At 61.9% G+C, this 56842-nt stretch carries 52 protein-coding genes and 6 tRNA genes (2 of these 58 running past the window's edge); 33 read left to right on the top strand and 25 right to left on the bottom strand.

The genetic code is table 11. From position 1 onward, the window contains the following. From pstS to BXA07_RS22040, 16 genes are all read left to right on the top strand, one after another. Window positions 1-912, top strand: partial view of a phosphate ABC transporter substrate-binding protein PstS gene (gene pstS, locus BXA07_RS21965; protein WP_076570857.1) — the 3' portion only. Its footprint begins 138 nt before the window's first position; 912 of the gene's 1050 nt are visible here — the last part of the coding sequence; its start codon lies beyond the left edge, outside the window; its stop codon occupies window positions 910-912. A gap of 322 nt (window positions 913-1234) precedes the next feature. Then, window positions 1235-2206: a phosphate ABC transporter permease subunit PstC gene (gene pstC, locus BXA07_RS21970; RefSeq protein ID WP_244556356.1), complete on the top strand. Its 972-nt coding sequence runs from the start codon at window positions 1235-1237 to the stop codon at window positions 2204-2206. Then, on the top strand, window positions 2203-3096 hold the full coding sequence (pstA, locus tag BXA07_RS21975; RefSeq protein ID WP_076570860.1) for a phosphate ABC transporter permease PstA: 894 nt from the start codon (window positions 2203-2205) through the stop codon (window positions 3094-3096). Before pstC ends, pstA begins: the two co-directional genes overlap by 4 nt. Before the next feature lie 26 nt (window positions 3097-3122). Next, window positions 3123-3917, top strand: a complete 795-nt coding sequence (gene pstB, locus BXA07_RS21980) for a phosphate ABC transporter ATP-binding protein PstB (protein WP_071078203.1) — start codon at window positions 3123-3125, stop codon at window positions 3915-3917. A 48-nt stretch (window positions 3918-3965) separates the two neighbouring features. After that, entirely contained in the window at window positions 3966-4676 is a 711-nt protein-coding gene (gene phoU / locus BXA07_RS21985) for a phosphate signaling complex protein PhoU (protein WP_076570862.1), read from the top strand. Window positions 4677-4681: 5 nt separating this feature from the next. Continuing rightward, complete coding sequence (locus BXA07_RS21990; RefSeq protein ID WP_076570863.1) at window positions 4682-5371, top strand: response regulator; 690 nt, start codon at window positions 4682-4684, stop codon at window positions 5369-5371. Window positions 5372-5382: 11 nt separating this feature from the next. Then, window positions 5383-6699, top strand: coding sequence for a phosphate regulon sensor histidine kinase PhoR (gene phoR / locus BXA07_RS21995; protein ID WP_076570865.1), 1317 nt, complete (start codon window positions 5383-5385; stop codon window positions 6697-6699). A 75-nt stretch (window positions 6700-6774) separates the two neighbouring features. Next, a complete protein-coding gene (gene senA / locus BXA07_RS22000; protein ID WP_244556357.1) occupies window positions 6775-7971 on the top strand; it encodes a selenoneine synthase SenA in 1197 nt (398 codons plus the stop codon). Window positions 7972-8006: 35 nt separating this feature from the next. After that, the gene (locus BXA07_RS22005) at window positions 8007-9947 is read left to right on the top strand and encodes a UvrD-helicase domain-containing protein (protein WP_076570866.1); all 1941 of its coding nucleotides are present in this window, start codon (window positions 8007-8009) and stop codon (window positions 9945-9947) included. Between the two features lie 94 nt (window positions 9948-10041). Further along, window positions 10042-10956: an NAD-dependent epimerase/dehydratase family protein gene (locus BXA07_RS22010; protein ID WP_076570959.1), complete on the top strand. Its 915-nt coding sequence runs from the start codon at window positions 10042-10044 to the stop codon at window positions 10954-10956. Between the two features lie 108 nt (window positions 10957-11064). After that, window positions 11065-11724 carry a LiaF transmembrane domain-containing protein gene (locus BXA07_RS22015; protein WP_244556358.1) on the top strand — a complete coding sequence of 220 codons (660 nt, stop codon included), beginning with the start codon at window positions 11065-11067 and terminating at the stop codon, window positions 11722-11724. Continuing rightward, the gene (locus BXA07_RS22020; protein ID WP_076570868.1) at window positions 11714-12529 is read left to right on the top strand and encodes a LiaI-LiaF-like domain-containing protein; all 816 of its coding nucleotides are present in this window, start codon (window positions 11714-11716) and stop codon (window positions 12527-12529) included. Before BXA07_RS22015 ends, BXA07_RS22020 begins: the two co-directional genes overlap by 11 nt. A 6-nt stretch (window positions 12530-12535) precedes the next feature. Continuing rightward, entirely contained in the window at window positions 12536-13612 is a 1077-nt protein-coding gene (locus tag BXA07_RS22025; RefSeq protein WP_076570870.1) for a sensor histidine kinase, read from the top strand. Between the two features lie 11 nt (window positions 13613-13623). After that, a complete protein-coding gene (locus BXA07_RS22030) occupies window positions 13624-14352 on the top strand; it encodes a LytR/AlgR family response regulator transcription factor (protein ID WP_076570871.1) in 729 nt (242 codons plus the stop codon). A gap of 58 nt (window positions 14353-14410) precedes the next feature. After that, on the top strand, window positions 14411-14812 hold the full coding sequence (locus tag BXA07_RS22035; RefSeq protein ID WP_244556359.1) for a type II toxin-antitoxin system RelE/ParE family toxin: 402 nt from the start codon (window positions 14411-14413) through the stop codon (window positions 14810-14812). 21 nt (window positions 14813-14833) lie between these two features. Next, window positions 14834-15262: an XRE family transcriptional regulator gene (locus BXA07_RS22040; protein ID WP_076570873.1), complete on the top strand. Its 429-nt coding sequence runs from the start codon at window positions 14834-14836 to the stop codon at window positions 15260-15262. A 16-nt stretch (window positions 15263-15278) separates the two neighbouring features. Here the strand turns inward: BXA07_RS22040 and BXA07_RS22045 are convergent, their stop codons facing one another. The 3 genes from BXA07_RS22045 to BXA07_RS22055 form a co-directional block, all read right to left on the bottom strand. After that, complete coding sequence (locus BXA07_RS22045; protein WP_076570967.1) at window positions 15279-17543, bottom strand: ATP-dependent DNA helicase; 2265 nt, start codon at window positions 17541-17543, stop codon at window positions 15279-15281. Next, window positions 17540-19192 (bottom strand): VRR-NUC domain-containing protein, encoded by a 1653-nt coding sequence (locus BXA07_RS22050; RefSeq protein WP_076570875.1) that lies wholly within the window; start codon window positions 19190-19192, stop codon window positions 17540-17542. Before BXA07_RS22050 ends, BXA07_RS22045 begins: the two co-directional genes overlap by 4 nt. 95 nt (window positions 19193-19287) lie before the next feature. Next, on the bottom strand, window positions 19288-19992 hold the full coding sequence (locus BXA07_RS22055) for an SMI1/KNR4 family protein (RefSeq protein WP_076570876.1): 705 nt from the start codon (window positions 19990-19992) through the stop codon (window positions 19288-19290). 148 nt (window positions 19993-20140) lie between these two features. On the opposite strand from BXA07_RS22055, the gene BXA07_RS22060 reads away from it, so the two are divergent. Continuing rightward, window positions 20141-21358 carry an MFS transporter gene (locus BXA07_RS22060; RefSeq protein ID WP_076570878.1) on the top strand — a complete coding sequence of 406 codons (1218 nt, stop codon included), beginning with the start codon at window positions 20141-20143 and terminating at the stop codon, window positions 21356-21358. A gap of 8 nt (window positions 21359-21366) precedes the next feature. Then, window positions 21367-21993 (top strand): helix-turn-helix transcriptional regulator, encoded by a 627-nt coding sequence (locus BXA07_RS22065; RefSeq protein WP_076570970.1) that lies wholly within the window; start codon window positions 21367-21369, stop codon window positions 21991-21993. A 40-nt stretch (window positions 21994-22033) separates the two neighbouring features. Here BXA07_RS22065 and phaP read toward each other — a convergent pair whose 3' ends face one another. From phaP to BXA07_RS22085, 4 genes are all read right to left on the bottom strand, one after another. Beyond that, window positions 22034-22645 (bottom strand): TIGR01841 family phasin, encoded by a 612-nt coding sequence (gene phaP / locus BXA07_RS22070; protein ID WP_076570881.1) that lies wholly within the window; start codon window positions 22643-22645, stop codon window positions 22034-22036. 107 nt (window positions 22646-22752) lie between these two features. Then, window positions 22753-22947 (bottom strand): hypothetical protein, encoded by a 195-nt coding sequence (locus tag BXA07_RS22075; RefSeq protein WP_076570884.1) that lies wholly within the window; start codon window positions 22945-22947, stop codon window positions 22753-22755. A gap of 49 nt (window positions 22948-22996) precedes the next feature. After that, a complete protein-coding gene (locus BXA07_RS22080; RefSeq protein ID WP_076570886.1) occupies window positions 22997-25228 on the bottom strand; it encodes an ATP-binding protein in 2232 nt (743 codons plus the stop codon). Between the two features lie 104 nt (window positions 25229-25332). Continuing rightward, window positions 25333-25761 (bottom strand): winged helix-turn-helix transcriptional regulator, encoded by a 429-nt coding sequence (locus BXA07_RS22085; RefSeq protein ID WP_076570888.1) that lies wholly within the window; start codon window positions 25759-25761, stop codon window positions 25333-25335. Between the two features lie 147 nt (window positions 25762-25908). On the opposite strand from BXA07_RS22085, the gene BXA07_RS22090 reads away from it, so the two are divergent. After that, entirely contained in the window at window positions 25909-26760 is an 852-nt protein-coding gene (locus BXA07_RS22090; RefSeq protein ID WP_076570890.1) for an NmrA family NAD(P)-binding protein, read from the top strand. Window positions 26761-26871: 111 nt separating this feature from the next. Here BXA07_RS22090 and BXA07_RS22095 read toward each other — a convergent pair. The 6 genes from BXA07_RS22095 to BXA07_RS22120 form a co-directional block, all read right to left on the bottom strand. Continuing rightward, window positions 26872-26956, bottom strand: a tRNA-Leu gene (locus BXA07_RS22095). A gap of 75 nt (window positions 26957-27031) precedes the next feature. Next, window positions 27032-27116 (bottom strand) — tRNA-Leu (locus tag BXA07_RS22100). Window positions 27117-27189: 73 nt separating this feature from the next. After that, a tRNA-Leu gene (locus BXA07_RS22105) sits at window positions 27190-27274 on the bottom strand. A 73-nt stretch (window positions 27275-27347) separates the two neighbouring features. Then, a tRNA-Leu gene (locus tag BXA07_RS22110) sits at window positions 27348-27432 on the bottom strand. A gap of 157 nt (window positions 27433-27589) precedes the next feature. After that, window positions 27590-28663, bottom strand: coding sequence for an NF038122 family metalloprotease (locus BXA07_RS22115; protein ID WP_076570892.1), 1074 nt, complete (start codon window positions 28661-28663; stop codon window positions 27590-27592). A 181-nt stretch (window positions 28664-28844) separates the two neighbouring features. Next, a tRNA-Leu gene (locus BXA07_RS22120) sits at window positions 28845-28929 on the bottom strand. 402 nt (window positions 28930-29331) lie between these two features. On the opposite strand from BXA07_RS22120, the gene rnr reads away from it, so the two are divergent. From rnr to BXA07_RS22145, 5 genes are all read left to right on the top strand, one after another. After that, window positions 29332-31863: a ribonuclease R gene (gene rnr, locus BXA07_RS22125; RefSeq protein WP_076570894.1), complete on the top strand. Its 2532-nt coding sequence runs from the start codon at window positions 29332-29334 to the stop codon at window positions 31861-31863. 3 nt (window positions 31864-31866) lie between these two features. Beyond that, window positions 31867-32610 (top strand): 23S rRNA (guanosine(2251)-2'-O)-methyltransferase RlmB, encoded by a 744-nt coding sequence (gene rlmB / locus BXA07_RS22130; RefSeq protein WP_034756912.1) that lies wholly within the window; start codon window positions 31867-31869, stop codon window positions 32608-32610. A gap of 149 nt (window positions 32611-32759) precedes the next feature. Further along, window positions 32760-33509, top strand: coding sequence for a serine O-acetyltransferase (gene cysE, locus BXA07_RS22135; RefSeq protein ID WP_076570896.1), 750 nt, complete (start codon window positions 32760-32762; stop codon window positions 33507-33509). Between the two features lie 10 nt (window positions 33510-33519). Further along, window positions 33520-34218: a YceH family protein gene (locus BXA07_RS22140; protein WP_076570898.1), complete on the top strand. Its 699-nt coding sequence runs from the start codon at window positions 33520-33522 to the stop codon at window positions 34216-34218. A gap of 14 nt (window positions 34219-34232) precedes the next feature. Next, window positions 34233-34736, top strand: coding sequence for a DUF2199 domain-containing protein (locus BXA07_RS22145; RefSeq protein WP_076570900.1), 504 nt, complete (start codon window positions 34233-34235; stop codon window positions 34734-34736). 85 nt (window positions 34737-34821) lie between these two features. On the opposite strand, the gene BXA07_RS22150 is transcribed toward BXA07_RS22145, so the two are convergent. From BXA07_RS22150 to BXA07_RS22185, 8 genes are all read right to left on the bottom strand, one after another. Beyond that, entirely contained in the window at window positions 34822-37347 is a 2526-nt protein-coding gene (locus BXA07_RS22150) for a PKD domain-containing protein (protein ID WP_139335695.1), read from the bottom strand. Between the two features lie 459 nt (window positions 37348-37806). Beyond that, window positions 37807-38787 carry a hypothetical protein gene (locus tag BXA07_RS22155; protein WP_083708454.1) on the bottom strand — a complete coding sequence of 327 codons (981 nt, stop codon included), beginning with the start codon at window positions 38785-38787 and terminating at the stop codon, window positions 37807-37809. Then, on the bottom strand, window positions 38784-39656 hold the full coding sequence (locus BXA07_RS22160; protein ID WP_076570904.1) for an ABC transporter ATP-binding protein: 873 nt from the start codon (window positions 39654-39656) through the stop codon (window positions 38784-38786). The genes BXA07_RS22155 and BXA07_RS22160 overlap by 4 nt, the downstream gene beginning before the upstream one ends. Beyond that, entirely contained in the window at window positions 39653-40033 is a 381-nt protein-coding gene (locus tag BXA07_RS22165) for a GntR family transcriptional regulator (RefSeq protein WP_076570906.1), read from the bottom strand. The genes BXA07_RS22160 and BXA07_RS22165 overlap by 4 nt, the downstream gene beginning before the upstream one ends. Before the next feature lie 130 nt (window positions 40034-40163). Continuing rightward, window positions 40164-40880 carry a DUF72 domain-containing protein gene (locus BXA07_RS22170; protein ID WP_076570908.1) on the bottom strand — a complete coding sequence of 239 codons (717 nt, stop codon included), beginning with the start codon at window positions 40878-40880 and terminating at the stop codon, window positions 40164-40166. 69 nt (window positions 40881-40949) lie between these two features. Next, complete coding sequence (locus BXA07_RS22175) at window positions 40950-41705, bottom strand: UDP-2,3-diacylglucosamine diphosphatase (protein WP_083708455.1); 756 nt, start codon at window positions 41703-41705, stop codon at window positions 40950-40952. A gap of 86 nt (window positions 41706-41791) precedes the next feature. After that, on the bottom strand, window positions 41792-42283 hold the full coding sequence (locus tag BXA07_RS22180) for a peptidylprolyl isomerase (RefSeq protein ID WP_076570912.1): 492 nt from the start codon (window positions 42281-42283) through the stop codon (window positions 41792-41794). A 73-nt stretch (window positions 42284-42356) separates the two neighbouring features. Next, window positions 42357-42995: a peptidylprolyl isomerase gene (locus BXA07_RS22185; RefSeq protein ID WP_170909710.1), complete on the bottom strand. Its 639-nt coding sequence runs from the start codon at window positions 42993-42995 to the stop codon at window positions 42357-42359. A 278-nt stretch (window positions 42996-43273) separates the two neighbouring features. Here BXA07_RS22185 and cysS point away from each other — a divergent pair, with 278 nt between their 5' ends. From cysS to BXA07_RS22220, 7 genes are all read left to right on the top strand, one after another. Beyond that, window positions 43274-44668, top strand: coding sequence for a cysteine--tRNA ligase (gene cysS, locus BXA07_RS22190; protein ID WP_076570914.1), 1395 nt, complete (start codon window positions 43274-43276; stop codon window positions 44666-44668). Beyond that, the gene (locus tag BXA07_RS22195; protein WP_076570976.1) at window positions 44668-45378 is read left to right on the top strand and encodes a DNA-3-methyladenine glycosylase family protein; all 711 of its coding nucleotides are present in this window, start codon (window positions 44668-44670) and stop codon (window positions 45376-45378) included. The genes cysS and BXA07_RS22195 overlap by 1 nt, the downstream gene beginning before the upstream one ends. A 54-nt stretch (window positions 45379-45432) precedes the next feature. Then, window positions 45433-46407 (top strand): acetyl-CoA carboxylase carboxyltransferase subunit alpha, encoded by a 975-nt coding sequence (locus BXA07_RS22200; RefSeq protein WP_034784047.1) that lies wholly within the window; start codon window positions 45433-45435, stop codon window positions 46405-46407. Between the two features lie 100 nt (window positions 46408-46507). Continuing rightward, window positions 46508-47926: a tRNA lysidine(34) synthetase TilS gene (gene tilS / locus BXA07_RS22205; RefSeq protein WP_076570916.1), complete on the top strand. Its 1419-nt coding sequence runs from the start codon at window positions 46508-46510 to the stop codon at window positions 47924-47926. Window positions 47927-48122: 196 nt separating this feature from the next. Beyond that, window positions 48123-49370 (top strand): aspartate kinase, encoded by a 1248-nt coding sequence (locus tag BXA07_RS22210; RefSeq protein ID WP_034756957.1) that lies wholly within the window; start codon window positions 48123-48125, stop codon window positions 49368-49370. A gap of 110 nt (window positions 49371-49480) precedes the next feature. Then, window positions 49481-49573 (top strand) — tRNA-Ser (locus BXA07_RS22215). Between the two features lie 292 nt (window positions 49574-49865). Further along, window positions 49866-51074: a tyrosine-type recombinase/integrase gene (locus tag BXA07_RS22220; protein WP_076570918.1), complete on the top strand. Its 1209-nt coding sequence runs from the start codon at window positions 49866-49868 to the stop codon at window positions 51072-51074. A 985-nt stretch (window positions 51075-52059) separates the two neighbouring features. On the opposite strand, the gene BXA07_RS22225 is transcribed toward BXA07_RS22220, so the two are convergent. Genes BXA07_RS22225 through BXA07_RS22235 form a run of 3 tightly spaced genes read right to left on the bottom strand, consistent with a single transcriptional unit; the run spans window position 52060 to window position 54253 of the window. Next, on the bottom strand, window positions 52060-52833 hold the full coding sequence (locus BXA07_RS22225; RefSeq protein ID WP_076570920.1) for an SDR family NAD(P)-dependent oxidoreductase: 774 nt from the start codon (window positions 52831-52833) through the stop codon (window positions 52060-52062). A 54-nt stretch (window positions 52834-52887) separates the two neighbouring features. Continuing rightward, complete coding sequence (locus BXA07_RS22230; protein WP_076570922.1) at window positions 52888-53181, bottom strand: Dabb family protein; 294 nt, start codon at window positions 53179-53181, stop codon at window positions 52888-52890. Between the two features lie 10 nt (window positions 53182-53191). Then, complete coding sequence (locus tag BXA07_RS22235) at window positions 53192-54253, bottom strand: NAD(P)-dependent alcohol dehydrogenase (RefSeq protein WP_076570924.1); 1062 nt, start codon at window positions 54251-54253, stop codon at window positions 53192-53194. 158 nt (window positions 54254-54411) lie between these two features. On the opposite strand from BXA07_RS22235, the gene BXA07_RS22240 reads away from it, so the two are divergent. After that, window positions 54412-55374 (top strand): LysR family transcriptional regulator, encoded by a 963-nt coding sequence (locus tag BXA07_RS22240; protein ID WP_076570926.1) that lies wholly within the window; start codon window positions 54412-54414, stop codon window positions 55372-55374. A 62-nt stretch (window positions 55375-55436) separates the two neighbouring features. Beyond that, window positions 55437-56695, top strand: a protein-coding gene (locus tag BXA07_RS22250; RefSeq protein ID WP_244556360.1) for an IS3 family transposase whose coding sequence is annotated in 2 segments (ribosomal slippage) — window positions 55437-55785 and window positions 55785-56695 — 1260 coding nt in all. Because the reading frame shifts where the segments join, the coding sequence is not laid out codon by codon here. Window positions 56696-56740: 45 nt separating this feature from the next. Here the strand turns inward: BXA07_RS22250 and BXA07_RS22255 are convergent. Next, window positions 56741-56842: the 3' portion of a hypothetical protein gene (locus BXA07_RS22255; protein ID WP_139335697.1), read on the bottom strand. Its footprint extends 201 nt past the window's final position; 102 of the gene's 303 nt are visible here — the last part of the coding sequence; its start codon lies off the right edge, out of view; the stop codon is at window positions 56741-56743.

Below are 56842 nucleotides of genomic sequence, written 5' to 3' on the forward strand. Positions count from 1 at the left end.
GAGACGTACAAAGCCAACACGGGCAACGGCCTGAACTACCAGTCCGTCGGTTCCGGCGCCGGCATCAAGCAGATCAAGGCCAAGACTGTTGAATTCGGCGCTTCGGACATGCCGTTGAAGGCGGAAGAGCTGGAAGAAGCGGGCTTGATGCAGTTCCCGGCCATCATGGGCGGCGTGGTCACCATCGTCAACCTGGACGGCGTGACCCCAGGCCAGCTGAAGATGACGGGCAAGGTCGTTGGCGACATCTACCTGGGCAAGATCACCAAGTGGAGCGCTCCCGAGATCGCCGCACTGAACTCGGGCGTCAAGCTGCCGGACACGGAAATCACCGTGGTGCACCGCGCCGACGGTTCGGGCACGTCCTTCCTGTTCACCGACTTCCTGTCGAAAACCAACCCGGAATTCAAGTCGAAGATCGGCGCCGGTTCGGCCGTGAAATGGGCAGTGGGCGTGGGCGGCAAGGGTAATGAAGGCGTGGCAGCCAACGTACAGCGCATCAAGGGTTCGATCGGCTACGTCGAGTGGGCTTACGCCAAGAAGAACAAGATGTCGCACACCCAGCTGCAAAACAAGGACGGCAACTTCCTGCAGCCTGACGACGACAACTTCAAGGCAGCGGCCGCTTCGGCACCATGGACGCAAACCCCAGGCTTCGGCGTGGTCCTGACCGACCAGGCTGGCAAGAACAGCTGGCCGATCACGGGCGTGTCCTTCATCCTGATGCACAAAGTCCAGGCTGACGCAGCCAAGGCAAAAGAAGTCCTGAAGTTCTTCGACTGGGCCTACAAGAACGGCGGCCCAGCTGCCGTCGAACTGGACTACGTGCCGATGCCGGCATCGGTCGTGAAGCTGGTGCAGGAATCGTGGAAAGCCAACCTGAAAGACGCTTCCGGCAAGTCGATCTACTAATAAACCTACTGCGCGGCGCTATTTGCGGCCTGCGATGCCCACTGTGCCAAAGCACAGCTCCGCTTCCCAGCCACAACTAGTTGCCGCTCGCTACGGTTTATTCAAGCAAGAATGTCCTTGCCCCGCCAGCAGCACGGCGGGGCAGGGAGTTAGCCAGGACCGCCCGCAAGCCCTCGCAGACGGTCCTGGCTAAGAAGCAACAATAAAACAAGAGTTAACAACAGCAGTAACTGCAAACAGTAGTACCGGCAGTACCACCCACATCTGGCACAATATGAGCGCACAATCTACCTCTTCCACGATCCCCATGCCAGGCGGCACCATGACCGATTCCGTCAGTCACGCGCAAATGCTTTCCACCATGCGCAAGCAGCGCATCCAGGATTTCATGTTCCACAAGGTGACGATGCTGTTCGCCCTGTCGGTGCTGATCGTCCTGGTCGGCATCATCATTTCGCTGATCATGGAATCGATCCCGGCCTTCAAGACCTTCGGCCTGCATTTCATCGTCTCGGCCGAGTGGGACCCCGTCAATGACCAGTACGGCGCCCTGATCCCCATCATCGGCACCCTGGTGACCTCCATCATCGCCTTGCTGATCGCCTTTCCCGTCAGCTTCGGCATCGCCCTGTTCCTCACGGAAATCTGCCCGGCCTGGCTGCGCCGTCCGCTGGGCACGGCTGTCGAGCTGCTCGCCGGCGTGCCTTCGATCATCTACGGCATCTGGGGCCTGTTCGTGTTTGCGCCCCTGTTTGCCGATCACGTCCAGCCCATCCTGAAAGCCACGCTGGGCAACGTACCTTTCATCGGCCAGCTGTTCAGCGGCCCCATGATGGGTATCGGCCTGCTGACGGCCGGCCTGGTGCTGGCCATCATGATCATCCCCTTCATCGCTTCCGTGATGCGCGACGTGTTCGAGATCGTTCCCGCCGTGCTGAAGGAATCCGCATACGGCCTGGGCTGCACGCGCTGGGAAGTGGTGCGCAAGATCGTCTTGCCATACACCAAGACCGGCGTCGTCGGCGGCGTCATGCTGGGCCTGGGCCGCGCGCTGGGCGAAACCATGGCCGTGACCTTCGTCATCGGCAACGCGAATAAACTGTCGTGGTCGCTGTTTGCCGCCGGCAACAGCATCACCTCGCTGCTGGCCAACGAATTCGGCGAAGCGCAATCGGCGCTGCACGTGTCCTCGCTGTTCTCGCTGGCCCTGATCCTGTTCGTCATCACCTTTATCGTCTTATCCGCCGCCAAGCTGATGCTGGCTGGCATGTCCCGCAAGGAAGGCACGAAATGAGCCAACTCAGCCAAGTTAGCACCGAAGTTCCGGCCAAGCCGGCCATGAATCCCGTCTACCGCAAGCGCCTGCTGATGCACCGCGTCGGCATCGCCCTGTCGGTGGCCGCCATGGCCCTGGGGCTGGCCGTGCTCGTGTGGATTTTGTTTACGCTGGTGATCAAGGGCTTCGGCGCCCTGTCCATCGACCTGTTCACGCAAACGACGCCGGCTCCCGGCAGCGAAGGCGGCGGCCTGATCAACGCCATCGTCGGCAGCGCCCTGATGGTGGGCCTGGCGACCCTGGTCAGCACGCCGATCGGCATCCTGGCCGGCATCTACCTGGCCGAATACGGCGAAGAAAACAAGCTGGCGCAAGTGACGCGCTTCGTGACGGACATCATGCTGTCGGCGCCATCGATCGTCATCGGCCTGTTCGTGTATGCGCTGTACGTGGCCCACGTCAAGCACTTTTCCGGTTACGCCGGCGCCATCGCCCTGTCGCTGATCGCCGTACCGGTGGTGGTGCGCACGACGGACAATATGCTGCGCCTGGTGCCGAACAGCCTGCTCGAAGCCGCCTTTGCCCTGGGCGCGCCGCGCTGGAAGGTCGCCACCCTGGTGCGCCTGCGCGCCGTCAAGGCCGGCGTCATCACGGGCGTGCTGCTGGCCCTGGCCCGCATCGCCGGCGAAACGGCCCCGCTGCTGTTCACGGCCCTGAATAACCAGTTCCAAAGCTTCAACATGAACGCACCGATGGCCAACTTGCCGTCTGTCATCGCATCGTTTGCGATGAGCCCGTACGACAACTGGCGCTCGCTGGCCTGGGGCGGCGCACTGCTGATCACCTTCAGCGTGCTGGCCTTGAATATCCTGTCGCGCACCGTGTTCAGCCAAAAAGTCCCACATTAAACAGATACCGAGCGAAGCGAACCCATATGAATACGCAAATGAATCCAGCCCAAGACCTGGCACCAAAGAAAAAAACCATCGAGATTTCGGGCCTGAACTTTTTTTACGGCAAAACGCAAAGCTTGCATAACGTCAACCTGGACATCCACGAGAAGAAGGTTACCGCCTTCATCGGACCGTCCGGTTGCGGAAAATCAACCCTGCTGCGCACCCTGAACCGCATGTATGACCTGTATCCGGGCCAGCGCGCGGAAGGCTCCATCCTGTACCGCGGCCGCAACGTGCTTGACGCCGACCAGGACGTCAACATGCTGCGCGCCAAGGTCGGCATGGTGTTCCAGAAGCCGACGCCGTTCCCCATGTCCGTGTACGACAACATCGCCTTCGGCGTGCGCCTGTATGAAGACCTGTCGAAGGGCGAGATGGACGAGCGCGTCGAGTGGGCCCTGAAAAAGGCCGCGCTGTGGGGCGAAGTCAAGGATAAGCTGAACAAGAGCGGCCTGTCGCTGTCGGGCGGCCAGCAGCAGCGCCTGTGCATCGCGCGCGGCGTGGCCGTGAAGCCGGACGTCTTGCTGCTGGACGAGCCGACCTCGGCGCTGGACCCCATCTCGACGTCGAAGGTGGAAGAGCTGATCAGCGAACTGAAACAGGACTACACGATCGCCATCGTGACGCACAACATGCAGCAGGCGGCGCGCTGCTCCGACTACACTGCCTATATGTACCTGGGCGAACTGGTGGAATTCGGCGAAACGGACCAGATCTTCATGAATCCGGCCCGCAAGGAAACGCAGGATTACATCACGGGCCGCTTCGGCTGATCCATCCCGCATGGCAACATACAAGACAACTGAATACGGAGAGACAGCATGTTAGGCGAACATTCATCCAAGCAATACGACAACGAACTCGAAGCGATCCGCTCGAAAGTGCTCCTGATGGGCGGCATCGTTGAAACCCAGTTCCTCGACGCGATGACGTGCTTTCGCATCGGCAATGCCGAGCGTGCCGACCGCGTGATGCGCGAAGACGACGTCGTCAACCAGCTGGAAGTGTCGCTCGACGACGCCTGCAGCCACCTGATCGTGCGCCGCCAGCCTGCCGCCAACGATTTGCGCACCATCATGGCCACCATCAAGGTGATTACCGACCTCGAGCGCGTAGGCGACGAGGCGACGAAAATCGCCCGCGTGGCGAAGAACCTGCACAAGCGCGGCAACGGCGTCGTCAACCATTACGAAATGGTGCGCGGCATCGCCAACACGGCCACCGACATGCTGCATGACGCGCTCGACGCGTTTGCCCGCAACGATGGCAAGCTGGCCTTACAATTAATTGCACAAGATGCCATCATCGACCACGAGTTTCGGTCTATCATGCGCAACCTGATTACCTTTATGATGGAAGACCCGCGCACGATTTCGGCGGCGCTCGATACCCTGTGGGTGGCCAAGGCCATCGAACGGATCGGCGACCATGCGAAAAACATCGCCGAATACGTGATTTACGTGGTTGAAGGCAAGGACATCCGCCACACCAAGGTGGCTGCTCCCGCCATTTCCGAGGAGCTCCCTGAGTAAGCTTTATGGCATCTGATAAAACCACGGTATTGATTGTTGAAGATGAGCCGGCCATCGTTGAACTGGTGACCTATTCGCTGCGCGAATCGGGTTGGAATTGCTGTTCCGTACAAAATGTCGCCGATGCCTGGGAATTCATCCAGCATCGCACGCCGCATCTGATCCTGCTCGACTGGATGCTGCCGGATCAGACGGGCTTGCGCCTGCTGTCGCGCATCCGCGCCGACCGCAATTTCGCATCGATTCCCGTCATCATGCTCACCGCCAAGAGCATGGAAGAAGACAAGCTGGCCGGCCTGAACAGCGGCGCCGACGATTACGTCACCAAGCCGTTCTCGCCGCGCGAGCTGCTGGCCCGGGCCAAGGCATTGCTGCGACGCAAGAGTCCGGAACACGCGCAGGCGCCCATGCGCGCCGGCAACGTCGCGCTGGACCCCGTCAGCTGCACGGTGATGATGGATGAGCAGAAGATCGATATCGGCCATGCCGAGTACAAGCTGCTGAAATTCCTGCTGGCCCATCCGGAGCGCGTGTTTTCGCGCAGCCAGCTGCTCGACAAGGTGTGGGGCGACCATGTGGTGATCGAGGAGCGCACGGTCGACGTCCACGTATTGCGCTTGCGCAAAGCCTTGAAAGAGGCGGAAAGCCTGATCAAGACCGTGCGCAGCGTCGGCTACATGTTGTCTGAAAAGTAAAGCCTCACTCTATGAATCCGAAATTGCTGTTCTGGGTGCCCGCCGCCTTGCGCATGGTGCTGGCGCTGGTGGGCGTGGCGGTGGTGTGGTATCTGTTTGGCGCCATCTATGCGCTGGGCATCGCCTTCGTGCTGATGGCCATGATGGTGTTCGTGCAACTGTCGTATCTGTTCCAGCTAAGTAACTGGCTGGACAACCCGGAAAGCGCCAAGCTGCCCGACGGCTGGGGCGCCTGGACCAGCATTTTCGCGCGCCTGTACCGCATGCGCCGCGACGACGAGAAAAACCAGGCCGAGCTGACGGAATGGCTGGCGCGTTTTCGCCAAGCAATGCATCTGCTGCCGGACGGCGTCGTCATCATGGACGACGTGCTGTTCCTCGAATGGTGCAACCCGGCCGCCGAGAAGCACCTGGGCCTCACCCACGAGCGCGACAAGGGCATGCGCGTCACTAACCTGATCCGCAGCCCCGAGTTCATGGATTACATCATCCTGGGCCGCTACGACCAGCCGCTGACGATCACTTTCCGCAACCGCAAGCTGATCGTGCAGATCATCCCGTTCGAAAACCGCCGCCAGATCCTCGTCACGCACGATGTGACGGAGACGGAACGCATCGAAATGATGCGCCGCGACTTCATCGCCAACGCCTCGCACGAATTGCGCACGCCGCTGACGGTCATCGTCGGTTTCCTGGAAATTGCTTCCGCCGAGCTGGACCTGGACGCCGCCACGCGCGCCGCCCACCTCAAGCTGATGACGGAGCAGGGCCACCGCATGCAGCATCTGATCGAGGACATGCTGACCCTGTCGCGCCTGGAATCGGTCGACTACCCGCTGCGTCCCGAGCCCGTGGATATCAAGAAGCTCATGCAGCAAGTCTTGCGCGACGCCAAGGGCTTGTCGGCAGGCAAGCATGAAGTGAAAATGGAATGCAACGGCCCCGACGTGCTGGGCAGCTACGACGAACTGTACAGCGCCTTCGGCAACCTGGCCTCGAACGCCGTACGCTACACGCCGGCCGGCGGCACCATCACCCTGCGCTGGCAGGACGGCCCGGCCGGACCGCAATTCATCGCGCAGGATACGGGCATCGGCATCAGCCAGGAGCATATTTCGCGCTTGACGGAACGTTTCTACCGCGTCGACAAGAGCCGCTCGCGCGAAACCCAGGGCACGGGCCTGGGCCTGGCCATCGTCAAGCACGTGCTGCTGCGCCACGGGGGGACCCTGGCCATCCAGTCCGTGGCCGACAAGGGCAGCAGTTTTATCGTCAGCATGCCCAAATCCGTCGTCACGCCGCTGCAGGGCGAATTGCTGGTCAAATAGCGGGGAAGGGGGCGCCTTGCCCCCGGTTCTCCTTGCGGCTGGTGTAATGTCGGCATAAGTCGTTACAATCAGGCCATGACTTTAATCAACGCTTCTTTTCGCCATGCCGGCGCGCAGCAACTGGCCCAGTCGCTGGTGGCCGCGCGCCAGGCCACCTTGTCCCTGTTCGATTGCTATGTCAGTGCCGGCCTGGACGTGGTGGCGGGCCTGCCCCGTCACCCGCGCCTCAATCCGCCCTTGTGGCAACTGGCGCAGATCGCCTGGTTTGCCGAGTGGTACATCCTGCGCGAAGCCCCGTCAAGCCATCCGGCCGATGCCGTGTATAACTCCCTGCTGACGCGCGGCGACGATCTGTTCGACGCCAACATGGTCGAACAGCGCGCACGCTGGAAGCTGGACTTGCCCAGCCCGGGCGCCGTGAAGACGTATTGCCACGAAGTGCTCGACCGGGTGCTCGACAAACTCTCGCGCGAAGCCAATGTCGACAGCGCCCTGGCGCCGTACCGGCTGGCGCTGGCGCATGAAGACCTGTGCGGCGAAGAAATGCTGGCCGGCTTGCAATGGCTGGGATTGGAAGGCCCGGAAACCCTGGCGGCCAGTCCCGCCGTGCCGGCAGGGGCGGGCGAGATTGCCTTTCCTGGTGGCACCATCGAACTCGGTTCGCCGCGCGATGACGGTTTTGCCTTTGACAATGAATCTCCCGCCTACGCCTGCTACGTCGCGCCGTTCGCCATCGACGCCGCGCCCGTGTCGAATGCCCGGTTTGCCGATTTCGTGTCCGATGGCGGCTACCAGAACCGCCAGTTCTGGAGCGCGGCCGGCAGCGCCTGGCTGATGCAGCAGGAGCGCTCGTCGCCCCGCTACTGGCTGCGCGAAGCGACGCAGTGGCGCACCATGCGCTTCGGCCTGCGCACCACCTTGCCGCCGAATGAAGCCGTGCGCCACATCAATCTGTATGAAGCGCAGGCGTATTGCGCCTGGGCCGGACGGCGCCTGGCGACCGAGGCGGAATGGGAGTATGCTGCGCTGTCCCGCCATCCCCTTTTTCAGTGGGGACAGGTGTGGGAGTGGACGGCGACGCCGTTCGAGCCGTATCCGGGCTTTGCCCCTGCCGCCTGGCGCGAATATTCGGCGCCGTATTTCATGCAGTACCAGGTCTTGCGCGGGGCCTCGTTCGCCACGCCGCCGCGCCTGCGTTCACCGCGCATGCGCGCCTTCCATGCGCCCGAGCGGGGCGATATCTTTGCCGGCTTGCGCACCTGCGCCTGGTAATAGCGTGAAAAGCAGCAACTATTTCAGGAATTCCTTTGAGTACAGATAACGCCCCGCAGTTCATTCCCAAACGCATCACGCCCACGCCGGAGCAGGTCGCCATCCAGACGGCGCAAAAGAAGGTCGTCCTGATCGACGCCAATGCCGGCGCGGCCAAGACGACGACCCTGGCCCTGCGCCTGGCCGAAGCCCTGCACCGGGGCCGCGCCCCTGAGCGCATGCTGGCCCTCGTCTTCACGGAAGCGGCGCGCGTGGCCCTGCGCCAGCGCCTGCTGGAAGTGGGCGTGCCGCTCGGCGTCGTCAAGCGCCTGACCATCGATACCTTCGACGCCTTCGCCGCCAAGGTGCTGTTGCAGCTGGAAAACATGCAGGTGGCATCCATGCGCAGCGATGAAGAGCTGCGCCCCGTGGCCTGGGAAGCGCTGGAAGTGGTCTCCGAGAAATACGCTCACCGCTACCCGCTGGAAATCAACACGACCAACGGCGCCATCGCAGAATTCCTGAAATTGCAATTGCGCACCAAGGCGCGCCTGGATTTCCAGAATCCTGACTTCGAGAGCAACTCGCTCGATGACAACTTGGAAATGCTGGGCATGTCGCGCACGCATTATCTGTGGCTGCGCGAATACGAAGGCTTGCGCGGCGCCGACACGGGCGACATCCAGTTCCGCGCCCCGTTCGACGCCACCTACGACCTCGTGCGCATGCTCGACGGCGACGAGCCGCTGCGCCAGCAATTGCCGGCCTTCCAGATCATCGTGGCCGATGAATTGCATGACCTGAACGAAGCGTCGTTCCGTCTGCTGACGATGCTGATACGCCGCGGCAACGCCTTCTTTTGCGGCGCCGGCGACAAGGATCAAGTCATTTACACGTGGTCGGGCGCCGACCACCGCTTCCTGCGCCAGCGTTTCGAGCAGGAATTTCCCGCCTTGCAGCGCCTGCCGCTGACGGCATCGTACCGCTACGGCCCGCAGCTGGCGCAGGCCGTGGGCGTGCTGAAGAACAAGGCCAGCGTGTCGGCCCTGTCGCGCGCCACCCGCATCGACCTGCTGGAATACGACCATGCGCAGCCGCAGGCCTGCAGCGCCCAGCTGATCGCCGCGCTCGAACACGCGCATGCGGGCACGACGGCCATCTTGCTGCGCGACCGCGACCAGGCGATCCGCGTGGAAACGGCGCTGTTCCAGAGCGGCATCGCGTATGGCCTGGTGGACATGAACAGCTATCTGCTGAGCCTGGAAGTGCTGATGCTGCGCGGCATGGTCGCCATCGCCCGCAAGGATTTGCACGCGATCAAGAGCGGCCCGCGCCGCGGCGAGATCCTCGAAGCCCTGGTGGCCTTCGCGGAAATCCCGTTTACGCGCACGGAGTTACAGCAAGCCAAGGCCGACGTGGCCAACTACCCGGACTTGCTGGAAGGTTTTCTGACCAATCAGCTGGCCAAGTCGGTCAACCAGGACAAGGCGGCGCTGACCCTGGCCGCCGTCGACTACCTGCGCGCGCTGCCCCCCGATGCCCTGGCGGGCGACGCGCTGCAGCACATCTTTGGCCTGATGCAGCTGGAACAGACGGCGCGCCGCATCTATGTCGATCCGGCCCAGGCGCGGGTCGTCGCCCGTTCCCTGCATGGCTTCATCGCCGTGTGCCGCGAGGCGGGCGTGGCGCTGGGCGGCTTTGCCGGCTGGCTGGGCGAGATGGAAGAGGCCGTGACGGTCTCGACCGGCAAGGCCAAACTCGTCATCGCCTGCATCGACCAGATCAAGGGGCTCGAATACAACCACGTCATCCTGCCTTACCTGGCCGTCGAAGAGTTCCCGCGCAGCAAGACCGATCCGCTGGAAGAAGAGAACCGTTTTTATGTGGCCGCCACGCGCGCGCGCGACAGGCTCACCTTGCTCACGCCGCAAGACCCCGCCTGGCGTAGCCGCTACATCGCGGCCCTGCAGCTCAAGATTGTTGCGCACAAGTCATAAATCTTTTGCCGCAGGGCCACTTTTTGCGAAAGACGAAAGCGCGCATACTTTGTTGCTGTGATTGATTGCAATCTGAACCAACAAAGGAGTAATGATGCGAATATTCTTGACCGGCGCGGCGGGTTTCATCGGCAGTTCCATTGCGGCGGGCCTCGTGCGCGCCGGCCACCAGGTGACTGGCCTCGTGCGCAAGCCCGAGCAGGTGGCCGAGTTGGCCGCCATCGGCGTGCAGGGCATCGTCGGCACCCTGAATGACCGCGAGCTGATCATCGAGCAGGCGAGGGCGGCGGACGCCGTCATCAATGCGGCCAGCAGCGACCACCGGGGCGCCGTGGAAGCCATTATTGAAGCGCTGGCGGGCACGAACAAAGTGTTTCTGCACACCAGCGGCTCGTCCATCGTGGGCGACGCGTCGGGCGGCGAGGGCACGGAACAGATTTATTATGAAGACAAGCTGCCGGCGCCGACGGCCGACAAGGCCGCACGGGTCGCCATCGATGAGCTGGTGCTGGCCAGCGCCGACAAGGGCGTGCGCGCCAGCGTGCTGTGCAACACCCTGATCTACGGACACGGCGCCTTGCCGCGCGACAGCGTGCAGTTGCCGCGCCTGCTGAAACAGGCGCGCAAGAGCGGCATCGTGCGCCACGTGGGGCCGGGCCGCAATATCTGGTCCAACGTGCACATCGGCGACGTCGTCAGCCTGTATCTGCTGGCGCTGGAAAAGTCGCCGGCCGGCACGTTTTACTTTGTCGAGTCGGGCGAAGCGGCTTTCCGCGACATGACGGCCGCCATCGCCCAGGCACTCGACCTGGGCCCCGCGCAGGACTGGCCGCTGCCCGAGGCGATCGCCGAATGGGGCTACGAGATGGCGTCGTACGGCCTCGGCTCCAACAGCCGCGTGCGCGGCGAACGGGCCAGAACACTGCTGGGCTGGCAGCCGCAGGGACCGTCCGTGCTGGCATGGATCAAGCATGACATGTTGCAGCCGCCGCACGCCACGGCTGTTTGATGCAGCTCAGCAAAACCGCATCTGTGTGCGCTAGCGAACGGTGCTTTTGCCCGATCAGGAGTATGATGACTTTGCTTGGTTGAGACGCACTGCCGTGAAGTTGGCGGCATGTTCGATCTTCCAGCAGGTCAGCCGGTCGCCTCAAGGATCGGCACCAGATTTCTGCCCGCGCTGGCGCCCTGCGCCACGCGGCTGTGCACTGCCACTCCAGGTCGCGGTGTGTACTGCGAACCCCTTCAAGGCCGGCCTAGCCGGTCTTTTTTTTTGCCTGCCGTTCCCTCCGCTGCGCCATTCACCGCTGCCTGTCCGCCGTTGGCCGAAGCGCTGTTTGCGCGCGGCCGAAATCCGCGTATCTTTACGATCAATCAACTTCAAGGGGCGACCGTGAAACCTGAACCAGCGTACTACCGCCGTACCCAGCTGCTGTGTGGCGTGCTGCTGATCGCCATCGGCGCCGTCATCCTGCTGGACCGGCTCGATGTGATCTACCTCCACGATTACTATGCGCTATGGCATTATTGGCCGGTGATCATGGTGTTCTTTGGCCTGAACAAACTGCTCGCGCCCGTGTCCGCCAAGCAAGTGCTGAGCGGGCTGTGGCTGATCTTTTTTGCCGCCTGGTGGTATGTGTCATATGAGGAGCTATGGAATTTGAATTTCTACAACAGCTGGCCGGCCCTGCTGATCGCCTGGGGCGTGGGCCTCGTGCTCGAACCGCTGCTGAACAAACATTTTATTGCCTACCGGGAGTCCGAGCATGAAAAATAGACCGCCGCTGCACTCGCCATCGCAGATCGTGCTGGGCGTGATCGTCATCGGCCTGGGGCTGCTGTTCCTGCTCGATAACCTGGGCTTCATCAATGTGCGCTATACCTTCCGCTTCTGGCCCACCATCCTCATCATTTTCGGCTTGCTGAAGATATCGCAAAGCCATAACCGCTCCGGCTACATACTCGGCGGCGTGATGGTCTTGCTGGGCCTGAGCTGGACCCTGAAAGCCATGGGCTTGTTTTATATCAACTGGAGCATGCTGTGGCCGCTGCTCATCATCGCCGCCGGCGTGGCCGTGGTATCGAAATCCCTGCCCGGCGCGCAGCAGCGGCAGCGCCGCCGGCATTTTGCCGCGCCACCGGACGCCAGCGCTGCACCCGACGCCTTCGGCCAGCCCAGGAATGGTGCCGTATCGCTCGACAAGGAACGCGCCGATGCTACTGCAGCGCCCGGCGCCAGCGCCCAGGCGGACGATGACAGCATCATCGAAGTGACGGCCATTCTCGGCGGCTACGTGCGGCGCGTGTCGTCGCAGCGCTTCAGGGGCGGCGACATCAACGTCATCATGGCCGGCTGCGAAATCGACTTGCGCCAGGCGTCGATCGAAGGCGAAGCCGTGCTCAACATATTTGCCCTGTGCGGCGGCGTCACCATCAAGATTCCGCCCGACTGGAGCGTCGTGCTGCAGGGCACGCCGATACTTGGCGGTTTCGAGGAAAAGACCATCGTGCCGCCGAACCAGGACAAGCGCTTGTACGTGACGGGCTACGCCATCATGGGCGGCCTGGAAATCCGCAACTAGGCGCGCATGTCGGGACCCTTGTCGAAGCGGCGCGGCGCCGTGGTGGTGTTCCTGGTCTGCATCGCGCTGGGCCTGGCCCTGGCCTTCATCCTGGCCAGGGTGGCGCACGCGCCCTGGCTCAATGCCGTCCTGCTGGTGGTGCCCGCCACGCTCGTGTATGCGATCGGCTCGGGTTTTTCCGCGTTTTACCTGTGCCGCGCCTACCCCTTGCACGCCCGCCATCCGCTGGCCATCGCCGGCGTGGTGGGCGTGGCGGCCCTGTTCGCGGGCTTGCTGTGGGCGACCCTGCTGCAATTTCTGAACAGCGTCAGCCTGTTGCCGGAAGTGCGCTGGCTGGGCGTGAACCTGACGCAATCGCTGCTGGCCCTGTTCTTCGGCCTGGGCGCGCTGCTGTATTGCCTGGCTGCCGCCGTCCATTATCTGCTGCTCGAATTCGTGCGCGCCAGGATGGCCGAGCAGCGGGGCCTGGAAGCGCAGCTGACGGCGCAGGACGCGCAATTGCGCATGCTGCGCACGCAGATCGACCCGCATTTCCTGTTCAACAGCCTGAACTCCATCAGCGCCCTGACGTCTATCGATGCGGCGGGCGCGCGCCAGATGACGGTGCAACTGGCCAGTTTCTTTCGCCAGAGCCTGAGCCTGGAAGCGCACAAGCACATTAGCGTGGAGCAGGAACTGGTGCTGATCCGCCACTTTCTTGCTATCGAACAAGTGCGTTTCGGCGCGCGCCTGCAAGTGGCGGAAAGCATCGACGCCAGCGCGCTGACCTGTTTGCTGCCGCCCATGCTGATACAGCCGCTGGTGGAAAACGCCGTCAAGCACGGCATTTGCAATTTGACGGACGGCGGGCTGATCGAGATCAAGGCCCGGCGCGCGGGCAGCTTGCTGCAGATCGCCGTGCGCAACACCGTTGATGCGGATCAAACGGCATCGCGTGGCACGGGCGTGGGGCTGGAGAACGTGCGCCAGCGCCTGGCCGGCGCCTATGGCCACGAGGCCAGCGTGCACTGGGGCCGGCGCGACGGCCAGTTCGAAGTGATGATTTCCATGCCGGCGCAGACCGGCGACACGGAGGAAGCATGATGCAGGCAAGAATGCGGGTGGCCATCGTCGACGATGAATTGCTGGCGCGCAGCGTGCTGCGCGAATACCTGGCGCGCCACGACGATATCGACATCGTGGCCGAGTGCGCCAACGGCTTCGACGCCGTCAAGGCCATCGCGGAACTGGAACCGGAACTGGTGTTCCTCGACATCCAGATGCCGCGCCTGGACGGCTTCGAAGTGGCCGAGCTGATCGGCGCGAAGACAAGGTTGATCTTTGTCACGGCCTATGACCAGTACGCCTTGAAAGCGTTCGAATGCCATGCCCTCGATTATCTGCTCAAGCCGTTCAGCGAACAGCGCTTCGAGCAGGCGCTGGCCCATGCGCGCGCCCACCGCAGCACGCCCGACACTGTGCAAGCGCTGGCGCGCGAGGCGGCCACGCGCGCCGCGCCCCTGGACCGCGTGCTGATCCGCGACGGCGCCAAGGTCCACGTGATCGCCAGCGCCCGGATCGATTACATCGAGGCGCAGGACGATTACATCAGCATCCGTTCCGAGGGCAAGTCCTACCTGAAAAGCCAGACCTTGGCGGAGCTGGAAACCCAGCTCGACCCCGCCAAGTTCCTGCGCGTGCACCGCTCCTACCTGCTCAATATCGACGGTATCCGCCGCATCGAGGCGGCCACCAAGGACAGCCACGTGGCCATCTTGCGCGACGAGACGAGGATACCGGTGAGCAAGGCGGGCTACCAGAAACTCAGATTATTGGTGGGCTAGCATTTTCTGTGGCGTAGATGCATAATCATCTATGCGTGATATCATCAGGAGATGATAATTGAATGCACCGAAGATTTGGCCGGTCACGTTTCACGATGACTTCGATGCGGAATTCGATGCTCTGCCGATAGATGTCCAGGATGAATTGCTGGCGAGTGCCGATGCGCTGTCGAAGCTGGGTCCGGCTGCCGGGCGTCCTCATGTCGGGACGTTGAAGAATCCTAAACACCCGAACATGAAAGAGCTGCGTTTCAAGGGCAATAACGGGGCAGAGGTGTGGCGTGCGGTCTTTGCTTTCGATACCCGGCGAGAGGCGGTGATTCTGGTTGCGGCAGCCAAGCAGGGTGTCGACGAGGACAGGTTTTACAGGGATTTGTTGTTCAAGGCAAATGCGCGCTACGAGCAACACCTCAAAAACCTGACCACGGCGAAAGCAAGGCAGGGCAAAGGCAGGAGATGACTTTAGGAACAGGAGCTTGCCATGGGAAGAAATCTGAACGACGTGATCCACAGTTTGCCGGCCGAGCGTCAGGCAAAAATTGCGGCTCTGTCCCAGGAAAAAATGCAGGAAATGATAGCGCATGCCGCCACGCTGACGGATTTCCGCAAGGCCGTGGGCAAGACCCAGGCGGAGGTTGCCAGGGAACTCGGGATTCAACAGCATGCCGTTTCCCAGCTGGAAAAGCGTACCGATACCTATGTCTCGACCTTGCGCCGCTTTCTGCAATCGCTGGGCATGACATTGGAATTGTCGGTCGTCGCGCAAAACGGCGTTCGTATCGAACTGCACAATTTTCTGCGTAGCCAGGAAGTTGATGCCGATGTCCATGACAGTGCGCTTGCTGCGTCTGCGACGCCCCCAGGAAAACGGAAGGCCAGTGTGCCGCGCAAGCGGGCTGGCAACACCTGAAGAGATTAACCGCGTGCTATCCGCCAGCCAACTGCACATCCCACCACGTGGGCAAGAGCTGGCGGATTTCCGGGCGCGAGAAACGGTCGTCGATCAGGTACACGACGCCCTTGTCGGACGTGGTGCGGATCACGCGGCCGGCGGCCTGCACCACCTTCTGCATGCCCGGATACAAATACGTGTAGTCGTAGCCGGCGCCGAAGATGTCGCCCATGCGCTGGCGGATCTGCTCGTTGACGGGATTGATCTGCGGCAAACCCAGGGTGGCGATAAAGGCGCCGATCAGCCGGGCGCCGGGCAAGTCGATGCCTTCGCCGAACGCGCCGCCGAGCACGGCAAAGCCGATGCCGCGTGTTTCCAGGCCGAAGCGGCCCAGAAATTGCGCGCGGGCACCATCATCCATGCGGCGCGGCTGCTGCCAGATGGGCACGTCCGGGTAGTGCTGGGCGAACAGGGTGGCCGTCTTTTCCATGTAATCGAAGCTGCTGAAGAAGGCCAGGTAGTTGCCCGGCGTTTCCGCGTATTGCTTCGCCATCAATTGCGCGATGGGCAGCAGCGACGCAGCGCGGTGCTGGTAGCGCGTGGAAATGGTATCGGCCACGCGCACGGACAGCTGTTCCGCCTGGAATGGCGATTCCACGTCGACCCAGGCCGTGTCGGCCGGCATGCCCAAGGTATCGCTGTAGTAATTCCACGGGCTCAGGGTGGCGGAAAACAGGGCCGTGCTGTGGCTGGCCGCGAAGCGCTCTTTCAAAAAGGGGGCCGGCACGATGTTGCGGATGCAGACGGTGGAACCCGTGTCCGTTTTGCTGACGTCGAACAGCGAGTGCTCGCCGAAACTTTCCGCCAGGCGGTTGATCAGCAGCACGTCGAAATAAAAGCGCTGCAAATCCTCGTCCAGCGCGGCCGCATGCTCGGCCATGTAGTCGCCGATGGCCGTGGCCACGCCTTGCAGGGCGCCAAAGAATTTGTCGGGCAGGGCCGCATGCACGTGGTAGTCGCCATCCTGCTCCTTCAATAGGGCCGACCACTGGCGCGAGAGGCGGTCCAGCGGCTTTTTCAAGCCCTCGGGCGCGAACTTGCGCAGCATTTTCAGGTCGGTATGCGCCAGTTCGGCCGAATACATGCTGCGCGCGCGCGACACCATATTGTGCGCTTCGTCGACCAGCACATTGACTTTCCAGTCGTGGGCCAGGGTCATGCCGTACAACATGGCGCTGAGGTCGAAATAATAATTGTAGTCGCCGATGACGACGTCGCTCCAGCGCGCCAGTTCCATGCCCAGGTAGTAGGGGCAGATACCCTGCTGCAAGGCGATGGCGCGCACGGCTTCCTTGTCCAATATCAAACCACTGGCCAGCGCCACCTCGCGCGCCAGCGGCAAACGATCGTAAAAACCCTTGGCCAGCGGACACGATTCGCCATGGCACGCTTTGTCGGGATGCTCGCAGGCGCTGTTTTTCGCGCTCAGTTCCAGCACGCGCAGGGGTAGCAGGGGGGCGCTCTCCTTGAGGATGGCGCAGGCGTCGAGCGCCATCTGGCGGCCAGGCACCTTGGCGGCGAGGAAAAACAGTTTGTCGAGGCCATGCGCGGCCGTCGCTTTCAACATGGGAAACAGGCTGCCCACCGTCTTGCCGATGCCGGTCGGCGCCTGCGCCAGCAAGCCGCAGCCACGGCTGCTGGCCTTGTACATGGCCTCGGCCAGCTGGCGCTGTCCCGGGCGGAAGTTGGCGTGGGGAAAGGCCATGGCCGTGAGCTGCGCGTCGCGGCTGGCCCGGTGCGCCATTTCCTGCTCGGCCCAGTCGAGGAACAGCGCGCAATGCTGCTCGAAGAACAGGCGCAGCGCCTCGGCCGTGCATTCCTCGTGCATGACCGTTTCCTTCTGGCTCACGATGTCGAAATACACGAGCGCCACGCGCAGCATGGGCAGGTTCAGCTGCTGGCACAGCAAATGGCCGTAGATGCGCGCCTGCGCCCAGTGCAGCTGGCGGTGGTTGGCGGGCATCGTGTCGAGTTCGCCGCGGTAGGTCTTGATTTCTTCGAGCTGGCGGCGCGCCGGGTCGTAGCCATCGGCGCGGCCCCGCACGTGCAGGGGGCCGAAGTCGCCGCACAGGCTGATTTCGCGCTGGTAATCGTCGTCGCGCCGGCCCGTGACGGTGGCGTGGCCGGCCATGCCTTCCTGCGCCGTGGGCGAGGGGGTAAAGCGCAGGTCCAGGTCGCCCACCTTGGCCGTGAATTCGCACAGGGCGCGCACGGCGATGGTGTAGGTACGGCCGCTCATGCTGCCGCCTGCCATTGCAGGTAGCATACGCTGACGGGCATGGCGTGTTCGGCGCAATAGGCGATCCAGCGCAGCTGGTTGTCCTGCAGGCGGTCGCCCGGGCCCTTGACTTCGATCATGCGGTAGCGCCGTTCTCCGGGCCAGAACTGGATCAGGTCGGGCAAGCCGCTGCGGTTGCTTTTGATATCGAGCAAGATGCGCTCGAATGCCTTTTTCAGGTGGTCGGCCGGGATGCAGGCCAGCGCCAGGTCCAGCAAGCCGTCGCCCAGCGCCTCCCAGCTGACGAAGGGCGAGACGATGCCGTGCTTGGCGGCAAAGGTGGCGCGGATGGCGGCGTGGTAGCTGCCGTCGTCCAACTGCGCCAGGCAGGCGGCGAAGTCGCTGCTGCGGCGCTGGCAGAAATCGGCGCTGTGCAAGTCGGCCGGGCCACGGTGGAACGGGTGGAAGAAGGCGCCCGGTATCGCCTTGAAGATGGCGGGCCAGCACAGCAGGCCGAACAGCGAGTTGATCAGTGTGTTTTCCACGTAGTACACGGGAGAGTCGTCCTGCATCAGGTGTTGCTGCACCACGCCTTCCACGTAGCACGCCGCGCCCGGATGCGGCAGCAGCAGGTCGATGCGCTCGACGCTGGCGGCTGCGCCTGCCGCCTGTTTTCCATGGCCCAGCTTGCGCCGCAAGCGCGGCGCCATGCGCAGCAGCAATTGTTGCTCCGCCTCGCTTTCCGGCGCGGCCAGGGCGATCAGCAGGCGCTCGTAGGCCGCTTGCGGCTGTTCATCTTTTTCCAGCACGCGGATGGCGCGGCCCCGCGCGCCCGGATAGCGGCAATCGGCGTAGGCGCGGTAGGCGGCGGGCCAGTCCTGGCATTTTTCCAGGTGCTGGGCGATCTGGAAGCGCAGCTTGTCGCGCCGGCTGGCCAGCCAGGTATTGTCTTGGGGTAATGGCAGCGCGGCCAGTTCCTGCAGCACTTCGTCCGCCGGGGCGCTGTCGTTGTAGCGTTCGCGGCACTGGTGCAGCACTTCGTAGTGCTCGATATCCTGGCGCGTGCGAAAACCGCGTGATTCGGGCGAGAATTCCACTTTTTCATATTGGTACACGCCCAAGTCGGACAGCACGAATTCCGACCAGTCCTGATGATAGTTGCCAAAGTAAATCAGGCGCAAGCGGTCGCACAGCGCTTGCAGGCCGATGCGGTACAGCACGTCGCCGGAAGCCGGATGCCAGGCGGAAAACGGTTTATTTTCCCCGTGCTGCTCGCGCAAGGCATCGAGCTGCTCCGCCTTGCGCGCCGCCTTCAGGGGCGGGGCGAGGCCGAACGCCTGGGCGATTTCCCCTTTCAGCAGTTGCTCGAACAGTTCATCGAGCGCAATGACAGGATCGGCTTCCACCCAGCCCGTGGCCAGCAAGGGCAGGGCGGCCGCGCGCGTGTCGCCGATTTCCGGGTAATTGAGTTTGCTGGCGCGAAACAGGCAGCCCTTGCGCATGACGAGGCGCACGAACAGGGCGCGCGACGGCTGCGGCAGCTGGCCGAATGCGGCGATGAAGCGCGTCTCTTCAGCGCTCAGCAGATCGGCGTAACGCGCGCTGATCCAGCTCAGCACATCCTGGAAATTATCCAGATAGTACAGGGGATTTTCCAGGACTCTCAGCATGGGGATGGCAATAGGGCAAGTTGCAAGGTGATGGTTTTTACTGTGTTTATATACAGTTTAAACCTTCATCCGCCGCTTGCACAGCGATTTTATGCTCAGCCAGCCGTGCCGTAGGCAAAACCGCTGTCGAACTTTTCGTAGGGAATGCATTCGCTGCGCAGGCTGGCCAGTTCTATATCGGTCAGCAAGCCCCGGTGCGCTTGCCTGCGTCCTTTCGGCAGCGCCACCTCGTAATCGACGATGTCCCTGGCCAGCAGCGCGTGCAGTATCTGCGCCTGTTCCGGCGGCAGGTAGCGCGCATGCGTGCCCAGGGTGTTTTCCAGCTGCTCCCTGAATTCCTCGTCGCTGACCTCGTTGTAGGTATCCTGGTCCGCCATGCTGTTTAATAACATGTGAAACAGGAAGTCCTGCAGATTCCGGGCAACATATTGGGCTTCATTCTGGTCGTGCCACAGCAGCACGATGGGCAGTTCGCCGTCCTGTTCGCCTGACGCGAAAAAGCAGTAGTGGTCGCCCGCGCCCGTTTGCGCGAACGGGATGAAGCGCAAGGCGGGGTCGACCTGCCGGTAATCCTCCGCGTCGCGCAAGGTGTCCGCCTCTTCGGCCACGGCCTTGAGATTGAGCAGTTCGAAATCATCGGCATGCAGCAGCAGGGTGGGCTTGTCCTTCAACGTGGGATAGACCAGCTTGTACCAGTCGGGGCCATATTCGCCCACGTCCAGCATGCCGTCGCGCTCCAGTTGCCGGTACAGCGAGGGGTAGGCGAAACCGTGTTGCCGTTCAATTTCTGACAGTGTCATGGGTGTCCTGTTCAACGTGATTCATGCGGGCATGATAGCCGAGGCAATGGCGCGCACGGCAGCAATGCTAGCGGCAATTAATAAACATTTCAGTTTACTTATATGGCATGGCCACGTAGTCTTGCCAGACACCATTGATCGAGCCCGCATGAAAAACATCATCCTGATTTCCGCCGCCTGCCTGCTGGCGCTGCTGTCGACCATCGGCGCCTCGCTGCCGTACCCGATTTTGCCGCCGCTGTTCGCCGCCGAAGCACCGAACGCCTTCAACAATTTCCTCGGCTTGCCGTCGAAATTGCTGTTCGGCCTGGCCCTGACCATCAACCCGCTGGGCTTGCAGATCGGCTCCGCCCTGCTGGGGCCCTTGTCCGACCGCTATGGCCGCCGTCCCTTGCTGATGCGCACGGCCGTGGGGGCCGCCATCGGCCATGCGATTACGGCCTGGGCGCTGGTAATCCAGTCGTATCCGCTGTTCATCGTGGCCCGTTTCATCACCGGCCTGCTGGAAGGAAATGGCGCCGTGGCGCGCGCCATGCTGGCCGACCAGCTGACGGGCCCGCTGCGCCTGCGCGCCATGTCCTGGCTGAATGGCGCGTTTTACCTGGGCTGGCTGGTGGGGCCGATTTTGGCGGGGGCGACCCTGCATTGGGGCGTGACGGTGCCGTTCTGGATCGCCGCCGCCGCGCTGATGCTCGTCGCCGTGCTGGTGGCCGTCGGCTTGCCGCGCGAAACGCCCTCGCTATTGACGACGTCGTGGTGGCAGGTGGCGCGCGACCGCCATTCGCTGAACCTGCTGCGCCACGAGGAGCTGCGCACCCTGTTCATCGTGCAGCTGGCGCTCACCTGCGGCGTGGCCAGCTTCTATGAGTTTTATCCGCTGTGGCTGGTCGAGACGGCCAATTACCATGCGCAGGAAATTGCCTGGGTGAATGTGGGCCTGTGCGGCACGATGACGGTCACGTCCTTGCTGGCGGGCGGCCCCAGCCGCCACGCGCCCTTGCTGCGGGCCAGCTGGTATGCGTGCGGCGTGGCGCTGGCCGTCGGGATTTTGGCATTGGGCAACATCTGGGTGGGGATTGCCGCCATCGTGCTGTTCGGCATTCCGAACGCGCTGTACAACACGGTGATCCAGGGCTGGTGCGCTGAACGCTTCAGCGCGCACGGCCAGGGTGCCGTGATGGGCTTGCTGGCCACCACCTTTTGCATCGCCAACATCGTCGTGGCCTTGAGCGGCTCCGTGCTGACCCTGATCGACACGCGGCTGATCCTCGTCGCGGGCGCTTTGTCCGCCGCCTGGGCCGCGTGGCGCATGGCGGCCTGGCGCCGCCAGCTGGCCGGCGAGGTTGACGCGAAAGCCGTGGCGTGAGCGGCAGCCTGAACACGTCGGAACAGACCCTGTTCCTGCTGAAGATGCGCGGGCCGCAGACGGCGCAGCAACTGGCGGCCTTGCTCGACATCACCTCCATGGGCGCGCGGCGCCAGCTGGAAGCGGCGCTGGACAAGGGCCTGGTGGCCTTCGAGGACGTGGCCGACAAGGTGGGGCGTCCGTCGCGGCGCTGGCAGCTGACGCGGGAGGGCCATGCGCGCTTTCCCGACCGCCATGCCGACTTGACGCTGGAATTGATCGCGCAAGTCAAAACCCTGTTCGGCGACGCGGGCCTGGATCAATTGATCGGCGCGCGCGAACGCAGCAGCGAAGCGGCCTACGGCAAGCTGGTCAACCCTGGGCTTGCGCTGGCGCAAAGGGTGGATAGCCTGGCCCGCGTGCGCGATGGCGAAGGCTACATGGCCCACGCGGAACCGCAGGACGATGGCAGTGTCTTGCTGGTGGAAAACCATTGCCCCATCTGCGCGGCCGCCACGGCGTGCCAGAATTTCTGCCGCTCGGAGCTGGCCATTTTTCAGCGGGTATTGGGGGACGATTGTACGGTGGAACGCAGCGAGTATCTGCTGGAGGGAGGGCGGCGCTGCGTGTACAGGGTCATGCCTATCGGAACCTGAAACTCAGGCTCCGATAGTTGCGAAGTTGCTTCTTGCTAACTTATTTCTTGGCAGCCTTCGGCTTGGCCGCTGGCGCCGCCTTTTCAGCGGCAGCCTGCGCGCCGGCCGTGGCCTTTTCCGAGGCTTGCGCCACTTGCGCGCTGGCCTTGGCGATCTGCTCTTCCACGGTCTTCACGGCTTGCTTGGTGGCCTTGGTCACCTGCTCGTAGCCGAGGAAGGCGTTGTCGATGGCGGCCTTGACGATGGCGACAGCGTTTTCCGAGCCTGGCGGCACGTTTTTCGTGACGTCGTAGATCAGGGCGCTCAGATTGCTTTTCGCTTCGGCCACGTGGGCTTCGGCGGCCGTGGTGAATTCCGTGTGGATTTCCTTGATGATGTCGTCGAGTTGCTGTTTATACGCTTTGGCACCGGCCACGCCCGGTTGCAGCTGGGCAGCGGCGGCGGCCATGGCGGCCTTCGGGTCCCTGGTCTGGCTGATTTCCTTGCCGGCGGCAAGGCCATCCTCGATGCCGGACTTGGCGGTGGCCATGTTCAATGCCAGCACCTGTTCCACGCCTTGCACGGCCTTGGATGTGAGGGTGTTGAAGGTCATCAGCTGGAATTCAAACAGGGCCTTGGTGGCCGATGCGAATTGTTCGGGATTTGTAAACATGTGGTCTCCTCGGTTTGAATAGATACGTTCTTATCGTTCCATACTCTTTCGACGCCGCAATGCCATCGCTTGATCTCAAGCCGGTGCCCCGTGTGGTCATGGCCCCATTATTTAACAAGCGCCGGTTTTTCGCAACGGCTATCTTTGTACGGTCCCGAGGCCCGTTCCCAGCCAAATCCCAGGGTGGTCTGGGCGCAGGACAGGGTGCCGTCGATCTTGCTGCGCCATTGGTACCAGGGGGCCGGCCCGGCCCAGGCGCCGGCGCAAATGGCCAGCAGGGCCGTGGCGAGAATGTATTTCATGGCAAGACTCCATCGGAAAGCGGTGGCTGCATTGTAGCGCCAGCGGCGCTCAGGCGGCGGGCGATTGGGGCGCGACGGCCGGCAGCAGCAGGGTGAAGGTGGTGCCGGCGGGGCTGCTGCTGGCGTCGATATGGCCGCCCAGCACGCCCGTGACGATGTTGTGCGCCACGTGCAGGCCCAGGCCCGAGCCGCCCGAGCCGAGCTTGGTGGTGAAGAAGGGATCGAAGACATGCGTGAGGTCGTCGGTCGAGATGCCCACGCCCGTATCGGCCACGGACAGCACGATGCCCTGCCCATCGTCGCTGGCGCGCGCGCTGACGGCGATGCTGCCGCCGCTGCGGCCGTCGAAGGCATGGCGCAGGCAGTTTTCCAGCAGGTTGCCCAGCACCTGGCCCAGCGGACCGGGATAGCTGTCCATGGCCAGGTCCTCGGGCACGTCCTGCGTCAGCGTCAGGCTCGCGGCCTTCAGCGGCGTGGACAGGGGCAGCATCAGCTCGGCGACGAACTGGCGCAGCAGGAAATGGCGGCGCTGCGAACTGGCGCGGTCGACGGCGATCTGCTTGAAGCTCGAGACGAGGTCGGCGGCGCGCTGCAGGTTGCGCAGCATGATGGCGTCGGCTTCGCTGGCCTGGGCCAGGTAGGCGCCCAGTTCGGAGCGGCGCAGGCCGTCGAGGAAGGAGGCCTGCAGTTCGCGCGTGCGCTCGGCCATGGTGGTGGCCACCACGAGGCCGTTGCCGATCGGCGTATTGAGTTCATGCGCGATGCCGGCCACCAGCGCGCCCAGCGCGGCCAGCTTGTCGCGCCGCACCAGTTCTTCCTGCGTGATGGACAGATTTTCCAGCGCGGCGGCCAGCTCGCGGTTGACCTGTTCCGACTGTTCCTTGGCCTGCGTCAAGGCGGCAGTGCGTTCGGCCACCAGTTCTTCCAGGTGGGCGCGGTGGCGCTGCAGTTCGCGTTCATGGCGCATGCGGCCAATCGCGATGCCGGCCAGGTCGGTGGCCGTATCGATCAGGCCCTGCTCGTGCGCGTCGGGGCTGCGCACTTCGCGGTAGTACATGGCGAACGAGCCGAGCACATTGCCCTCCTGGCCGAAGATGGGGCGCGACCAGCAGGCGCGCAGGCCGAACGGCGCGGCCAGCTCGCGGTAGGGCGCCCACAGCGGGTCTTGCATGATGTCGCTGACGACCACCTGCTCGCGGCGGAACATGGCCGTGCCGCAGGAGCCCACGCCGGGACCGATTTCCACGCCTTCGAGCAGGGCCATGTATTCGGACGGCAGGCTGGGGCCGGCCGCACTGTGCATGTGGCACCCGTCATCGTCGAGCAGCATGATGGAACAGTACACGCCGCGCGACTGGCCCTCGATCAGCAGCAGCAGCTGGTTCAGGGTGGGGGTCAGCGGCGCGCCCTTGGCGACCATTTCCAGCAGGGCGCTCTGGCCCGAGCGCATGGCTTCGGCGAGGTTGCGTTCGGTCAAGTCGATGATGCGCGCGTGCACCAGCTGGCGCCCCGGCACGGACAAGCGCATCAGGCGGATTTCGCATTCGATGGGATGGTCGTCGCGGTGGCGGCAGGTGGCGCGGAAGACGACGATCTTGCCTTGCAGGGTATCGCGGATCTTGTCTTCCAGCAATTGCGGCGAAGACAGGCCATCGTTCTGCTGTTGCGGGAAGAGCGGCTCCATGCCCCCTTGCAGCAGCTCGGTCAGGGGCATGCCGAACAGTTCCTCGGCCAGGTGGTTGGCGTCGATCAGCAGGCTGTTGTCGATGTCGAACAGCAGCACGGCGTCGGGCGAGCCGGCCAGGATAGAGTGGTAATTGACTTCCAGCGTCTGCGGATGCAGGGGCCGCGGCGGCGTGGCGCCGTGCGGCGCGGGCGCCACGGCCTTGTGCAGCGCCAGTTCCATGAGGATTTTTTCCGCCACATCGCGCGCATTGAAGGGCATCTTGATGTAGTCGGAAGCGCCGGCGCCCACGCTGCGGCCCTGTTCCTCGGCGCTGGGAGTGGCCGACATCAGCAGCAGGGGCACGCTGTGGCGGCCGCCCGCATTGCGCAGGCGCATGCAGGTGGCGCCGATATTCGTGCCCGCCAGGGCCGCGTCGAGCAGGATCAGGTCCGTGCCGCCTGCCGCCAGCTCCACGCCCTCGTCGATATCGCCGGCCAGCCCCGTGCCCAGGTTATGCCGGTCCAGCACATACAGCAGTTCGCGCACCTCGTTGGGCGAATTGCTGACCAGCAGCACTTTGGCCCGGTCGGCGATGGAAGATATCAACTGATTCATGGTGGCGCGTCCCTTGCGCGTAGCGTCAGGCTAGTATTACATCAAGGCAAGAAGGAGTAAACGATAATTAGTGATTACTAAAAGCAATCCGCAGCGCTGTCCGTTCAGGCCGCATCGCGCGCCTGCGGCGCTGCCGCCAGGGTGGCGCGCGCCTGTTCGATGCGCGGATAATTGTCTTCGATCCAGTCGACCAGCACGGCCAGCCGCTCGGCCGCCTCGCGCCCCAGCGGCGTCAGGCTGTATTCCACCTTGGGCGGGATCACGAGGTAGGCCTGGCGCAGCACGAAGCCGTCGCCTGCCAGCGCTTCCAGCGTTTGCGCCAGCATCTTTTCGCTGACGCCGCCCACTTCGCGGCGCAGTTCGCTGAAGCGCCGCGTGCCGCTCAACAGCAATACCAGCACCAGTACGGCCCAGCGGCTCGTGAGATGGCTGAGCACGGCGCGCGACGGGCAGGCTGCGGCCAGCAGGTGGGCCCCCTGGTTCTGGCGGGCGAGGGCGGCGCGCAGGCTGGCGCCGGGAGTGTCGGTATCCATGATAGGGTGTCCTTCTGGTTGACGCCGTCAGGCGCGGCTAGTTATGTAACGACAGGAAATTTCATACTTACCAAAAGGTACGTACTTACAATAAGTAAGTAATAGTCCTATTATAGGATTTTACCAGCCACCCTCCAAGGAGAAATCATGATCGTCATCACCGGCGCCACAGGTAATCTGGGCCAGCACGTCATCGCCAATCTGCTCAAATCCGTTCCCGCAGCCAACCTCATCGCCGCCGTGCGCACTCCCGCCAAGGCCGCCGACCTGGCCGCCAAGGGCGTGCAAGTGCGCCAGGCCGATTACAACGATGGCGCCAGCCTCGACAGTGCCTTCAAGGGCGCGACGAAGATCCTGCTGATCTCGTCGAGCGAAGTGGGCCAGCGCGCGCAGCAGCACCAGAATGTCATCGACGCGGCCAAGCGCGCCGGCGTGTCCCTGCTGGCCTATACCAGTGTCTTGCGTGCCGATACCTCGCCGCTGGGCCTGGCCGCCGAGCATGTGGTCACGGAAGCGGCCATCCGCGCCGCGGGCCTGCCCTACAGTTTCCTGCGCAACGGCTGGTACCTGGAAAACCATACGGAGCACCTGGCGCCCGTGCTCGAGCACGGCGTGGTGCTGGGCGCGGCGCAAAACGGCCGCTTCTCGTCGGCCGCGCGCGCCGACTACGCGGCCGCCGCCGCTGCCGTGCTGACGGCGGCCCAGCCGCAAGCCATCTATGAACTGGCCGGCGACCACGGCTTTACCCTGACGGAATATGCGGCCGAAGTGGCGCGCCAGTCGGGCAAGGCGATCGTCTACAAGGATCTGCCGCAGGCGGACTTCAAGGCGGCGCTGGTGAGCGTGGGCGTGCCGGAAGGCTTTGCCGACTTGCTGGCCGATTCCGATGCGGGCGCGGCCAAGGGCGGGCTGGAAGACCATGGCAAGCAATTGAGCGCGCTGATTGGCCGTCCGACGACGACCCTGGCCGAGGCCGTGAAAGCGGCGCTGGCCAAGTAAGGGAAGGGGATGCCGCAGGCGGACGCCACGCGGCATTTTCAATGTTTGCATCCGGAAATGAAAAAAGCCGCAAACTCGTGAAAGTTTGCGGCTTTTTTGCGAATTAGGTAATGGTGCCCACGAAGGGACTCGAACCCCTACACCCGAAGGCACATGGACCTGAACCATGCGCGTCTACCAATTCCGCCACGTGGGCACTGATGCTGCTACTTCTATATCTCACTACTGTACTGCTTTACTGCGGATTACAACGAAAACAACCCGTTGCTGGTGGTGCCCACGAAGGGACTCGAACCCCTACACCCGAAGGCACATGGACCTGAACCATGCGCGTCTACCAATTCCGCCACGTGGGCATTGTGCTGCTGACTACTTTGCTACCTTACTACTTTTTACTGCGGACCACAACGATGAACAACTCGCTGCTGGTGGTGCCCACGAAGGGACTCGAACCCCTACACCCGAAGGCACATGGACCTGAACCATGCGCGTCTACCAATTCCGCCACGTGGGCATTGTGCTGCTGACTACTTTGCTACCTTACTACTTTTTACTGCGGACCACAACGATGAACAACTCGCTGCTGGTGGTGCCCACGAAGGGACTCGAACCCCTACACCCGAAGGCACATGGACCTGAACCATGCGCGTCTACCAATTCCGCCACGTGGGCATTGTTACTGCTTGCTGCTTGTCGCTGCATGTTCTGCAGCGAGGACAAAATCATAAGGGCTGGCGCGCATTCGGTCAATCAACATTTTGCACTTTTCTTCAAGAAACATGTTTTTTCTTCCGAAAATGGCTTTTCCCTATGAAAACTGCCTGTTTTTTCAGCGTATTTGGCGTCGTTGCTGCACTGCCAGCAGCATCAGCGCCAGACATAGCAGCGGGACGGTGCCTGGCGCCGGGATGGCGTTCGGGGCGATATCCCAGCCGATGGCGTCCAGGGCGATCAGGTCGTTCCAGCGCAGCCGCAGCAATTCGCCATACGCCACCGTCGGGTCCATGATGCCCAGGTGCAGGTTGTCGCGCCAGTGGCTGGCCTGGTCGCCGTCGCCGTGGTAGACGCCGTTGGCGAACAGGGGGCCGCGCGTGGCGCCGCCGTCGAGCGAAAAATACTTGTCGCGCTTGTCGGCCGTCCAGTCGATCACCCCGGCCGCGGCGCTCTCGGCAGAGTAGCGGAACAGGTCCAGTCCCGAGACGTAGGTGAATTCCGAATCGTCGTATGGCCCGCCCAGCGGCGGCGAGTTGAAGTCGAGGATGTCCACGCCGCTGAGAAAGCCCAGCGCGTGGCCGATTTCATGCATGGCCACGCCGATGAAGTCGATGCTGTCGGCGCCGATGCCATTGCCGGGATCGAAATCGAAGTTGAAATCGCTGTTGAACTGGATGAAGCCATCGCAATTGCCGATGCACCCGTCCAGTGATTGCGGCGGCGGCGCCAGGCCGACGGCCCTGGCTTGCGCATTGCTCAGCGACAGATATTGATTGTTGGCGTCGCCATTGTTGTCGATATACGGCAGGGCGCTGCCGGGGCCGTTGGGATTGTTGGCCGTGCGGTTGATCAGCATGCCGAAGCTGTCGCCCGTGGGCAGGTGCGCCAGCGCCCGCTGGTCGATGGCGGAGCTGGCGTCGGCGGCGAGGGCGCTGCGAAAGTCGCTGTAGCGGTAAAACGCTTCCGATGAACCCGTTTGCCCCAGGATGTTGCCGCCCAGTGAATTGAAACCCACCGTCAGGTCGATGGTGACATTGTCTTTCAGCACGCGCGACCAGCGCGCGGCCGCCGCCTGGAATCCCTGCTGCGCCTGCAGCGAGGTGCCGGGCACGTACTGCAGATGGAACAGGGGCGAGGCGATGGTGCCGGCAGGCAGGGTCAAGGCGAGGACGGCGACGAGGCGTTTCATGGCAGCGCTCCGGAAATGGCGATGCCATCCTGCAGGCAAGAAGCGTGCTCAGCTTTAAAATCAGGGACTTGGCGCTTGCGCGGCTGGCAACTGTCAAGAATGCCGACAGCATCGATTGGCGCCGGAAATGAAAAAAGCCGCAAACTCGTGAAAGTCTGCGGCTCTTTTGCGAATTAGGTAATGGTGCCCACGAAGGGACTCGAACCCCTACACCCGAAGGCACATGGACCTGAACCATGCGCGTCTACCAATTCCGCCACGTGGGCACTGATGCTGCTTGTTGCTTTACTGCTTGATTACTTGTTGGAAAATAACTTCTCAACAATTCTGCTATTATAGCGGCTTGAAGAGTTTTGCGCCAGATGAGCTTTCGCTCCATACTGCACATCAACCCTGTACCGCTTTCCTGCAACTGCATTCCCGCGAAGGTTTGTCGCTGCAAGAGACAAGAATTATAGAGCAATATTTGCCGAAGTCAAATGCATTGCGCAGCTTTTCTCCTTTTTTTCATCGGCGGGCGTCTTGTACTGTTTCCGACACGCTGTCCGTTAGGCAAACCAAGGCGTCCTCCGGTACACTACCGGACATCACCGTGTCAATATTGACGGTGATGTCATCGGTCGTTGTCTTCCGTTTGATCACTGTCAATAACAACTATAGAAATACTTTTGAGCCAAAATACCCACACCATCCCCAGCCGGGAGGACATTCTCGGCATATTCCGCAGCGTCAGCGCGCCTCTCGATCCGCAGTCTCTCGGGAAAACGCTGCAAGTGCATGCCGATTCCATGGATGTCCTGGTCCGTCGCCTGAAGGCGATGGAGCGCGACGGCCAGCTCAAGTCTGACGCCAGCGGTGTTTTCAGCCTGGCCGACCAGAGCGCGCTCGTCGCCGGTCGCGTCATGAGCCACCGCGACGGCTTCGGCTTCGTCATTCCCGACGACGCCAGCGCCGACCTGTTCCTGCCCGAGAAAGAAATGCAGAAAGTACTGCATGGCGACAAGGTCATGGCCCGCATCGTCGGCACCGACCGCCGCGGCCGCCCGGAAGGCACGATCGTGGAAGTCACGCAGCGCGCCAATACCCACGTCATCGGCCGTTTGATCCAGGAAAACGGCACCTGGGTCGTGGCGCCGGAAGATCAGCGCATCGGCCAGGACATCCTCGTCACCGGTTCGCTGGGCAAGGCCAAGGCCGGCCAGATCGTCAGCGTCGAACTGACCGAGCAGCCGATGCGCTTCAAGCAGCCGGTCGGCAAGATCGTCGAAGTGCTCGGTGCCCTCGATGACCCCGGCATGGAAATCGAGATTGCCGTACGTAAATTCAACGTGCCGCACATCTTTTCCGCCGCCGCCCTCAAGCAAGCTGAAAAGCTGCCGTTCGAAGTGCGCGCCGCCGACCTGAAAGACCGTGTCGACCTGCGCGACGTGCCCTTGGTGACCATCGATGGCGAAGACGCGCGCGATTTCGACGATGCCGTGTATTGCGAACCCGTCAAGATCGGCCGCGCCAACTGCTTCCGCCTGATCGTCGCCATTGCCGACGTCAGCCATTACGTGAAGCCGAACGACGCGCTCGATATCGACGCGCTCGAACGCAGCACGTCCGTCTACTTCCCGCGCCGCGTGATCCCGATGCTGCCGGAAAAGCTGTCGAACGGCCTGTGCTCGCTGAACCCGGCCGTCGACCGTTTGACCCTCGTCTGCGACGCCGTCGTCAGCGACAAAGGCGAACTGAAGGCCTACCAGTTCTACCCGGCCGTGATCCACTCGGCCGCGCGCCTCACATATGACGAAGTCGCCGCCGTGCTGGGCAACACCAAGGGACCCGAAGCGGCACGCCGCGCGGACATCCTGCCGCACCTGCAAAACCTGGAAGCCGTCTACCGCGCCTTGCTGAAAGCACGCACGGAGCGGGGTGCCATCGACTTCGAGACGACGGAAACGTATATCGTCTGCAATAGCGCGGGCAAGATCGAAAAGATCATCCCCCGCACGCGCAACGAAGCGCACAAGATCATCGAAGAGTGCATGCTGGCGGCCAACGTCTGCGCGGCCGATTTGTTGCTGCGTAACAAGCATCCAGGCACCTACCGCATCCATGCCAGCCCGACCAAGGAAAAGCTCACGCAAGTGCGTACCTTCCTGAAACAGGTTGGCTTGAACCTGACGGGCGGCGACACGCCGTCGGCATCGGATTACCAGACCCTGATGCAGCAGATCAAGCAGCGTCCCGACGCGGCCCTGCTGCAGACGATGCTGCTGCGCTCGATGCAGCAAGCCGTCTACAGCCCGGACAATATCGGCCACTTCGGCCTGGCCTACGAGGCGTATGCCCACTTCACCAGCCCGATCCGCCGCTATCCCGACCTGCTGACGCACCGCGCCATCAAGGCGATTCTGCAAGGCAAGAAATACGAGCCGAAGCTGTCCGATAAAGTCGTGCTGAACACCAACGTGTCGAACGCCACGCGCAAGCAGCAGGCCAAGGACAAGGCCGACGGCAAGCCGAAGAAGACGGATTTGACCATCTGGGACGCGCTGGGCGTGCATTGCTCCGCCAACGAACGCCGCGCCGACGAAGCGTCGCGCGACGTGGAAGCGTGGCTCAAGTGCTACTTCATGCAGGACAAGCTGGGCGAGGAATTCACCGGCACCATCACGGGCGTGACCACCTTCGGCGTCTTCGTGCAATTGGACACCTTGTTTGTCGAAGGCCTGGTGCACGTTACCGAGCTGGGCACCGACTACTTCCAGTACGACGATGCGCGCCATGAGCTGCGCGGCGAACGCACGGGCAAGCGCTACCAGCTGACGGACCGGTTGACGGTGCAAGTGGCGCGTGTCGACCTGGAAACGCGCAAGATCGACCTGCGTCTGGTCACCGACGCGGAACTGGCGGGCGAAGAAGCGCCGGCCAAGCCGAACGGCAGCGGCAAGCGCAAGGGCGAGAAGAAATCGATGGTCAAGCCCGGTCCCGCGACCGAGCAGCGCCATGAAATCAAGGCCAGCGGCAACAACGGCGGCAAGTCCGGCAATGGTTCCGGCGGCCGTGCCAACGGCGCCAAGGCGCAAGCCAAGGAAGCCCCCAAGGCCGCCGCACCGAAGCGCAGCAAGAAACCAGCCGCGGCACCCGCTGCGGCGGCACCACGAGCAGCAAAAACTGTATCTGCATCAAAAACAAGCAAGAAGAAACGATAAATAATGAAGAATAAAATGATTTTCGGCTTCCACGCCGTCACCTCGCGTCTGCGTCATGAAGCGTCGTCCGTGGAAGAAATTTTCGTCGATGCCAGCCGCGTCGACGGCCGCATGAAGGACATGATCGCCGCCGCCAAGGCGGCCAACGTGCGCGTCATGCCCGTCGATTCGTCGCGTCTCGATAAAATCGTCGGCACGCGCCGCCACCAGGGCGTGATCGCGTTTGCCTCGCAATTGTCGCTGGCGCGCAACCTCGACGAGCTGCTGGACGCCATCGACGGTCCGCCGCTGCTGTTGATTCTCGACGGCATCACCGACCCGCACAACCTGGGCGCCTGCCTGCGCGTGGCCGACGGCGTCGGCGCCCATGCCGTCATCGTGCCGAAGGACCGCGCCGTGGGCTTGAATGCCACGGCCGCCAAGGTCGCCAGCGGCGCCGCCGAAACCGTCCCGTACATCACGGTGACGAACCTGGCGCGCACCATGCGCGAACTGAAGGAACGCGGCATCTGGCTGATCGGCACCTCGGACGACGGCGAAAAAGGCCTGTACGAAGCCGATTTCACGGGCCCGACGGCCCTCGTCATGGGGTCCGAAGGCGAAGGCATGCGCCGCTTGACGCGCGACACCTGCGACATCCTCGTCAGCATCCCGATGTTCGGCTCCGTCGAGAGCCTGAACGTGTCCGTGGCATCGGGCGTGTGCCTGTACGAAGCCCGCCGCCAGCGCATCGCTCTGGAAGCCTAAAAAACGGCCATGGCTGCGTTGCATTGAACGTTTTGTAGCGCTTCCAAAAAATCAGCCGCCGCCCTTGAGGCGGCGCTTGTTTATCTGCCTCTCCGGCAGCACGCCGCCGAATACGCTACCATTTGCGTTCCACCTTATCCATTTTCATTATGTTCCACCACCTGCGCGAAGATATCAACAGCATCATTGAACGTGACCCGGCCGCCCGCAATGGCTGGGAGGTGCTGACCTGTTATCCCGGTTTGCACGCCATCGTCATGCACGGCTGGGCGCACTGGTGCTGGACGCGGCGCATGAAGTGGGTGGGGCGCTTCATTTCGTATATCGCCCGCATCATCACGGGCATCGAGATCCATCCTGGCGCCGTCATCGGCCGCCGCGTCTTCATCGACCACGGCTTCGGCGTGGTGATCGGCGAGACGGCCGTCGTCGGCGACGACTGCACCATCTACCAGGGGGTCACTTTGGGCGGTACCTCGCTGCACAGCGGCGCCAAGCGCCATCCCACGCTGGAGCGGGGCGTCATCGTCGGCGCCGGCGCGCAGGTGCTGGGCAGTTTTACCGTGGGCGAGTATGCCAAGGTGGGCTCGAACGCCGTGCTATTGAAACCCGTGCCGTCCGGCGCCACGGCTGTCGGCAATCCCGCGCACATCGTGCAAAAGGATGTCAGCGCCCTGCGCGAGGGCAGCACGGCGCATCTGTTCGCCGCGTACGGCGTCACGCCCAACGGCGACGACCCGCTGTCGAAAGCCCTGCAGGGCCTGATCTCGCACGCCGTGGCGCAGGAACAGCGCATCGAAACCATCCTCGCCACCCTGAAGGCGGCGGGCATCTGCTGCCAGGCCGTGCCTGAATGTGATAAATTTGATTCTGAGCAAATGAACAAGCTGGTTGATTAAGGATACAGGCATGAACACTGATGTGACGGCAGGCGAAAAAAGCAATGACAATCCGAATCTGCTCGACCCCTTCGAGATCCGCGTGCTGGCCGTGCTGGCTGAAAAGGAAGCGCTGACGCCGGACAGCTATCCGCTGTCGCTTAACGCTTTGACGAACGGCTGCAATCAATTGTCGAGCCGCGACCCCGTCATGGCCCTGTCCGAGGAAACCGTGTACGACGTGCTGCAGCGCCTGATGCAGCGCAAGTTTGTCAACGGCATTACGCAGGCGGGCGCGCGCGTCGCCAAGTATGAACACCGCATGCGCATCAAGTGGTCGCTGGAGCAGGATAAACTGGCCATCCTGACGATATTGATGCTGCGCGGCTTGCAGACGGCGGGCGAAATCCGCAGCCGCAGCGGCCGCGTGCATGAATTCAAGTCCGTGGCGGAAGTGGAGTCGGGCCTGCAGTTCCTGATCGACAAATACCCGCCGCTGGTGGCGAAGCTGGCTGTCGCGCCCGGCGCCAAGGAGCCGCGCTACGGCCATTTGCTGGGCGGCGAGGCCGCGCTGGCGCAGAGCGAGACGGCGGCCGGTTTTGCCGGCGCCGTCAGCGCGCCGCAGCAGGGCAGCAGGGTGGCCCAGCTGGAACAGGAAGTGCTGCAATTGCGCAGCGACTTCGATGGCCTGGCGGCGCAGTTCGAGGCATTCCGCAAGCAATTCGAATAAAGCGGCAGCGGCGCATGAGTTTTTCCTTCCTGTGCCGCAGTTGCGGACAGACCCACACGGGCATGCCCAGCTTCGGCGCCGACGCGCCGTGGCTGCTTGAGCAGATGGCGCCCGCCGAGCGCGAAGCGCGCTGCCAGCGCGACAGCGACGCCTGCATCGTCGACGAAGCCCACTGCTTCGTGCGCGCCACCATCGACATCCCCGTGCATGGCGTTGACGAGCCGTTCAGCTGGGGCGTGTGGGTGTCATTGAGCGGCGACAGCTTCGATGCCTGGGACGCCTGCTTCCATGAAGCCAGGCGCGCCCACATCGGCCCCTTCTTCGGCTGGCTCAGCACGCAGCTGCCCGTGTATCCCGATACCCTGAACTTGAAAACCCGCGTGCACCTGCGCGACGATGGCATGCGCCCGGCGATCGAGCTGGAGCCGACCGACCATCCGCTGGCGGTGGAGCAGCGCGACGGCATCTCCGTGGCGCGCGTAGCCGAACTGTATGCGCGGCTGGTGCATGGCGGGTGAAAGATGGTGTGGCCTGGGGAACGCAAGGCGCGCGTCAGCCCTGCGTTCCCCTTGCCCACCTGTCATGGGACAGGACTTGCAGGACTTACTTCACGAATACCACGGTGCCATACCTATCGTTTGCGTTGTGACCCGGTATGGCCACTTTCTTTAACAGTTCACCGGTACTGCTGGAAATGTACAGCATTTCGCCATTGGCAATGCCGCGGATGACGCCGGCCTGATCAATGTCAATGTCGCCGTCAGGATGCACATCGAGCCGTGCAATCAAGGTCGTGACACCTGTCGTGGTATTGATTCTGACAAGGCCCCAGTGGTTGTCGAGGCTGTACCCTTTGGGGTATCCAATGCCGAGCAAATCACCATTGGGATGAAAGTCCATGCCGGTGATCAAGGTTGCCGCGCCGGACAGCAGTACGCTGCTGCTTATCTTGCCGTCGGCGTCTTGCTTTCTCAGGTAATATTCGGCGTTCTCGCCGGATCCTTCCGGAACCAGGCTGGTGCTCCAGTATTGGCTGTTGGCGTCGATCGCAAAAGAAGTGAACATGTCGCGGAAGCGGCCCTTTTCGATGCAGACCGAGTCGATGACGTCTAGTTCAAAGAGGCTGCCTGCCCCCACAGCTATCAGCATGCCGTCGGGGCGTTGGTCCATGGAAAGAAATCGCCGCTGGCAGGATGTTGTCAGTGAGGCAAGCATGGTGCTTTCGTTGAGTACATTGGAGGTATCCAGGCTGTGCACGATCAAACCTGTTCCCGCTGGTACCGGCTTGGCTGTCGATACCGATGTGATAAGTACCCGCGTTGCAGCACTGCTCAGCAAACCGTCGTTGACGACCAGCGAAATGCCGTAGTAGCCGCCGATATCGGCGGTAAAGGAAGGCGCCACAGAGGTGGGATCATCGAGTTTGGCATTGCTCAGGCGCGGCTTCGAGGTAATTTCCCACAGGTAGGTCAGGCGGTCGCCATTGGCGTCGCTGCTGGCCGCGCCGCTTAACCTGACCACCGACTTGGTGCTGACAGTCTGCTCCTCGCCGGCGTTGGCGACCGGCGCCACATTCGCCCTGGCCGCCGTGATGGTCACCGTCGATGGTGTGCTGGCGAGCTTGCCGTCGCTGACAATGAGCGATGCAATGTATATTCCTGCCGCGTCCGCAGTGAACGCCGGGTAGCGCGATGTCGGTACCTGCAGGCTTGCCGTACTGCCGGCAGGCCTGGACGTCAGGCTCCAGGCATAGCTCAGCATATCGCCGTCGGCATCGCTGCTTCTGCTGCCGTTCAGGGTGACCCGGCTGCCCGCCACCACGTTTTGCGCGGAGCCGGCATGCGCTACCGGCGCGGCGTTCAATACGCTTGCCGTGATGCTGACGGTGGCAACGGCACTATCGAGCTTGCCGTCATTGACGGTCAGGCTGGCAACATAGATGCCCGCCACATCGGCGGTGAACACCGGTTGCAAGGACGTGGCTGAACTCAGCGTGGCGCCGCTGCCGGCTGGCCGCGCCGTCAATGTCCAGCGATAGGTGAGGGCGTCCTTGTTGGCGTCGGAACTGCCGCTGGCATCGAGCTTCACCACGGTGCCGGCCACAACATTCTGGGCCAGGCCCGCGCTTGCCACTGGCGCGGCATTGGCGGCACTGGCGCTGACCGTGACGGCGGCCGGCGCGCTGCTGCTCTTGCCATCACTGACGACCAGCGTCAGCACATAGTCGCCGGCAATATCTGCTGTGAATGTGGGTTTGGCGCTGTCAGGCAATGCCAGCGTCGCCATGCTGCCGGCCGGTTTTCCGCTCAACACCCATGCATAATGCAGGGTGCGGCCAGCGGCAGCGCTGCTGGCACTGGCGTCGAGCGTCACGAGGGTGTCCGTGATGACACTTTGCGCGCTGCCGGCATGTGCCACGGGGGGCGCGGCCGTCAGGTCGGCCAGCAGCCGCTTGACGTCTTCCGTCCTGCCCGTGCGGGCCAGCGCGGAAACGACCTGGCTTAATTGCGCACTATTGAATTTGATATTTAATGCGTCCAGAACTTTATTATGTCCGTCAGCGGCATGCGGATAAGCGAGCGTGGAGGCTTTGAATGGGCTGGCGGAGAAATCGCCTATCGAACTGGTATCGACGGCGGAATTCAATACGGCGGAGACATCGGCTTGTGCCGATTTCATATTGACGCTTGTTAATGTGCTGGCCGCAATGGCGGGATCAAATCCGGCGAAAAAGACTGCCGGCTCGTGATGCAGGGCGCGCGCGGTCGACATTTCCGTTAGCGGGGTAATATTCGCGACCTGGCTTGCGGCGCTGCCGGTGGCGACGCCATGCAATTTGCTGCCGTCGACCGGATTGGTCACCTGCAGCATGCACGGCGGTGCCGCCGATGGAATCAGCACGCTGTAGGCGCCATCGGCTGTGCTGGTCGCACTGGCATTGCCGCTCTGGCATTTGATGCTGATCGGAGCGCCGCCTATCGCGGTGCCGGTGGCAACCGTACCTCCGAGTGTCAAGGCAGCTGTCGGAATAACGTTGACGGGTGTTTCGGGAGCATTCTCACTACTGCCGCCGCATGCGCTCAATGCGCCCAGGACAGTTACCGTCAACCATGTATTTCTTAAAAGCATAGAACTCCAAAATAGTATTCTTATTAAAAGGGGGAAAAGGGGAGGCGAAATATCTGTTTTTTAATATTGCATTAAAATACAGCATAAAATGTTACCATGTGGAAACATTTTAGGCCAGCCTTGTTATTGCTTTTTAAGTAAAACATGAAGATTGGCGCTCTTTTCGGTGCGATCTTTTGGCTATGTCACCGTCAAGTGTGGGAACTCTCCCAGTGTTGCCTTCAATAATGATTCTGGGGAGCGGATGCAGTCAGGCTGCGCACCGAGCGGGCGCACCTTCATGGCAGGCGGAAAAGCCGGGATTCGTCGTCCAACGCGTTTATTGGGAGGCCGGTGTCGACAGTTAATATGGGCGCAGGTGCGCGAGGGGGCGGTGGAACTGAACAGGCTATACCGGTGACAGAGCCCATGAAAAACGCCCCGATGGACGGGGCGTCTGTGGTGGCGCAGGTGGCGCGCTCAGCCTTCTTCGCGCCAGCTGCGCAGGCGGATGGCGGCGTAAATCAGCGCCGCGCCTGCCGCCGCACCCAGCCAGACGGCTGGCAAAGCCAGGCTGGACCAGGAATTGGCGAACACGTTCATGTTCTTCGCGGCATGCATTTGCTGCTGCAGTTCCGGCTCGAACAGATACCAGCCGCCGGGAAGGGTGCCGAGCAGGGCGCGCCCGATCACGTTCATCTGTATCCAGCCAAGGTCGCTTTCCGTCTGCGTCAGCTTGCCCACCCAGACCGTCAGGACGAGCAGCAGCAGCGGCACGCCGACGGCCCACAGGAACACTTTCGACCTGGCCCAGCTCGACACCATCAGCAGCCAGCCAACGGTCGGCAATGCCCACAGGAAATATACGGGCAGCAAGCCGAACACGCCCAGCGGTCCCAGGTACAGGCCAGGCGAGGCCAGCAGTTCCGCAAACACGTGGATGCCGTTGGCCGCCAGCACGCCGCTCAGGATCAGCACCAAGAGCAGCGAAGTCAGGCTGGCGGCGGCCGCCACGATCAGCGGCGCCACCAGCAGGGCGATGGCCACTTTCGACAACACCGTCTGGGCGTCCGAGACGGGCAGCGACTTCCAGAACAGCACGCTGCGGTCGCGGCGGTCGTCATGCAGGGCGCTCAGGCAATAGAAAAAGACGAGGAAACCCAGCGCCAGGAACAGCGGCGCGGCCGTAACGAGGTAGTTGTTGGCGACGGTGTCGATGATTTCCATGCGGCGCGGACCGAAACTGCGCGTACTGAAGACGGCGTTCCAGGACACTTCGTTGCCGTTGACGGTCATCGCCGTGCGCATTTTCGTCTTGGCGATGGTGGCGACCATCATCAGGGAGCCCAGCACTGTCATGACCATGCCGATGATGGCGGGCGTCCACAGCAGCATGCCCTTGTGCTCCCACAGTTCGCGCCGGATCAGCCACTGCATCTTGTTCATGGGGGAAATGCTCATTGGTACGATCCTTTCATGGTCGCGACAAACAGGTCAGCCAGGCTGGGCGTGCGGACTTCGCCCAGGGCGGCCAGCTGGCTGCGGGCGACGCCGTCGAACAGCATCACCGACTTGCCGAACACGCTGCGTTCGCTGATCGGCTGCAGGGCGCGCGCCGGATTGACGTGTTGCGGGCCCACCATCACCTCGATATAGCGCTCGCCCACTTCTTCCATCGTCGAGGCCAGCACGATCCGGCCGTCGCGGATGAACATCAGGTCGCTGAGGATGTGCTCGACTTCCTCGATCTGGTGCGTGGTGATGACGATGGTCTTGTTTTCATCGAAATAATCTTCCAGCAGGTTCTGGTAGAACTGCTTGCGGTACAGGATGTCCAGGCCCAGGGTCGGTTCGTCGAGCACCAGCAGTTTGGCGTCGATGGCCATCACCAGCGCCAGGTGCAGCTGCACCACCATGCCCTTCGACATGGCCTTGACCTTCATCTTCGGCGCCAGCTTGGTGTGGGCCAGGTAGCGTTCGGCCTTGCTGCGGTCGAAACGTGGATGCACGCCGGCAACGAAATCGATGGCGTCGGCCACGCGCAGCCAGCCCGGCAGGATGGCCACGTCGGCGATGAAGCATACGTCGTCCATCAGCGCGTCGCGCTGCACGCGCGGATCGCGCCCCAAGACCGACAGTTCGCCGTCGAAGCCCGTCAGGCCGAGGATGGCTTTCAGGGTGGTGGTCTTGCCGGAGCCGTTAGGTCCGATCAGGCCGACGATGCGCCCCGGCGCGATATCGAAGCTGATGCCGTCGATGGCCACCTGCTTGCCATACTGCTTGCGCAGGCCGCGCGCGCTGATGACGCTATCCTTGTTCAACGCGTTCATGCGCCGTCTCCTTCGCTGCCGGCCTGGCGGCTGGCCTGCAGCAGTTGATCCAGATCAAGCCCCAGGCGGGTAATGTGTTCCAGCAAGGCCGGCCATTCTTCGCGCAGGAAACGTTCGCGTTCGCTGGCCAGCAATTTGTCGCGGGCGCCTTCCAAGACATACATACCGAGTCCTCTCCGTTTTTCCACCAGGGCATCGTCGACCAGTTCCTGGTAGGCGCGCGAAACCGTGATGGGATTCAATTGATAATCGGCCGCCACCTGGCGCACCGAGGGCAGGGCTTCGCCGGGTTGCAGCGCGCCGTCGAGGATCATGCCGACGACTTTGGCCTTGAGCTGGCGGTAGATGGGGCTATTGTCGTTCCATTCCGCGCTCATGGGATGTGCTCCCACAAGGGCGGGGCGGTGCGGCGCGTGAAAAATGCTGTAGGCATCGAAGCTCCGTGGTTTATTGAGTTGGTGTTGTAGTTAACTATAACACTAAGCCTAAAAAAATCAACACGTATTTTCAGGCCAGCCGCGCATGCAGGTCCAACGCATTGAACAGGGCGGCGCCGGCTGCCGTGTTGTCGAAGATGCACCAGCTGCCCGCCTGCGCCGATGCGCGCAAGTCGGCGGCCAGCGCCGCCAGGTAGTCGGCCGGATAGTCCGAATAGTATATTTTTGGACTGCCGTGCAGGCGCAGGTAGGCCACGCTGGTGGTCGGCACGTGCGGGCCTGGCTGGCCGGCGGGCGGATCGGCGCGCACGCGCGTGATCGCTTGCTTCGTCAATAGTTCGGTCGCGTCCGCCTTGAACCAGCTGGGGTGGCGCGCTTCGCAGGCGAGCATGCCGTCGAAGCGTTGGCGCAGCGCATGAAAAAATGCACTGGCCACATCCGCCTCGAAACGCAGGCTGGGCGGCAGCTGCACGAGGACGCAGCCCAGTTTATTTCCCAATTGCATGACTTCTCCCGCAAAGCGCTGCAGTTCGGCAGCACAGTCGCGCAAGCGCCGTTCGTGTGTGATGCTGCGTGGCAATTTCACGCTGAAGCGGAAATGCTCGGGCACGCTGGCGGCCCAGCGCGCGTAGCTTGACGGCTGGTGCGGGCGGTAGAACGAGCTGTTGATTTCCACGCAATCCAGCACCTGGGCATAGCGCTGCAGGTGGCTGCCATCGCGGGGAAAGCGGCTGGCGGCGGCGCTGGAGATGCTCCAGCCGGCCGTGCCGATGAAAACAGTGTGCATGGCGCCATTACAGCAAGGCCAGGCGGGCGCGGCTATCGGACAAACGCCCGTGCGACGGTCGGCGCAAGCCTAGTCGATGATGTCGCCGTTCAGGTCGTGGCGCGTGATGTTGCCGCGCGCATCGATGGCGATCCAGCCGCCGCGCGGCTGTTGTGGCGGCGTCACGTCGCATTCCCAGTCGGGCAGGACATAGCGCAAGGTTTCGTCGACTTTATGCAGGGCAGGGCGATGCGTATGGCCGTGGATCATGACGGTGCTCGCGTGTTCGGCAAATACTTGTGCCACGGCGTCCGGCGTGACATCCATGATGTCCATGGATTTCTCGCCATTCTGTTCGCGGCTGCTTTGGCGCAAGCCGTCGATGATGGCCTTGCGCTGCGCCAGCGGCATGGACAGGAACTGCTTTTGCCAGGCGGGCTGGCGCACCATGGCGCGAAATTCCATGTACTTGACGTCGTTCGTGCATTCGGCGTCGCCGTGCAGCAAGACGATGCGCCGGCCGGCAATGGTGGCCACGTGCGGTTCGCTGAGCAGGGTGGCGCCGGCGGCGGCGGCAAAGCCGGAGCCGACAAGAAAGTCGCGGTTGCCGGCGATCCAGTAGACGTGCACGCCGGCATCGCTGACGGCGCGGATGGCGGCCGTCATGCGCGCATTGAACGGGTCTTCCAGGTCATCGTCGCCGGCCCAGTATTCGAACAGGTCGCCTAATAGATACAGTGCCTGCGCGTATTGCGCATGGTGTTCCAGGAAAGAAAGAAACGCGGCGCTGGTGCGCGGGTGCGAGCTCTGCAGGTGCAGGTCGGAAATAAAGAGTGCGGCAGGCATTGTCATCGTTCAACGCTCCCAAAAAGTGATGTACATGGAGAGGCGCCAACGCGGCAATGCCTGTGATTCATGATGCCTTAGCCGAATTAAGCGGCTTCTACCTTCTCGATGATGACATCGGTCACTGGCACGTCGGCGAACATGCCGGCGCGCGAGGTTTTCACGGCGCGGATGGCGTCGACGACTTCCTTGCCGTCGGTGACTTTACCGAACACGGCGTAGCCCCAGCCGTCCTGGCCTGGGTAGTCGAGGAAGCTGTTGTTCTTGATGTTGATGAAGAACTGGGCCGATGCCGAGTGCGGGTCCGAGGTGCGGGCCATGGCCAGGGTGTAGCTGTCGTTTTTCAGGCCGTTCTTGGCTTCGTTTTCCACGGTGGCGTCGGCAGGCTTCTGTTTCATGCCTGGCTCGAAACCGCCGCCCTGGATCATGAAGCCGTCGATGACGCGGTGGAAGATCGTGTTGTTGTAGTGGCCGGCGTTCATGTAGGCGAGGAAGTTGGCAACCGTTTTCGGCGCTTTCTCGGCGTCCAGTTCAGCGGTGATCTTGCCCAGATTGGTGGTGATGATGACGGAGGTCATGATGATCCTTAATAAATTGGATGAATAATTGATTCAGCGGCGCCAGGCAGGCCGGCGCCGCAAAAACGCTATTTTACAGTTTTGCGGGCGCGGACTTGAGTAAAGTCGCCGATTCGATCACCACGGGCGTGACGGGCACGTTCTGGTGCGGCCCCTTGTCGGCCACGGGCACGGCCTTGATCTTGTCGACCACGTCCATGCCTTTGATGACTTTGCCGAACACCGTGTAGCCGAAACCGTCGCGGCCAGGGTAGTCGAGCGCGCCATTGTCATTGACGTTGATGAAAAACTGCGCGGTGGCCGAATGGGGATCGCCGGTGCGCGCCATGGCGATGCTGTAGGTGACGTTCTGCAAGCCGTTTTGCGCTTCATTCTTGATCGGCGCCTTGGTCGCTTTCTGCTTCATGTTCTTGTCGAAGCCGCCGCCCTGTATCATGAAGCCGTCGATGACGCGGTGAAACACCGTGCCCTTGTAATAACCGCTCTTGACGTACTGCAAGAAATTGGCCACGCTTTGCGCCGCTTTTTCCTGATTCAGTTCCAGCACGATTTCGCCCATGCTGGTTTTCAGGGCCACGTGCGGCGTGGGGTCGAGGGCGGCCGCAGGGCTTGCGGGGGCGGCGGCCACGACGGCGCCGCCCAGGGTCAGGCCGGCGAACAGGGTGAAAAAGCGGGCCAGGAAAGGCAGGCGTTTCGACTTGGTTTCTTGCATGAAGGCGTCCTTGATCGTTATTTTTCTCTAAACTTGCTTTAATTGTAAAGAAGTGAAAATTCGGTTGAACATCGTAAAAACCTGATTCATATCGGGCCAGTATGGTTTTTATCAATGTTATACTTGACCGCTAACGCCCCAATTCTAACAAACAAGAACAACAATACAGCGGGTCGACAGTTTTCGGCGCACACGGCAGTTCAGTGGCGCGGCACCCCCGGTGTCCGCGCCTGTCTGTCGTTTTGCCAGGCTGGCGGCCGCTCCACTTGCAAAGTACGATGAGCAATCTAAAGATTTACAACACCCTGGCTCGCGAGAAGCAGGTATTCGTCCCGATGGAAGCGGGCAAGGTACGCATGTACGTCTGCGGCATGACCATCTACGATTATTGCCATATCGGCCATGCGCGCATGATGATGGCCTTCGACGTCATCTACCGCTGGCTGAAAGCGTCCGGTTTCGACGTCACCTATGTGCGCAACATTACGGACATCGACGACAAGATCATCCGCCGCGCAGTGGAAAACGGCGAGACGATTTCCCAGCTGACGACGCGCTTCACCCAGTACATGGATGAAGACACGGCCGCGCTGGGCATCCTGACGCCCGACCACACGCCGCGCGCCACCGAATACGTGCCGCAGATGCTGCGCCTGATCGAGCAGCTGGAAGCGAAGGACCTGGCCTACCAGGGGGCCGACGGCGACGTCAATTACGCCGTGCGCAACTTCCCCCACTACGGCAAGCTGTCGGGCAAGTCGCTCGACGACCTGCGCGCGGGCGAGCGTGTCGACGTGAACACGGGCAAGCGCGATCCGCTCGACTTCGTGCTGTGGAAGTCGTCGAAGGAGTCCGAGCCGGAAGAAGTCAAATGGGATTCGAAGTGGGGCAAGGGCCGCCCTGGCTGGCATATCGAGTGCTCGGCCATGTCCTGCGCCTTGCTCGGTGAACAATTCGACATCCACGGCGGCGGCGCGGACCTGCAATTCCCGCACCACGAAAACGAGATCGCCCAATCCGAAGGCGCGTTCGGCCATACGAGCGTCAATTACTGGATACATAACGGTTTCGTGCGCCTGGACAATGAAAAAATGTCCAAGTCGCTCGGCAACTTCTTCACCATCCGCGAAGTGCTGCAAAAGTTCGATGCCGAAGTGATCCGCTTCTTCATCCTGCGCGCGCACTACCGCAGCCCCCTGAACTACTCGGACGTGCACCTCGATGATGCGCGCCTGTCGCTCACGCGCCTGTACACGGCGCTGGCCGACGTGGCGGTGGAAGAGGGCGCCATCGACTGGAGCGAAGCGCATGCCGTGCGCGTGCGCGAAGCCATGGACGATGATTTCAACACGCCGCTGGCCGTGGCGGCCCTGTTCGACCTGGCGACGGAAGTCAACAAGAGCAAGGCGCCCGCCCTGGCGCGTCAATTGAAGGGCCTGGCGGGCGTGTTCGGCTTGCTGGAACGCACGCCGCAGCAATTCCTGCAGGCAACTGTCGGTGCCGCCGGCGGCCAGGACGAGGCGGCCGGCATCGAAGCGGCCATCGCGGCGCGCAGCGCGGCCAAAAAGGCGCGCGACTTTGCCGCATCGGACAAGATCCGCGCCGAACTGTTGGCCGCAGGCATCATTCTTGAAGACAAGCCTGATGGCTCGACCAACTGGCGCCGCGCATGATGGCGACGTCCAGGGAAAACGGGGAAGCCCCGGTGGCGGCGCAGCTGATCCAGGTGCCGCACTACTGGGAAGAGGCGAAGATCGAGCTGATGAAGCGCGACCGCATCATGAAAAAGCTCATCCCGCAATTTGGCGACCTGCACCTGGTCGGCCATAGCGACCCGTTTACCACCCTGGCCCGTTCGCTGGTGGGCCAGCAGATCACGCCAAAGGCGGCGGATGCCGCCTGGAAAAAGCTGCTGGCCGCTTGCCCGAAATGCACGCCTTCGCAAGTATTGAAGGCAGGCGCCGAGCAACTGGCCGCCTGCGGTTTGTCCAAACGCAAGACCGAATACATCCTCGACCTGGCCGACCATTTCAAGGCCAAGCGCGTGCACGCGAGCCAGTGGGACCAGATGGATGACGAAGCCGTCATCGCCGAACTGGTGCAGATCCGCGGCATCGGCCGCTGGACAGCCGAGATGTTTCTGATATTTAATCTGCTCCGGCCGAATGTCTTGCCGCTCGACGACCCCGGTTTGATCCAGGGCATCAGCGTCAATTATTTCTCCGGCGAACCTGTTTCCCGCAGCGATGCGCGCGAAGTTTCCGCCAATTGGGAGCCGTGGCGCACCGTGGCGACGTGGTATCTGTGGCGCAGTCTCGACCCTGCAGCCGCCTCTGCCGCATCCGATACAGCCCCCGGCGCACCAGCCGGTACGGTAAAATAAACATAGATGACGCCGCGCGCCCTGGCGCCGTGGCCGGTAAAACCTGGAGGTACAATGACTAAAACGACTTTCCTCAATTTTGAACAGCCGATCGCGGAACTCGATTCCAAGATCGAAGAGTTGCGCTTCGTGCAAGACGATTCGGCCGTCGACATCTCGGAAGAGATCGACCGCCTGGCCAAGAAGAGCCAGCAGCTGACCAAGGATATCTACGCCAAGCTGACGCCTTGGCAAGTGGCGCAGATCGCGCGCCACCCGCAACGCCCCTACACCATGGATTACGTGAATGAAATCTTTACCGATTTCCACGAATTGCATGGCGACCGCAGCTACGCGGACGATCTGTCCGTCGTCGGCGGCCTGGCCCGCTTCAACGGCCAGCCGTGCATGGTCATCGGCCACCAGAAGGGCCGCGACACGAAAGAGCGCGCCATGCGCAATTTCGGCATGCCGAAACCGGAAGGCTACCGCAAGGCCATGCGCCTGATGAAAGTGGCTGAAAAGTTCAACCTGCCCATCTTCACCTTCGTCGACACGCCAGGCGCCTTCCCCGGCATCGACGCGGAAGAGCGCGGCCAGTCGGAAGCCATCGGCCACAACCTGTATGTGATGGCCGAACTGAAAGTGCCGCTGATCGCCACCATCATCGGTGAAGGCGGTTCCGGCGGCGCGCTGGCCATTGCCGTGGGCGACGCCGTGCTGATGCTGCAATACTCGACCTACGCCGTGATTTCGCCGGAAGGCTGCGCCTCCATCCTGTGGAAGAGCGCCGAGCGCGCCTCCGACGCGGCCGAAGCGCTGGGCCTGACGGCCCACCGCCTGAAAGCCATGGGCCTGATCGACAAGATCATCAACGAACCGCTGGGCGGCGCCCACCGCGATCCGAAGCAGATGGCGACCTTGCTCAAGCGCGCACTGGCCGACACCCTGCGCCAGTTCCAGGGCATGAAAACCAAGGACTTGCTGGCCGCGCGCCACGAGAAACTGCTGAGCTACGGCAAGTTCAAGGAAACCACGCCGAGCGAGTAAATCATCGCCGGCGCAGGCCGGCAGCAAGAACACCGGGGACAGGCAGCCAGACGACAGGAGTCGTTTGGCCACCTGTCCCTCTTTGCATTCCTGGAGTCTTATGAAAAAGCAACAAACCGCCACCGTCGCCGATCTCTTCGCCAGCGCACTGGCAACTTGCGGACCGCAAGCCGGCGAAACGGTCGGCATCGCCCTCAGCGGCGGTCTCGATTCCGCGGCCCTGCTGCACCTGGCGCATGCCTGGGCGCAGGAGCAGGGCGTGGCCTTGCACGCGTTCCACGTGCACCATGGCCTGAGCCCGAATGCGGATGCCTGGCTGGCCCACTGCGAGCAATTGTGCGCCGGCCTGGGCATCGCCTTCGAGGCGCGCAAGGTCACCCTGGAAAAGAATGCGAAGTCGGGCACGGAAGAAGCGGCTCGCAAGCGCCGTTATGCGGCCCTGGGCGAGCTGTGCGCCGCGCATGGCGTGCGCCTGCTGCTGACGGCCCACCACCAGGACGACCAGGCTGAAACGGTGCTGCTGCAATTGCTGCGCGGCTCCGGCACGGCGGGCCTGTCCGGCATGGATGGCGCCAACAGCGCGCCCGAGCTGCTGGGCAATCCCGACCTGGTGATGGCGCGTCCCTTGTTGCCCGTGTCGCGCAGGCAACTCGAAGCCTACGTGGACAAGCATGCCATCGCGCACATCCACGATGAATCGAACGACGATCCCCGCTTTGCCCGCAATGCCCTGCGGCACCAGGTGATGCCCGTGCTGGCGCAGGCCTTTCCCGGCTTCCAGGAACGCTTCGCCCGCAGCGCCCAGCATGCGCAATCGGCGCAGCGCCTGCTCACGGAACTGGCGACGCAGGATCTGGCGGCGTGCCTCGATGGCGACTGCATCGAACTGGCGAAATTGCGGGAATTGAGCGCGGACCGCTGCTACAACCTGCTGCGCCACTGGTTCGGCACGCGCGGCTTGCGCATGCCGTCGACCGCGTGGCTGGCGGAAATGCTGGCGCAATTGCTGGAAGCGCGGCCCGATGCGCAGTTGCTGGTCACGCATCCCGCATGCCACGTGCGGCGCCACCGCGACCGCTTGTACCTGACGCCCAAGCTGAATGACCTGGCCGGCATGCGCGAGCGTGACGACGCCGGCATTCCCGGCCTGGAAAAAGCCGGCCAGCAATTTACGTGGCAGGGCGAGGCGAGCCTGGCCTTTCCCGCGTATGGCGGCGTGCTGCATTTCGACGCGGTGGCAGAGGGCGGCCAGGGCATCGATATTGCCTGGCTGCAAGCACAGACCTTGACCATCGACTTCCGCCAGGGCGGCGAGCGCCTCAAGCTGGCCCTGAACCGTCCCACCAAGAGCCTGAAATACCACTACCAGGCGTTCGACGTGCCCGCCTGGGAGCGCGAACGCCTGCCCCTTGTCTGTGCGGCGCAACAATTGCTGTATGCGGCTGGTATTGGCCTCGACTGCCATTGCCTGAGCTTGCTGGATCGTCCCCGCGTGACCCTGCGCTGGCAGTCCTGCTGAGCGTAGGGGCGGCAGCCACGGCCACTCTCGGGGTGGCCGCCAGGTGGCTGTCCATGCGCCCCTGACTGCATGGATTGGTTATTTCCATATATGTAATTGGTATGAGCTAATGCGCTTTTTAGCTTGTTATTTTGCATTGCGGCATGTAGAGTAAAGCCCTCCTTTTTTATTCTTCTTGAGCGGAAACTTCACTCTTATGGCTTTAATCGTCCACAAATATGGCGGTACGTCGATGGGCTCGACTGACCGTATCAAGAACGTCGCCAAGCGCGTTGCCAAGTGGCACGACGCGGGGCATCAAATCGTGGTGGTGCCATCCGCCATGTCGGGCGAAACGAACCGCCTGATTGGACTGGCCAAGGAAATCATGGATCAACCCGATCCCCGTGAACTTGACATGATCGCCTCGACAGGCGAACAGGTGTCCGTCGGCCTATTGTCGATGGCACTGCTGGCGATCGGCAAACAAGCCGTATCCTATGCTGGCTGGCAAGTCGCGATCAAGACCGATTCCGCCTTTACCAAAGCACGCATCCAGTCGATCGATGATGAAAAAGTCAAACGCGACCTCGATGCGGGCAAGATTGTCATCATTACCGGTTTCCAGGGCGTCGACGAGCACGACAACATCGCGACCCTGGGCCGCGGCGGTTCCGACACCTCGGCCGTGGCGATTGCCGCCGCCATGAAGGCGTCCGAATGCCTGATCTTTACGGACGTCGACGGCGTCTACACGACCGACCCGCGCGTGGTCTCCGAGGCGCGCCGCCTGAAGACCATCACCTTTGAAGAAATGCTGGAACTGGCTTCGCTGGGCTCCAAGGTGCTGCAAACGCGTTCGGTGGAATTTGCCGGCAACTACCGCGTTCCCACGCGCGTGCTGTCGTCGCTGACCGACCCGATGTTGCCGCTGGAAATAGAAGCCAATTCAGGCACCCTGATTTCGTTTGAGGAAGATACAAACATGGAACAAGCAGTCATCTCCGGCATCGCCTTCAACCGCGATGAAGCCAAAATCACCGTGCTCGGCGTGCCCGACCGTCCAGGCGTGGCCTACCACATCCTGGGACCGGTGGCGGACGCGAATATCGAAGTCGACATGATCATACAGAATCAGTCGGTCGACGGTAAAACGGACTTCACCTTCACCGTCTCGCGCGGCGAATACACGCGCGCGCTGGCCGTGCTGGAAGCGAACCGCGAATCGCTGGGCGCGGCCAGCATCACGGGCGACGCGAAAGTGTCGAAACTGTCCGTCGTCGGCGTGGGCATGCGCAGCCACGTGGGCGTCGCCTCGCAAATGTTCCGTACCCTGTCGGAAGAGGGCATCAACATCATGATGATCTCCACTTCCGAGATCAAGATTTCCGTGCTGATCGATGAAAAGTACATGGAACTGGCCGTGCGCGCGCTGCATAAAGCGTTCGAGCTGGAAAAAGCTTAAAAGTGTAAAAATATTGCCCCACGCCCTTGACCAAAGGGGGGGCAGTCGATATTATGACGTTCGTCGCTGCAGCGCAGTTAGCTACAGAGACATAGTTGAGTAATCAGCTAGGAGACGTGGCCGAGTGGCCGAAGGCACATCCCTGCTAAGGATGCATACGGCTTATACCTGTATCGTGGGTTCGAATCCCACCGTCTCCGCCAGTATTTTTAAAAACCCGCTTCGGCGGGTTTTTTCATTTCCGCTCCTCATAGGAGAAACCGCGTAAATCCATCCGCCAGCGTCCGCTGCCTGCCGCGTCAATCCAGCATCTGCTGGGGGGTAGGCTGGGGGGTAGCAATGGCTGTGTGCGCTGCCTTCAAGCGTACGCCACCGATCCTGTTATGTCCCGCCTGTTGCCGCAATTGACCTTGCGCGGGATCAAGTGTCGTTGCCAGCACGCGCTTGATCGCGCGCTAAAATTAGTACCGGTTCTCGCAATGCGGGAGTGGGGTAATGACAATCAGGATGAACAAGCTGTCGGCGCTGGTCGTCGGTCGCGCCAGGGAGCCAGGGTATTACGGGGATGGCGGCGGACTGGTGCTGCAAGTATCGGGCGCTGGCGCCAGGAGCTGGCTGTTTCGTTACAGCGTAGCTGGCAGGCGTCACGAAATGGGGCTGGGTTCTTGTCTGGCAGTCGATCTGGTCGAGGCGCGCAAAAAGGCGCGGCAATGCCGTTTGCTGCTGAGTGAAGGGCGCGATCCGCTGGCAATGCGCCGCCAGCAAGAACAGGCAGGGATGCTGGCGCGTGCGCGTCAAATGACCTTTGAACAGTGCGCGGCGTCGTATATCGCGGCGCACCGGCATGGCTGGAGAAATGCCAAACATGTGGCGCAGTGGGAAAACACCCTGGCCGCCTATGTGTTTCCATTGGCGGGGGCGCTGCCTGTCGCGGCGATCGACACCGACCTGGTCGTCAAGGTGCTCGATGCAATCTGGTTGTCAAAGACGGAGACGGCAACGCGCATACGCGGCAGAATCGAATGCATACTCGACTGGGCAACGGTCAGCGGCTTTCGTCAGGGAGAAAATCCGGCGCGCTGGAAAGGCCATCTGGAAAATCTGCTGGCCAATCCGAACAAGGTTTCTCCAGTGAAAAACCGGCCGGCCCTGCCGTGGCAAGAGATCGGCAGATTCATGGCCGCCTTATCGGGTCAGGAAGGGATTGCTGCCAGGGCGCTGGCGTTTGTCATCCTGACGGCTGCGCGCTCAGGAGAGGTCAGGGGTGCGCGGTGGCCGGAGATTGACCTGGAGGCGGCCCTGTGGACGATTCCAGCGCAGCGCATGAAGGCAGGCAAGGAGCATCGCGTGCCGCTCTCTGGTGGGGCGCTTGCGCTGCTGCGCGCAGTGCCGCGTCAGGGGGACATCATCTTTTCAGGCCGCAAGCGTGGCACGCAGTTGTCGGACATGAGTTTGACGGCAGTCTTGCGCCGCATGCAGTTTGACGACATCACCGTGCACGGTTTCCGTTCTTCCTTCCGTGACTGGTGCGCCGAGGCGGCGGCCAATGCCTTTTCACGTGAGGTATGCGAGCATGCGCTGGCGCACCGCTTGCCGGACCGGGTGGAAGCGGCCTACCGGCGCGGCGACTTGTTCGACAAGCGTATCGTGCTGATGCAGGCATGGTCTGACTTTTGCACCAATCCCGCACCGTCTGTTGTGTGATGGCATATCCCATGGAGTATCCTTGCGCGGGCCGAGGACTGGCATGCGTGTTCAGGCGCCTTGCAGCCACTGTCCGCATCCCGTGCCGGCACGCGCTCCTGAACCAGGCAGGCAAGCGGCCCTGGAGTCTTACGGAGGCCAGGAAGGTGTCTTCCTTGGCGCCTGCTTAGATCCTGCTACCCCATTTTCCGCTGCTTGCCGACACTTCAGGCAGGCGGCTGAAGCGCGCCTCGTTGAGCGTTGGCGCGCCAAGGTACTGTGGCGGGAGGAAGGAGTCACTTGGGACGTGTTTCTCTTGAACGGTGAGGCAGGATCGGTGCCAGCACGGCGGCACTGGCGCAGACCGGATCACCGTCCTGGCGTCACCAGTTGATTGTTGTTGCGGGTATCGTCGCTGAAGGCCAGAAATGCGACGAGCTCCTGGCCGCGCTTCGCTGATGGTGGCGTTTGAGCCAGGCATGCAGTTGTTCTGCACAGGATTCTTCATGGTATTTAATCGCCCTCATGTCGTGCGGAACATGCACGGTTAAACCACAAATCTGGCACGGTTGAACCACAAATCTGACACGGTTAAAGCCTGAAATGCCACGGTTGAAGCAGATATGGCACATATAAGGCCTTATAAGGCCTTATTTGCTTTCAACCGTGCCAAAAAAAGGGTTTGGTCGACGTTGTGTCCGACGATTTTAGTGGTTCAGTCGCTGCGCGAAGCGGGGCAGGATAGGTGAAGTTAGCTAACCTTCGGTTGGCTAACTTCACACCTGCTTATTCGCACTTCGTGCTCAACGGTAGCCTGCTCTGCGAGGCCCAGCGGCAGAAGGAGGGGGGGATTACCCCGACTAAGTTTCCGCTAAGTTACTAAACCGTCTCTGAGTCCGTCCCAAAAAATTGCAGTGCAGCCGGCGCGCGTTGGATTGGACGTTCGACCGCGACGGTAGCTGCCGGCACGCGTCAGGCGCGACGCGGTGGCGTGTGCGAGGCTGGACTACAGGTTGCCGGCGTAGACCTGGGTTTGGCCGCCATCGACAACCAGGTTCACACCGTTGATAAAGCTGCTGGCATCGGAACCGAGGAACACGACGCTGTCGCCGATTTCTTCAGCGCGGCCCACGCGCCCGACTGGAATCTCCGCGGCGCATTTTTCCGCGAATTCCTTCACCTGCTCAGGCGTCATCCCCTGAACTGTTTCATAGCCCTCGGTCGGAATGGCGCCAGGACTGATCACATTGACGCGGATCTTGCGCGACTTGAGCTCCGTAGTCCAGACCTTGGCCATGCCAATCACGGCGGCCTTGGTGGCGGCGTAACCGGTGTATTCCGGCAGTCCGATAAAAGCGGTCATCGACGAGGTGAGGATGATGGAGCCACCGTCGTTCATGATCGGCAACATGGCTTGCACCGTGAACATCTGGCCTTTCAAGTTCACGTTCACGATGGCATCGAAGTATTCTTCCGTGACGTCTTCCAGCTTTGCGCCTTTGTAATAGCCGGCGTTGGAAAAGATAATGTCGAGCTTGCCTTTTTCTGCGCAAATGGTGGCGGCGACGCGCACCATGTCTTCCTTCTTCGAGACGTCGGCCACGATTGCGCGCACGTTTGCGCCTAGTTTCTTGATCGCCTCATCGAGGACACTTTGACGACGGCCGACGATGTAGACGAATGCGCCGGCTTCAACCAGGCGCTTGGCGCCGCCCAGTCCCAGACCTGTTCCACCGCCCGTTACGAGGGCGACCTTGCCGTTCAATGTATATGCTGACATGTTGAATCCTTCATCTTAAATGTATGGGTGCTGTGAGGCGTGTTGATTGCGAGACTATGCATCTGTCTGCACGACGGTCATGCGGGACAGATCGATGACATTCTTAATCCGGTCGCCCAGGGCCAGGTGCTTCGGCTCGTGCATATAGCGCTCCCAGTCGGCCTGCGAATCAAACTCGGCGATGAGCACAACTGCTTGCGTACCCGACCAAGTGAATGTCTTTTCTACGGAAAAATCGCGAATCCAGGGAACCAGGCCCGGTAACTCGCGCAGGGTATTGACGACATCCAGCATGGCATCATCGGGGCAGCCCGGATGCGTCGGTCCAACAAAAATGTGACGTAGCATGGTGCTCCCCTTAGGTGTTCTTGAGGGTGGACATATCGATCGAGAAGCGGTACTTCACGTCGCCTTTTTCGAGGCGTTGGTAAGCTTCGTTGATGTCCTGCATGCCGATCACTTCAACGTCCGAGACGATGTTGTGCTCGCCGCAGAAATCCAGCATTTCCTGGGTCTCGGCGATGCCGCCGATAAGCGAACCGGACAAGCTACGACCGCCAAAAATCAGGCTGTAGGCCGATACATCGATCTTCTCTGCGGAAGCGCCGACCAGCGTCAGGTTACCTTCTGGGTGGAGCAGGGCCAGGTATTCGTTCAGGTCGTGGGGTGCCGACACGGTGTCGAGGATGAAGTCGAAGGTGTTGACGTGCGCGGCCATCTCGTCCGGATTACGCGAGACAACAACTTCGTGGGCGCCGATGCGCAGCGCGTCTTCCCTCTTACGTGGAGACGTGGTGAACAACACCACGTGCGCGCCCAGGGAACGGGCGAACTTGACCCCCATGTGGCCGAGTCCGCCCAGGCCGACGATGCCAACCTTCTGGCCTTTGGTGACACCCCAACGACGAATCGGGGAGTACGCGGTGATGCCTGCGCATACGAGCGGGGCAACGCCAGCCAGATCCAGATTGCCTGGCACACGCAAGACGAAACGCTCATCGACAACGATGCTTTCTGCATAGCCACCATAGGTAGCGGGGGCGGTACCATGCTTGTCAGGCGAGTTGTAGGTGAGGACCTTGGTCGGCGAATATTGTTCGCGATTTACGCGGCAATGTGGGCAAGTCGATTCGGCATCGACGAGGCATCCAACCGCGACAATGTCGCCGATATTGTGCTTGGTGACGTCGGCGCCGATGGACGTCACGCGGCCGACGATTTCGTGGCCTGGCACGATGGGAAAAATCGTCGGCATCGCGCTGCCGAATTCGTCACGCACGTGGTGAATGTCGGAGTGGCAGACGCCGCAGAACAGGATATCGATCTGCACATCATGTTTCAGTGGGTCGCGGCGGGGAATCGAAAGGGGTGCCAACGGGGAGGTTGCGCTGGTTGCTGCGTATGCCTTTACGGTGTACATCGTTAAGCTCCTTGGTGAAGGTCCCGATCAATGTGCCGGGAAGTGCAATCACTATAGAACCGCGATCATCAAGCGAATAGCCGTCCAATCCTTGATACAGTGCCAAGCCATGATTGATAATGGTGCCATCGATATGTCACCATCAAGGGGGAGGTACCATGCTGAGCAGGGATATACGTGCCATCGAAATGCTGGCCAAGGCTATCGAGTTGGGCAGCTTACGTCAGGCGGCCGCGGCGCAAAACGTGACAGCTCAGGCGGCCAGTCAGGCCCTTGCGCAATTGGAAGAATCGCTGGGCGTACGTCTGCTGCATCGGACCACCCGCAGCCTTTCGCTGACAGAAGAAGGGCGCCAACTGCTCGACGCCACCCAGCCGGCGCTGGCGGTGTTCGATCGTGCTCTGGCCCGGGCGCGCCTGTCCAAGGACGAGATTGCCGGACCGTTGCGCATCGTTGGCCCCAGATCGGCGTTTGCTGCGGTGCTATGGCCCGTGATCGATGAATACTGCCGGCTTTACCCGGACGTCCAGCCCGAAGTGCAACTCAACGACACTGTGGGCGACTGGGTACTGGACCGGGTTGACGTCGGTTTTCGCTTTGGTTCGCCGCCTTCGGAAGGGTTGATTGCGCGTCCACTGTTTCAGGCGCAGCTGATTATTTGTGCGTCACCGGAGTACCTACAACGCTACGGAGGCCCGCATTCACTGGAAGATCTTGCACTTCACCGCTGTAGTGTGTTTCGTCATCCAGGGACAGGTCAGGTTTTCCCTTGGTACGTGAATATTGGCGGCGAAATCCAGACACGCGAGTTTCCACCAACTGTCGCGACCAACGATTCCGATCTAGAGATACAGGCCACCCTCACAGGCCAGGTAATTGCTCAACTTTCATCATTATCGGTCGCCAAACTGATCCGCTCTGGTGAGCTGGTGCCGCTACTGACGGAGCATGTGGCCAGCCACATGCGGCTGTACGCCTACTACGGTAGCCGGAAGGCACAGCCGTTACGTGTGCGCAAATTTATCGATCTTGCCGTGAAGCGGTTTACAGACAACCAAGACTTGACGTTGTCAGCTAACGAGCTCACTACCTTTTCTAGGACTGGCGGAGCGCTGAAATAGCCCCTTGATTCACCAGACACAGCCTATGCGTTATTCTTACGGATAGGAATAGGACTGTGCATATGACTAGGAACAAGCAAACATTCGAGGTGGTGACGGTGAACCAGGAGCGCCGCAGGCGCCGGTCTGCGGAGGAAAAAGCGGCGCTGGTGCGCGAGACTGACGAGCCAGGCATGAACGTGTCGCTGGTCGCACGCAAGCACGGCGTCGGTGCAAGCCAGTTGTTCAACTGGCGCAAGCTCGAACGGGAAGGCGCGCTTACGGCGGTCACTGCTGGCGAATCGATGGTGCCGGCGAGCGAACTGGCCGCTGCGCGCGCACAGATAGCCCAGTTGCAGCGCATGCTCGGCAAGAAGACGATGGAGGCGGAAATCCTGAAGGAGGCCGTCGAGTTCGCTCGCGAAAAAAAGTGGATTGCGCGCTCGCCCTTGTCGGGCAAGGACGACCAGTGAAGCCGGTCTGCTCTGCCTTTGGCGTAGCGCGCTCACACGTCGCCCAGCTGCTGGTTCGTCCCGCAGACTGGATCGACGGGCGCACCATGCAGACGTTCCACCAGCCTGCCGACGCCATCCTGGTCGACGCCGTGCGCGCCGAGATTACAGCGCTGCCGACCTATGGCTACCGCCGGGCTGGCGCTCTGGTCAACCGCACGCGCGCCTTGATGGGCCTGCCAGCAATCAATCACAAGCGGTTTTATCGCGTGATGAAAGCGAACAGTCTGCTGCTACCCAAGGCGCCGAAACGTCCAGTGAGCAGCCGCGTGCACAATGGCGTGGTGGCGGTGGACGAACCCAATCAGCGCTGGTGCTCGGACGGCTTCGAGATCGCCTGCGACAACGGTGAAGTGGTGACCGGTGTGTTCATGAAGGATTGCTGTGACCGAGAAATCATTGCCTGGCGTGCGTGGGCCGAACGTGGCCTGCCTGGCGAGCCCGTGCGCGACATGCTGGTGGAAGCAGTCGAGACAAGATTCGGCCAGGCCAGCGTCGGCTCGACCAGGCTGGAATTCTTGAGCGACAACGGCGGCGCCTATCGAGCGCATGAAACGCACGCGCTGGTGCGCGCACTTGGGATTGAACCGGTGCACACGCCGGTATGCAGCCCGCAGTCGAACGGCATTGCTGAAAGCTTCGTGAACACGTTTAAACGGGACTACGTGAACTTGATGGACCGCAGCAGCGCAGAAATCGTTCTGGCTCAACTGCCAGACGCCTTTATGCACTTCAACGAGGTCCATCCTCACTCGTCGCTGAAATGGAAATCGCCTCGCATGGACAGGAGGGAGCTGGCGCGCCGGGCTCAGGAAAGCGGCGCTAACTAAACGATTGGCTGTGTCCGGTTATACGGGGGCAAGGTCAACGCTTCATCAGAATACTTGGTTGAAATAGCTGAAGTGCATCCGGGTTTGGTCCATTAGATCGAAATAGGCGCAGCATGTTGCATCCAGCATCACCTGTTGCGCCGCCAA

Origin of the sequence: Janthinobacterium sp. TND4EL3 (assembly GCF_900156175.1) — a bacterium.
Lineage (GTDB): Bacteria > Pseudomonadota > Gammaproteobacteria > Burkholderiales > Burkholderiaceae_D > Janthinobacterium.

Bases quoted from the DNA above. Each gene is read 5' to 3' on its own strand.
- BXA07_RS22240 (WP_076570926.1), top strand. From the start codon at position 54,412: ATGCTGAGCAGGGATATACGTGCCATCGAAATGCTGGCCAAGGCTATC.
- BXA07_RS22235 (WP_076570924.1), bottom strand. From the start codon at position 54,253: ATGTACACCGTAAAGGCATACGCAGCAACCAGCGCAACCTCCCCGTTG.
- BXA07_RS22160 (WP_076570904.1), bottom strand. From the start codon at position 39,656: ATGAACGCGTTGAACAAGGATAGCGTCATCAGCGCGCGCGGCCTGCGC.
- BXA07_RS22220 (WP_076570918.1), top strand. From the start codon at position 49,866: ATGACAATCAGGATGAACAAGCTGTCGGCGCTGGTCGTCGGTCGCGCC.
- pstB (WP_071078203.1), top strand. From the start codon at position 3,123: ATGAATACGCAAATGAATCCAGCCCAAGACCTGGCACCAAAGAAAAAA.
- senA (WP_244556357.1), top strand. From the start codon at position 6,775: ATGACTTTAATCAACGCTTCTTTTCGCCATGCCGGCGCGCAGCAACTG.
- phoR (WP_076570865.1), top strand. From the start codon at position 5,383: ATGAATCCGAAATTGCTGTTCTGGGTGCCCGCCGCCTTGCGCATGGTG.
- BXA07_RS22015 (WP_244556358.1), top strand. From the start codon at position 11,065: ATGTTCGATCTTCCAGCAGGTCAGCCGGTCGCCTCAAGGATCGGCACC.
- BXA07_RS22115 (WP_076570892.1), bottom strand. From the start codon at position 28,663: ATGAAACGCCTCGTCGCCGTCCTCGCCTTGACCCTGCCTGCCGGCACC.
- BXA07_RS22175 (WP_083708455.1), bottom strand. From the start codon at position 41,705: ATGCCTGCCGCACTCTTTATTTCCGACCTGCACCTGCAGAGCTCGCAC.
- BXA07_RS22170 (WP_076570908.1), bottom strand. From the start codon at position 40,880: ATGCACACTGTTTTCATCGGCACGGCCGGCTGGAGCATCTCCAGCGCC.
- BXA07_RS22225 (WP_076570920.1), bottom strand. From the start codon at position 52,833: ATGTCAGCATATACATTGAACGGCAAGGTCGCCCTCGTAACGGGCGGT.
- BXA07_RS22080 (WP_076570886.1), bottom strand. From the start codon at position 25,228: ATGAATCAGTTGATATCTTCCATCGCCGACCGGGCCAAAGTGCTGCTG.
- BXA07_RS22060 (WP_076570878.1), top strand. From the start codon at position 20,141: ATGAAAAACATCATCCTGATTTCCGCCGCCTGCCTGCTGGCGCTGCTG.
- BXA07_RS22020 (WP_076570868.1), top strand. From the start codon at position 11,714: ATGAAAAATAGACCGCCGCTGCACTCGCCATCGCAGATCGTGCTGGGC.
- BXA07_RS22055 (WP_076570876.1), bottom strand. From the start codon at position 19,992: ATGACACTGTCAGAAATTGAACGGCAACACGGTTTCGCCTACCCCTCG.
- tilS (WP_076570916.1), top strand. From the start codon at position 46,508: ATGAAAAAGCAACAAACCGCCACCGTCGCCGATCTCTTCGCCAGCGCA.
- BXA07_RS22210 (WP_034756957.1), top strand. From the start codon at position 48,123: ATGGCTTTAATCGTCCACAAATATGGCGGTACGTCGATGGGCTCGACT.
- BXA07_RS22180 (WP_076570912.1), bottom strand. From the start codon at position 42,283: ATGACCTCCGTCATCATCACCACCAATCTGGGCAAGATCACCGCTGAA.
- BXA07_RS22025 (WP_076570870.1), top strand. From the start codon at position 12,536: ATGTCGGGACCCTTGTCGAAGCGGCGCGGCGCCGTGGTGGTGTTCCTG.
- BXA07_RS22010 (WP_076570959.1), top strand. From the start codon at position 10,042: ATGCGAATATTCTTGACCGGCGCGGCGGGTTTCATCGGCAGTTCCATT.
- BXA07_RS22155 (WP_083708454.1), bottom strand. From the start codon at position 38,787: ATGAGCATTTCCCCCATGAACAAGATGCAGTGGCTGATCCGGCGCGAA.
- BXA07_RS22075 (WP_076570884.1), bottom strand. From the start codon at position 22,947: ATGAAATACATTCTCGCCACGGCCCTGCTGGCCATTTGCGCCGGCGCC.
- BXA07_RS22200 (WP_034784047.1), top strand. From the start codon at position 45,433: ATGACTAAAACGACTTTCCTCAATTTTGAACAGCCGATCGCGGAACTC.
- pstA (WP_076570860.1), top strand. From the start codon at position 2,203: ATGAGCCAACTCAGCCAAGTTAGCACCGAAGTTCCGGCCAAGCCGGCC.
- phaP (WP_076570881.1), bottom strand. From the start codon at position 22,645: ATGTTTACAAATCCCGAACAATTCGCATCGGCCACCAAGGCCCTGTTT.
- BXA07_RS22140 (WP_076570898.1), top strand. From the start codon at position 33,520: ATGAACACTGATGTGACGGCAGGCGAAAAAAGCAATGACAATCCGAAT.
- pstC (WP_244556356.1), top strand. From the start codon at position 1,235: ATGACCGATTCCGTCAGTCACGCGCAAATGCTTTCCACCATGCGCAAG.
- BXA07_RS22050 (WP_076570875.1), bottom strand. From the start codon at position 19,192: ATGCTGAGAGTCCTGGAAAATCCCCTGTACTATCTGGATAATTTCCAG.
- BXA07_RS22045 (WP_076570967.1), bottom strand. From the start codon at position 17,543: ATGAGCGGCCGTACCTACACCATCGCCGTGCGCGCCCTGTGCGAATTC.
- BXA07_RS22030 (WP_076570871.1), top strand. From the start codon at position 13,624: ATGCGGGTGGCCATCGTCGACGATGAATTGCTGGCGCGCAGCGTGCTG.
- BXA07_RS22040 (WP_076570873.1), top strand. From the start codon at position 14,834: ATGGGAAGAAATCTGAACGACGTGATCCACAGTTTGCCGGCCGAGCGT.
- cysS (WP_076570914.1), top strand. From the start codon at position 43,274: ATGAGCAATCTAAAGATTTACAACACCCTGGCTCGCGAGAAGCAGGTA.
- BXA07_RS22085 (WP_076570888.1), bottom strand. From the start codon at position 25,761: ATGGATACCGACACTCCCGGCGCCAGCCTGCGCGCCGCCCTCGCCCGC.
- phoU (WP_076570862.1), top strand. From the start codon at position 3,966: ATGTTAGGCGAACATTCATCCAAGCAATACGACAACGAACTCGAAGCG.
- BXA07_RS22150 (WP_139335695.1), bottom strand. From the start codon at position 37,347: ATGCTTTTAAGAAATACATGGTTGACGGTAACTGTCCTGGGCGCATTG.
- cysE (WP_076570896.1), top strand. From the start codon at position 32,760: ATGTTCCACCACCTGCGCGAAGATATCAACAGCATCATTGAACGTGAC.
- rlmB (WP_034756912.1), top strand. From the start codon at position 31,867: ATGAAGAATAAAATGATTTTCGGCTTCCACGCCGTCACCTCGCGTCTG.
- BXA07_RS22185 (WP_170909710.1), bottom strand. From the start codon at position 42,995: ATGCAAGAAACCAAGTCGAAACGCCTGCCTTTCCTGGCCCGCTTTTTC.
- BXA07_RS22165 (WP_076570906.1), bottom strand. From the start codon at position 40,033: ATGAGCGCGGAATGGAACGACAATAGCCCCATCTACCGCCAGCTCAAG.
- BXA07_RS21990 (WP_076570863.1), top strand. From the start codon at position 4,682: ATGGCATCTGATAAAACCACGGTATTGATTGTTGAAGATGAGCCGGCC.
- BXA07_RS22230 (WP_076570922.1), bottom strand. From the start codon at position 53,181: ATGCTACGTCACATTTTTGTTGGACCGACGCATCCGGGCTGCCCCGAT.
- BXA07_RS22195 (WP_076570976.1), top strand. From the start codon at position 44,668: ATGGCGACGTCCAGGGAAAACGGGGAAGCCCCGGTGGCGGCGCAGCTG.
- BXA07_RS22145 (WP_076570900.1), top strand. From the start codon at position 34,233: ATGAGTTTTTCCTTCCTGTGCCGCAGTTGCGGACAGACCCACACGGGC.
- BXA07_RS22090 (WP_076570890.1), top strand. From the start codon at position 25,909: ATGATCGTCATCACCGGCGCCACAGGTAATCTGGGCCAGCACGTCATC.